The 55,486-nt window shown below is 68.6% G+C and carries 54 protein-coding genes (2 of these 54 running past the window's edge); 20 read left to right on the top strand and 34 right to left on the bottom strand.

Annotation, left to right across the window (positions count from 1 at the left end):
- From CAM01S_RS10375 to CAM01S_RS10355, 5 genes are all read right to left on the bottom strand, one after another.
- Positions 1–741, bottom strand: partial view of a molybdopterin molybdotransferase MoeA gene (locus CAM01S_RS10375; RefSeq protein ID WP_281176698.1) — the 5' portion only. Its footprint begins 441 nt before the window's first position; only the first 741 of its 1,182 coding nucleotides appear in the window; its start codon is at positions 739–741; its stop codon lies beyond the left edge, outside the window.
- Positions 738–1,031 (bottom strand): DUF6457 domain-containing protein, encoded by a 294-nt coding sequence (locus CAM01S_RS14840; RefSeq protein ID WP_217999730.1) that lies wholly within the window; start codon positions 1,029–1,031, stop codon positions 738–740. The genes CAM01S_RS10375 and CAM01S_RS14840 overlap by 4 nt, the downstream gene beginning before the upstream one ends.
- Positions 1,028–1,672: a molybdenum cofactor guanylyltransferase gene (mobA, locus tag CAM01S_RS10365; RefSeq protein WP_066520758.1), complete on the bottom strand. Its 645-nt coding sequence runs from the start codon at positions 1,670–1,672 to the stop codon at positions 1,028–1,030. The genes CAM01S_RS14840 and mobA overlap by 4 nt, the downstream gene beginning before the upstream one ends.
- 59 nt (positions 1,673–1,731) lie before the next feature.
- Complete coding sequence (locus CAM01S_RS10360) at positions 1,732–2,880, bottom strand: glutathione-independent formaldehyde dehydrogenase (protein ID WP_066520753.1); 1,149 nt, start codon at positions 2,878–2,880, stop codon at positions 1,732–1,734.
- Between the two features lie 136 nt (positions 2,881–3,016).
- The gene (locus CAM01S_RS10355) at positions 3,017–3,403 is read right to left on the bottom strand and encodes a VOC family protein (RefSeq protein ID WP_066520749.1); all 387 of its coding nucleotides are present in this window, start codon (positions 3,401–3,403) and stop codon (positions 3,017–3,019) included.
- A gap of 130 nt (positions 3,404–3,533) precedes the next feature.
- Between CAM01S_RS10355 and CAM01S_RS10350 the strand changes: the two genes are divergently transcribed.
- The 3 genes from CAM01S_RS10350 to CAM01S_RS10340 are packed head-to-tail and all read left to right on the top strand — an operon-like array spanning position 3,534 to position 7,721.
- Positions 3,534–4,544, top strand: a complete 1,011-nt coding sequence (locus CAM01S_RS10350; protein ID WP_066520740.1) for an aldo/keto reductase family protein — start codon at positions 3,534–3,536, stop codon at positions 4,542–4,544.
- A gap of 55 nt (positions 4,545–4,599) precedes the next feature.
- The gene (locus CAM01S_RS10345; protein ID WP_157071512.1) at positions 4,600–6,549 is read left to right on the top strand and encodes an Ig-like domain-containing protein; all 1,950 of its coding nucleotides are present in this window, start codon (positions 4,600–4,602) and stop codon (positions 6,547–6,549) included.
- Entirely contained in the window at positions 6,504–7,721 is a 1,218-nt protein-coding gene (locus CAM01S_RS10340) for an MFS transporter (RefSeq protein WP_157071511.1), read from the top strand. Before CAM01S_RS10345 ends, CAM01S_RS10340 begins: the two co-directional genes overlap by 46 nt.
- Positions 7,722–7,775: 54 nt before the next feature.
- Here CAM01S_RS10340 and CAM01S_RS10335 read toward each other — a convergent pair whose 3' ends face one another.
- Positions 7,776–9,032 (bottom strand): permease, encoded by a 1,257-nt coding sequence (locus CAM01S_RS10335; protein ID WP_066520728.1) that lies wholly within the window; start codon positions 9,030–9,032, stop codon positions 7,776–7,778.
- A 139-nt stretch (positions 9,033–9,171) separates the two neighbouring features.
- Between CAM01S_RS10335 and CAM01S_RS10330 the strand changes: the two genes are divergently transcribed.
- From CAM01S_RS10330 to CAM01S_RS10315, 4 genes are all read left to right on the top strand, one after another.
- Positions 9,172–9,480 (top strand): metal-sensitive transcriptional regulator, encoded by a 309-nt coding sequence (locus CAM01S_RS10330; RefSeq protein WP_066520726.1) that lies wholly within the window; start codon positions 9,172–9,174, stop codon positions 9,478–9,480.
- A gap of 102 nt (positions 9,481–9,582) precedes the next feature.
- Positions 9,583–10,815, top strand: a complete 1,233-nt coding sequence (gene rlmN, locus CAM01S_RS10325; RefSeq protein WP_066520723.1) for a dual-specificity RNA methyltransferase RlmN — start codon at positions 9,583–9,585, stop codon at positions 10,813–10,815.
- Positions 10,816–10,917: 102 nt separating this feature from the next.
- Positions 10,918–11,208 (top strand): hypothetical protein, encoded by a 291-nt coding sequence (locus tag CAM01S_RS10320; RefSeq protein WP_066520719.1) that lies wholly within the window; start codon positions 10,918–10,920, stop codon positions 11,206–11,208.
- On the top strand, positions 11,205–12,974 hold the full coding sequence (locus CAM01S_RS10315; protein ID WP_066520716.1) for an alpha/beta hydrolase: 1,770 nt from the start codon (positions 11,205–11,207) through the stop codon (positions 12,972–12,974). Before CAM01S_RS10320 ends, CAM01S_RS10315 begins: the two co-directional genes overlap by 4 nt.
- 2 nt (positions 12,975–12,976) lie before the next feature.
- On the opposite strand, the gene CAM01S_RS10310 is transcribed toward CAM01S_RS10315, so the two are convergent.
- Genes CAM01S_RS10310 through CAM01S_RS10295 form a run of 4 tightly spaced genes read right to left on the bottom strand, consistent with a single transcriptional unit; the run spans position 12,977 to position 16,489 of the window.
- On the bottom strand, positions 12,977–13,624 hold the full coding sequence (locus CAM01S_RS10310; RefSeq protein WP_066520714.1) for a response regulator: 648 nt from the start codon (positions 13,622–13,624) through the stop codon (positions 12,977–12,979).
- Positions 13,621–14,823 (bottom strand): sensor histidine kinase, encoded by a 1,203-nt coding sequence (locus CAM01S_RS10305; RefSeq protein ID WP_066520713.1) that lies wholly within the window; start codon positions 14,821–14,823, stop codon positions 13,621–13,623. The genes CAM01S_RS10310 and CAM01S_RS10305 overlap by 4 nt, the downstream gene beginning before the upstream one ends.
- 29 nt (positions 14,824–14,852) lie before the next feature.
- Positions 14,853–15,656 carry an ABC transporter permease gene (locus tag CAM01S_RS10300; protein ID WP_066520710.1) on the bottom strand — a complete coding sequence of 268 codons (804 nt, stop codon included), beginning with the start codon at positions 15,654–15,656 and terminating at the stop codon, positions 14,853–14,855.
- Positions 15,653–16,489 (bottom strand): ABC transporter ATP-binding protein, encoded by an 837-nt coding sequence (locus CAM01S_RS10295; protein ID WP_066520707.1) that lies wholly within the window; start codon positions 16,487–16,489, stop codon positions 15,653–15,655. The genes CAM01S_RS10300 and CAM01S_RS10295 overlap by 4 nt, the downstream gene beginning before the upstream one ends.
- A 178-nt stretch (positions 16,490–16,667) precedes the next feature.
- Between CAM01S_RS10295 and CAM01S_RS10290 the strand changes: the two genes are divergently transcribed.
- Both CAM01S_RS10290 and CAM01S_RS10285 read left to right on the top strand, forming a co-directional pair.
- Positions 16,668–20,243, top strand: a complete 3,576-nt coding sequence (locus CAM01S_RS10290) for a TM0106 family RecB-like putative nuclease (protein ID WP_083527932.1) — start codon at positions 16,668–16,670, stop codon at positions 20,241–20,243.
- 57 nt (positions 20,244–20,300) lie between these two features.
- The gene (locus CAM01S_RS10285) at positions 20,301–22,460 is read left to right on the top strand and encodes a S9 family peptidase (protein ID WP_066520705.1); all 2,160 of its coding nucleotides are present in this window, start codon (positions 20,301–20,303) and stop codon (positions 22,458–22,460) included.
- Between the two features lie 21 nt (positions 22,461–22,481).
- Here the strand turns inward: CAM01S_RS10285 and CAM01S_RS10280 are convergent, their stop codons facing one another.
- Positions 22,482–23,528: a helix-turn-helix transcriptional regulator gene (locus CAM01S_RS10280; protein WP_066520704.1), complete on the bottom strand. Its 1,047-nt coding sequence runs from the start codon at positions 23,526–23,528 to the stop codon at positions 22,482–22,484.
- Between the two features lie 90 nt (positions 23,529–23,618).
- On the opposite strand from CAM01S_RS10280, the gene nagA reads away from it, so the two are divergent.
- Positions 23,619–24,854 (top strand): N-acetylglucosamine-6-phosphate deacetylase, encoded by a 1,236-nt coding sequence (gene nagA / locus CAM01S_RS10275; RefSeq protein ID WP_066520703.1) that lies wholly within the window; start codon positions 23,619–23,621, stop codon positions 24,852–24,854.
- Here nagA and CAM01S_RS10270 read toward each other — a convergent pair.
- Complete coding sequence (locus tag CAM01S_RS10270) at positions 24,851–26,053, bottom strand: hypothetical protein (protein WP_066520702.1); 1,203 nt, start codon at positions 26,051–26,053, stop codon at positions 24,851–24,853. The two genes, nagA and CAM01S_RS10270, sit on opposite strands and share 4 nt — an antisense overlap.
- Positions 26,054–26,294: 241 nt before the next feature.
- Here CAM01S_RS10270 and CAM01S_RS10265 point away from each other — a divergent pair, with 241 nt between their 5' ends.
- Positions 26,295–26,510, top strand: a complete 216-nt coding sequence (locus CAM01S_RS10265) for a hypothetical protein (protein WP_066520701.1) — start codon at positions 26,295–26,297, stop codon at positions 26,508–26,510.
- Positions 26,511–26,542: 32 nt separating this feature from the next.
- Here CAM01S_RS10265 and CAM01S_RS10260 read toward each other — a convergent pair whose 3' ends face one another.
- The 4 genes from CAM01S_RS10260 to CAM01S_RS10245 all read right to left on the bottom strand — a co-directional run bounded on the left by CAM01S_RS10260 (position 26,543) and on the right by CAM01S_RS10245 (position 32,383).
- On the bottom strand, positions 26,543–29,737 hold the full coding sequence (locus CAM01S_RS10260) for a DEAD/DEAH box helicase (RefSeq protein ID WP_066520700.1): 3,195 nt from the start codon (positions 29,735–29,737) through the stop codon (positions 26,543–26,545).
- Positions 29,738–29,753: 16 nt separating this feature from the next.
- Entirely contained in the window at positions 29,754–30,788 is a 1,035-nt protein-coding gene (locus tag CAM01S_RS10255) for a PHP domain-containing protein (RefSeq protein WP_066520694.1), read from the bottom strand.
- Between the two features lie 96 nt (positions 30,789–30,884).
- Positions 30,885–31,229, bottom strand: coding sequence for a hypothetical protein (locus tag CAM01S_RS10250; RefSeq protein ID WP_157071510.1), 345 nt, complete (start codon positions 31,227–31,229; stop codon positions 30,885–30,887).
- Positions 31,230–31,414: 185 nt separating this feature from the next.
- Positions 31,415–32,383 carry an LLM class F420-dependent oxidoreductase gene (locus CAM01S_RS10245; protein ID WP_066520690.1) on the bottom strand — a complete coding sequence of 323 codons (969 nt, stop codon included), beginning with the start codon at positions 32,381–32,383 and terminating at the stop codon, positions 31,415–31,417.
- A 188-nt stretch (positions 32,384–32,571) separates the two neighbouring features.
- Between CAM01S_RS10245 and CAM01S_RS10240 the strand changes: the two genes are divergently transcribed.
- Entirely contained in the window at positions 32,572–33,216 is a 645-nt protein-coding gene (locus CAM01S_RS10240; protein ID WP_157071509.1) for a hypothetical protein, read from the top strand.
- Between the two features lie 74 nt (positions 33,217–33,290).
- A complete protein-coding gene (locus tag CAM01S_RS10235) occupies positions 33,291–33,692 on the top strand; it encodes a DoxX family protein (RefSeq protein ID WP_066520688.1) in 402 nt (133 codons plus the stop codon).
- A 146-nt stretch (positions 33,693–33,838) separates the two neighbouring features.
- On the opposite strand, the gene CAM01S_RS10230 is transcribed toward CAM01S_RS10235, so the two are convergent.
- The gene (locus tag CAM01S_RS10230; RefSeq protein ID WP_066520685.1) at positions 33,839–34,801 is read right to left on the bottom strand and encodes an ADP-ribosylglycohydrolase family protein; all 963 of its coding nucleotides are present in this window, start codon (positions 34,799–34,801) and stop codon (positions 33,839–33,841) included.
- Positions 34,802–35,020: 219 nt separating this feature from the next.
- Here CAM01S_RS10230 and CAM01S_RS10225 point away from each other — a divergent pair, with 219 nt between their 5' ends.
- The gene (locus CAM01S_RS10225; protein WP_066520678.1) at positions 35,021–35,641 is read left to right on the top strand and encodes a hypothetical protein; all 621 of its coding nucleotides are present in this window, start codon (positions 35,021–35,023) and stop codon (positions 35,639–35,641) included.
- On the opposite strand, the gene CAM01S_RS10220 is transcribed toward CAM01S_RS10225, so the two are convergent.
- The gene (locus CAM01S_RS10220; RefSeq protein WP_066520675.1) at positions 35,638–36,882 is read right to left on the bottom strand and encodes an MFS transporter; all 1,245 of its coding nucleotides are present in this window, start codon (positions 36,880–36,882) and stop codon (positions 35,638–35,640) included. The genes CAM01S_RS10225 and CAM01S_RS10220 overlap by 4 nt on opposite strands.
- A gap of 110 nt (positions 36,883–36,992) precedes the next feature.
- Between CAM01S_RS10220 and CAM01S_RS10215 the strand changes: the two genes are divergently transcribed.
- The gene (locus CAM01S_RS10215; protein WP_066520674.1) at positions 36,993–37,421 is read left to right on the top strand and encodes a DUF6892 domain-containing protein; all 429 of its coding nucleotides are present in this window, start codon (positions 36,993–36,995) and stop codon (positions 37,419–37,421) included.
- A 2-nt stretch (positions 37,422–37,423) separates the two neighbouring features.
- Here CAM01S_RS10215 and CAM01S_RS10210 read toward each other — a convergent pair whose 3' ends face one another.
- Genes CAM01S_RS10210 through CAM01S_RS10185 form a run of 6 tightly spaced genes read right to left on the bottom strand, consistent with a single transcriptional unit; the run spans position 37,424 to position 43,183 of the window.
- Positions 37,424–38,071 (bottom strand): uracil-DNA glycosylase family protein, encoded by a 648-nt coding sequence (locus CAM01S_RS10210; protein WP_066520672.1) that lies wholly within the window; start codon positions 38,069–38,071, stop codon positions 37,424–37,426.
- A complete protein-coding gene (locus CAM01S_RS10205) occupies positions 38,071–39,234 on the bottom strand; it encodes an Rv3169 family protein (RefSeq protein ID WP_066520671.1) in 1,164 nt (387 codons plus the stop codon). The genes CAM01S_RS10210 and CAM01S_RS10205 overlap by 1 nt, the downstream gene beginning before the upstream one ends.
- On the bottom strand, positions 39,231–40,328 hold the full coding sequence (locus tag CAM01S_RS10200) for a phosphotransferase family protein (RefSeq protein WP_083527968.1): 1,098 nt from the start codon (positions 40,326–40,328) through the stop codon (positions 39,231–39,233). The genes CAM01S_RS10205 and CAM01S_RS10200 overlap by 4 nt, the downstream gene beginning before the upstream one ends.
- Entirely contained in the window at positions 40,328–41,110 is a 783-nt protein-coding gene (locus tag CAM01S_RS10195; protein WP_066520667.1) for an enoyl-CoA hydratase/isomerase family protein, read from the bottom strand. Before CAM01S_RS10195 ends, CAM01S_RS10200 begins: the two co-directional genes overlap by 1 nt.
- A gap of 2 nt (positions 41,111–41,112) precedes the next feature.
- Positions 41,113–41,931 carry an enoyl-CoA hydratase/isomerase family protein gene (locus CAM01S_RS10190; RefSeq protein ID WP_066520665.1) on the bottom strand — a complete coding sequence of 273 codons (819 nt, stop codon included), beginning with the start codon at positions 41,929–41,931 and terminating at the stop codon, positions 41,113–41,115.
- A gap of 37 nt (positions 41,932–41,968) precedes the next feature.
- Complete coding sequence (locus CAM01S_RS10185; protein WP_066520662.1) at positions 41,969–43,183, bottom strand: glycosyltransferase; 1,215 nt, start codon at positions 43,181–43,183, stop codon at positions 41,969–41,971.
- 140 nt (positions 43,184–43,323) lie between these two features.
- Here CAM01S_RS10185 and ligD point away from each other — a divergent pair, with 140 nt between their 5' ends.
- Positions 43,324–44,343 (top strand): non-homologous end-joining DNA ligase, encoded by a 1,020-nt coding sequence (ligD, locus tag CAM01S_RS10180; RefSeq protein WP_174520428.1) that lies wholly within the window; start codon positions 43,324–43,326, stop codon positions 44,341–44,343.
- Positions 44,344–44,442: 99 nt separating this feature from the next.
- Here the strand turns inward: ligD and CAM01S_RS14680 are convergent, their stop codons facing one another.
- The 4 genes from CAM01S_RS14680 to CAM01S_RS10170 form a co-directional block, all read right to left on the bottom strand.
- Positions 44,443–44,580: a hypothetical protein gene (locus tag CAM01S_RS14680; RefSeq protein ID WP_157071508.1), complete on the bottom strand. Its 138-nt coding sequence runs from the start codon at positions 44,578–44,580 to the stop codon at positions 44,443–44,445.
- Positions 44,577–44,738: a hypothetical protein gene (locus CAM01S_RS14675; RefSeq protein WP_157071507.1), complete on the bottom strand. Its 162-nt coding sequence runs from the start codon at positions 44,736–44,738 to the stop codon at positions 44,577–44,579. The genes CAM01S_RS14680 and CAM01S_RS14675 overlap by 4 nt, the downstream gene beginning before the upstream one ends.
- 116 nt (positions 44,739–44,854) lie before the next feature.
- Positions 44,855–45,892, bottom strand: a complete 1,038-nt coding sequence (locus CAM01S_RS10175; protein ID WP_066520658.1) for an ATP-dependent DNA ligase — start codon at positions 45,890–45,892, stop codon at positions 44,855–44,857.
- A gap of 9 nt (positions 45,893–45,901) precedes the next feature.
- On the bottom strand, positions 45,902–47,566 hold the full coding sequence (locus CAM01S_RS10170; protein WP_066520651.1) for an AMP-binding protein: 1,665 nt from the start codon (positions 47,564–47,566) through the stop codon (positions 45,902–45,904).
- 71 nt (positions 47,567–47,637) lie between these two features.
- Between CAM01S_RS10170 and CAM01S_RS10165 the strand changes: the two genes are divergently transcribed.
- Both CAM01S_RS10165 and CAM01S_RS10160 read left to right on the top strand, forming a co-directional pair.
- Entirely contained in the window at positions 47,638–48,687 is a 1,050-nt protein-coding gene (locus CAM01S_RS10165; RefSeq protein WP_066520649.1) for an MBL fold metallo-hydrolase, read from the top strand.
- Positions 48,688–48,709: 22 nt separating this feature from the next.
- Positions 48,710–49,354 (top strand): FMN-dependent NADH-azoreductase, encoded by a 645-nt coding sequence (locus CAM01S_RS10160; RefSeq protein WP_066520644.1) that lies wholly within the window; start codon positions 48,710–48,712, stop codon positions 49,352–49,354.
- A 2-nt stretch (positions 49,355–49,356) separates the two neighbouring features.
- Here the strand turns inward: CAM01S_RS10160 and CAM01S_RS10155 are convergent, their stop codons facing one another.
- Together CAM01S_RS10155 and CAM01S_RS10150 are read right to left on the bottom strand one after the other, a co-directional pair.
- Complete coding sequence (locus tag CAM01S_RS10155; RefSeq protein WP_066520640.1) at positions 49,357–49,800, bottom strand: acyl-CoA thioesterase; 444 nt, start codon at positions 49,798–49,800, stop codon at positions 49,357–49,359.
- Positions 49,797–50,504 carry a QsdR family transcriptional regulator gene (locus CAM01S_RS10150; RefSeq protein WP_169795863.1) on the bottom strand — a complete coding sequence of 236 codons (708 nt, stop codon included), beginning with the start codon at positions 50,502–50,504 and terminating at the stop codon, positions 49,797–49,799. Before CAM01S_RS10150 ends, CAM01S_RS10155 begins: the two co-directional genes overlap by 4 nt.
- Positions 50,505–50,549: 45 nt before the next feature.
- On the opposite strand from CAM01S_RS10150, the gene CAM01S_RS10145 reads away from it, so the two are divergent.
- Positions 50,550–51,767: an acyl-CoA dehydrogenase family protein gene (locus CAM01S_RS10145; protein WP_066521233.1), complete on the top strand. Its 1,218-nt coding sequence runs from the start codon at positions 50,550–50,552 to the stop codon at positions 51,765–51,767.
- Here CAM01S_RS10145 and CAM01S_RS10140 read toward each other — a convergent pair.
- From CAM01S_RS10140 to CAM01S_RS10130, 3 genes are read right to left on the bottom strand one after another with little or no spacing between them, the layout of a single operon-like run.
- The gene (locus CAM01S_RS10140; protein ID WP_066520634.1) at positions 51,742–52,650 is read right to left on the bottom strand and encodes a patatin-like phospholipase family protein; all 909 of its coding nucleotides are present in this window, start codon (positions 52,648–52,650) and stop codon (positions 51,742–51,744) included. The genes CAM01S_RS10145 and CAM01S_RS10140 overlap by 26 nt on opposite strands.
- Positions 52,647–53,198, bottom strand: coding sequence for a YbhB/YbcL family Raf kinase inhibitor-like protein (locus CAM01S_RS10135; protein WP_066520628.1), 552 nt, complete (start codon positions 53,196–53,198; stop codon positions 52,647–52,649). Before CAM01S_RS10135 ends, CAM01S_RS10140 begins: the two co-directional genes overlap by 4 nt.
- Before the next feature lie 28 nt (positions 53,199–53,226).
- Positions 53,227–54,255, bottom strand: coding sequence for an NADPH:quinone reductase (locus tag CAM01S_RS10130; RefSeq protein WP_066520627.1), 1,029 nt, complete (start codon positions 54,253–54,255; stop codon positions 53,227–53,229).
- 180 nt (positions 54,256–54,435) lie between these two features.
- Between CAM01S_RS10130 and CAM01S_RS10125 the strand changes: the two genes are divergently transcribed.
- Positions 54,436–55,083: an NAD(P)-dependent oxidoreductase gene (locus CAM01S_RS10125; RefSeq protein WP_066521230.1), complete on the top strand. Its 648-nt coding sequence runs from the start codon at positions 54,436–54,438 to the stop codon at positions 55,081–55,083.
- Between the two features lie 46 nt (positions 55,084–55,129).
- Here CAM01S_RS10125 and CAM01S_RS10120 read toward each other — a convergent pair whose 3' ends face one another.
- Positions 55,130–55,486, bottom strand: partial view of an MFS transporter gene (locus tag CAM01S_RS10120; protein WP_066520623.1) — the 3' portion only. The gene runs 972 nt beyond the window's last position; 357 of the gene's 1,329 nt are visible here — the last part of the coding sequence; its start codon lies beyond the right edge, outside the window; its stop codon occupies positions 55,130–55,132.

Below are 55,486 nucleotides of genomic sequence, written 5' to 3'. Positions count from 1 at the left end.
GCCCGTTCCGCCGGTGGAGATCACGAGGTCGACGTCGGAAACGCCGAGTGCCTCTTGTACCGCGTCAGGATCGTCACGCAACCGTCGGCGCGATATGACGGTTGCTCCTTCACCCTCGAGGAGCGCGGGAAGGACCGGGCCATAGGTATCTCGGACTTGGCCGGGACGCGGAAGTCCGGCCTCCACGACTTCGTCGCCGATGAGCACGAGGGCGACTCGGGGTCGCCGGACGACGACGAGTTCGTCCGCGCCGGTCGCCGCGGCAGCGGCGACGACAGCGGGGGACACGCGCGTCCCGGCTGACGCGACGCGCTCGCCTCGGCGTGCTTCTTCGCCGGAGCGGCGGATGTCCGCTCCCGCGCGGACCTGGCGTGACGGTTCGCGGAGCACCAGTGACCCGCCTTCGACGACACCGTGCTCGAGCCGAACGATGCTGACAGCGCCTGGCGGTACCGCCCCACCGGTCGTGATCGCTCGAGCGGCGTCAGGAGTAATGGGTGCACCGGGAAGTGCACCCATCTGCACGTTGCCATCGATGCGCCACGGGCCCGCGCCCGTGCTTCCGACGGCCCAGCCGTCCATCGCGGAGCAGTCGACGACCGGCAACGACACCGCAGCGACGAGACCCACCGCGAGGGTCCGGCCGTGTGCGGCTGCCAACGGCACCCGTTCGGTTCCCAATCGCCGACCCGTGCCCAGGTCGTGCGCCGCAGCTCGTGCTTTGGGGAGCGAAAGGCTCACGCGCCAGCGCCAGCGCCGGCGCCCGCGCCGGCGGGCGTATCGGGGTCGGTGCCGGTCTCCGCCGCCGGAAGGCAGCGAGCAACCGCGTCGAGCGCCTCCCGTATTGGCATGCCACGTCCCACGGCGACGCCGACGATGAATGTGGTGAGCGGAGCCGCCGGGCGCGCCACACTGTGCGCTGCATCTCGCGCCAGATCCAGCACTGTACCGACGTCGATCGTGGTCTCGTCGAGGCGGAGTTCCTGCTGCAGGCGCGCGGCCCATTCGTCCAGTTCGGAAGGCTGCATCATCGGGTCCTTTCCTCGGCTGCGGCGCGTTGTGCCGCTGCGAGCTGTTCCGGTGTGTCGACGTCCGCGGTGAGCGCGGCCTCGAGCGGGACATCCCGCAGGCTGAGCGTAGCGAGGAGGCGCCGCATCGACAGGCCATCGAGCGAGCCTGTGGAACTGATCGCCTCCACAGCGCTCCGCAGGGGCGCGCTCCGATAGATGGCCAGCAGCGGCTGCCGACGCCCATCCGCGTCCACCGCGATCCACCCGTCGATGCCGTCGATCTGGGCGCTCGTGGAACACCCGTGCACAGCGAGATCGACCAACCGGGGCACAGCACGCTCGGCCGCTGGCAGATCGGAAGCGACGACGATGACGAACGGAGATGGGGTGGCGGAACGGTGGAGCGCCTCCAGACCGGCGGCGACGGCGGCGGCCGGCCCTCCGAACGGCGGGCTCTCGCGGACCCAGCGCACCGGCGGGACGACCGACGACGGTCGCATGAGCGCTCGTGCCGGGCCGACGGCGACCACCTGCCGCGCCTCGGTCACAGCTTCCAACGCGTGTGCGAGCAGCGGCCGCTCATCGACGGCGAGGAGCATCTTGTCCACGCCACCCATCCGCGACGAACGGCCGCCGGCGAGCACGATCGCGTCCCATTGCACCGATCAGACGGTACGCGCCCCCTTATGACTCGGCGCAAGCAGCGCCGCCGGCACAACGATCAGGCGGCAGCGCGCTCTGGGTGCAGCACAACCTTCGTCCAGCCGTCCTCGCGGTCGTCGAAGTGCTTGTAGGCCCCCGGCGCCTCATCGAGCGTGAGCTCCTGCGAGACGATGTCCCCGGGGTGTGCGCGTCCGCGGATGATCAGGTCGCGGAGCTCGATGTTGTAGCGCTTGACAGGACACTGACCGGTGCCGAAGGCGATTCCCTTCGTCCAGGCTGTGCCCCAGTCGAAGGCGACGCGGCCCTGCTTCGCGGTCTCGGTCGCTGCGTCCGGGTCCTCCGGCTCATAGACGCCCACGACACCGATCCGGCCCGTCGCGCGGACTACTTCGATCAAGGTGTCCAGTGTCATCGACGGATGCTCCTTGCCGGTGTGATCGTGCGCCTGGTAGCCCACCGCTTCAACACCGCAGTCGACGCCGAATCCGTCGGTGCCGTCCATGATCGCCTGCGCGACGTCCGTCTCCGCGGCGTTGATAGGGGTCGCGCCGTAGTGCTCGACAAGCCGGAGACGGTCCGGCTCCTGATCGACGACGAATACTTGGGAGGCGCCCCGCAGCATCGCGCTATGTGCGGCCATGATTCCCACCGGACCCGCCCCGAAGATTGCGACGGTCTTCCCGGGTGCAACGCCGGCGAGTTCCGTTCCGTGATAGCCCGTCGGGAAGATGTCGGAGAGCATCGTGAAGTCGTTCTCGTGCTCGCGTCCGGCCGGAAGGTGGAGCAGGTTGAAGTCCGCCCACGGGACCCGAAGGTATTCCGCCTGGCCGCCCCAGTACGGGCCCATCATCGGATAGCCGTAGCCGGCGCCCGGCTGGCCACTCGGATTTGCACGCAGACACGCCGAGGTCCAACCGGCGTTGCAGTTGCGGCAGGTCCCGCACGCCATGTTGAACGGAACGGACACCCGGTCGCCGACGCTGATGCGATTGACCGCATTTCCGACCTCGACGACGACGCCCATGTTCTCGTGGCCCAGCACCATGCCGGACTGGAAGTCGACACGTCCTTCGTAGGGATGCAGATCGGAGCCGCAGATGTTCGCCGTCGTGATCTGCACAATGGCATCGAGAGGGGCTTCGATCTTCGGGTCGTCGACCGTCTCGGTCTGAACGTCGAACGGGCCCTTGTAAACGACTGCTTTCACGGTTACTCCCGGAGGATCAGGGCTCCAGCAACGTGCCGCCGGAGCCGCGGTGTTCGCGCAGCAGATGCAGCGCGCCCGCCGATCACTCAAGGCTGCGCCCCGTCCCGTTCGGCTCAGACGCATCCGATCAGCGCAGTCAGGCCGCCGGCGACGGATATGTGAAGGTGTCCTGGCGGAGTGCGATCTGGTTGCCGTCCGGATCGAGGAACGACGCGAACACGCCGCCGGGCATCTCGGCGGGCGGTGCAAGGAACGGAACGCCGCGCTCGAGCATCGCCTCGTAGTCCGCATTGAGGTCGTCGCAGTCGATCACGAGCCCGCGTAAGGACCCCGCGGGCATCGAGTCGAACCAGGTGACGAGTGTGAGCGACGCCTCTCCGCCCTCCGGACCGACCTGGATCCAGTGCATGCCGGGCCCGAACGTCGACTCCGCGAGCACCACGAGCCCGACCTGTTCCGTGTAGAAGCGCTTCGCGCGCTCCTGATCGCTGACCGGTACAGAGACGACTCTGACGCGTTTCATGTGGACTCCTCAGGAGTGGCTTGATCGTCGGCCTGGCCGCGAAAAACGCGGGCTGGTTCGGCGCGAACGCTACCAGCGGACTACCGTCGTTCGAGGACGCCGAATCGATTCGGCACGGAAGGACCATGGAATGGAATACCGCTACCTGGGCAACTCGGGTCTGAAGGTCTCCGAGATCACCTATGGCAACTGGCTGACCCACGCGTCACAGGTCGAGAACGACGCGGCGATCGCATGTGTGCGCGCCGCCCTCGACGAGGGCATCACAACGTTCGACACGGCGGACGTGTACGCGAACACGGGTGCTGAGACCGTCCTCGGTGAAGCGCTGAAGGGCCAGCGCCGCGAATCGCTGGAGATCGCGACAAAGGTGTTCGGCCCCACCGGCCCGAAGCAGCACAACGACACCGGTCTGTCGCGGAAGCACATTCTGGAGTCGATCAACGGTTCGTTGCGTCGCCTCCAGACCGACTATGTCGATCTGTACCAGGCGCACCGTTTCGACTATGAGACACCGCTCGAAGAGACGATGCAGGCATTTGCCGACATCGTTCGTCAGGGCAAGGTGCTCTACATCGGTGTGTCGGAGTGGACCGCCGAACAGCTCCGCGCCGGCCACAAGCTCGCGACGGAGCTCGGTGTGCAGCTCATCTCGAACCAGCCGCAGTACTCGGCGCTCTGGCGAGTGATCGAGGGCGAGGTTGTGCCTGCATCGAAGGAGCTGGGCGTCTCCCAGATCGTGTGGTCCCCAATCGCACAGGGAGTGCTGACCGGAAAGTACCAGCCCGGCCAGCCGCTGCCCGAGGGCTCGCGTGCGACCGACGACAAGGGCGGCGCGCGCATGATCGGGCGGTGGATGCGTGACGACGTGCTCGAGCGAGTCCAGCAGCTGAAGCCGATTGCCGAGGAGCTGAACCTGTCGATGGCGCAGCTCGCCGTCGCGTGGGTGCTGCAGAACGAGAACGTCGCGTCGGCGATCATCGGTGCATCCCGTCCCGAGCAGGTGCACGACAATGCTGGCGCTGCCGGCGTGACGATTCCGTCCGACGCGATCCAGCGCATCGACAGCGCGCTCGACGGCGTCATCGAACGCGACCCGGAGCGCACGAAGGACAGCTCACCGAAGACGCGCGAGGCCTGACGAGAGAATCCAACGCGGGGCACGCGGCGCTCGCCGCGTGCCCCGCTTCGGGGTGATGAGCGACGCTCGATCATTCGCAGCGGTCCAATACGATCGCAACGCGCAGACGGGCCTTCCCGCGAATGCCGACCCCGCTTCAGCGCTGCAGATCTTCATCGATGGGACGCTCTCCTGCACGACGACAGTCAGCGCACCGAGCTGCCAGTCCCCATCCGGGCTTGCGGCCGGGGCTCACTCCGTCACGGTCGCGTGGTCAGGAGACAGCAACTACACCTCGGCGACCAGCGCGAGCGTTCGACTCACCGTCACCGTTGCCGATGTCACCGTCTCCGCAACCGCTGACGGGGTGACCCACGACACGATCGTGCACGGCGACTCGGCTGTCCTCAGCACCCTCGGAATCCCGTCCGACGCAACAGGAACCGTCCGATTCACCACGTCTGCCGGCGCAACGCTGTGCACCGTCGATCTCACCTCGAGCACGACGGGATCCTGCGACACGGCTTCCGTGCTGGCGGCAGGTGTCTACACCGTGACCGCCACGTACAGCGGCGACTCGAACTACGCGGCAGCCGTGGCAAACGCGATCCAGCTCACCGTGGCCAAAGCGCAGCCGGCGCTCACCGCAACGGTCGACGGCGCGCAGACCGCGTCGGTGAGCTACGGAGCCGTCGCAACGCTCGCCGTGACGAATCTCCCCGCTGATGCAACCAGAACGATCGACTACACGGACGCATCGGGTGACATCCTCTGCACCGCCACCGTGCGCATCGCTGGCGACAGCACAGCGTGCGACAGCAGTTCGTCGCTCCCCGCCGGCAGCTACGCAATCGCCGCGACCTACGAGGGCGACGCGAACAACGCTCCCTACACGACTGCGGGGCAGATCACGCTCAACGTTGGCCGCGCTGCGACGAGCGTCCAAGCGGCAGCCTCCGGCAGCGCGACTTCGGCTGCGACGAGCTCGCCACTGACCGTGGGACACGGGACTGCTGTGACGTTCACGGCAGCGAATCTCCCGGTCGGCGCGACCGGTACGGTGGTGTTCCGCTCAGCGGATGGCACGATCCTCTACACGATCGAGCTCGCGCTCGCTCCGTCCTGCCAGACGAACACGACGGTTCCGGGCGGAACATATGCCGTGACGCCGACATACTCGGGTGACGCGAACTACGCCGGGAGCGCTGGTTCGCCAATCCGCCTCACAGTGACGCCGCAGCGGTTCGTGCTGCAGGTGCGGACCAGCGCGACGACCGGGACGTGGGGCGATACTGCCACCCTGAGTGCCACGGGCATCCCTGCGGACGCCACCGGCTCCGTGCAGTTCTCGGCGAATGGTCGGGTGCTCTGTACCGCGGAACTGCCCTCCCTGACCTGTGCAACCGATGCGATCGAGCCGGGCCTGACCACCATCACCGCGCTCTACAGCGGCGACGAATCGTACGACACGGCGACGGCGACCGGCCCGATCACCGTGACGGCCGCCTCCATCACGAACACCACACCGATCGCGGGATCGAGCCAAACGACGCTCACCGCGCGCTGGAGCGCCGTCCACGGCGCCGCGGGCTACCGGATCCTCGTCTCCACGAGCAAGAACCTCGGCTCGCTCGTCGCGGGAGCGCCGTTCGAGGCGACCGCGGCGTCAACGAGTTGGGTGGTAACCGGACTGCTTCCCGGAGTGACGTACTACTACCAGGTCATCGCGGTGGCGCCCGACGGCACGACTCTGCCGCGTACAACGGCCTGGGTGCGACGCTCGCGACGGGTTCGCTGGCCTTCACGGGAAGCGGACCGATCGGCCTCTGGATCGCTCTCGGTGTCGGCCTTTCGGGCGCGGGTGTCCTGCTGCTTGTCGACCAACGCCGGCGGAGCGCTCGCTGAGGTGTGCGAGGCTCCGGGCGCGGCCCGGACAGTCAGGCCGACGCGACCAGCCCGAGGGCGCGTAGCGTCAGCGTGGTGCCGAATTCGAAGCGCCGGGTTCCGACCCTCACGCCGCAAGTAGCGTTCTGGATCACCGCGGCCGCCTTCTTCACGCTGATGTCGTTCACGACGCTTCCGACACCGCTCTACGGGCTCTACGAGCAGCGCGACCGATTCCCGACCGTCGTGGTCACCGCGATCTTCGCGATGTACTCCTTCGGAGTGATCGTGTCGCTCCTGCTCGCCGGGCACGTGAGCGACTGGGTGGGGCGGAGGCGCATGATGCTCGTCTCCGCCGCGCTGCTGTTCGTCTCCGCGATCATGTTCGTGCTGTTCCACGGCGTGGTCTTGTTGCTCGTCGCTCGATTCGTCAGCGGGCTCGGGGTGGGGACGCTCACGGCGACGGCGACCGCCGCGCTCGGCGAGTTACGCGCACGGGCGGGAGGCTCGCCCACGTTGGCGACGACGCTCGCCGGCGTTGCAAACCTCGGCGGGCTCGCGATCGGGCCGCTGATCGCAGGTGTGCTGTCCGTCGTTGCGCCGTCACCACTCGTCGTGTCGTATGCGGTGTACGTGGTGCTCATCGCGCTCGCCGCCCTCGCGATCGCGTTCGTGCCGGAGACGGTTTCGCCACCTCGGGAGCGGGTGCGATGGCACCCGCAGCGCATCACGGTGCCACGCGAGAATCGCGCGCCCTACTGGGCGGCCGGGGTGGGCGCGTTCGCCGCCTTCGCGATCAGCGCCTTTTTCGGAGCGGTCGCGCCGACCTTCCTCGCCACGTCGATCGGGGACCGGAGCAGAGTCCTCGCCGGATTCGCTGCCTTCGCCGTGCTGGCCTCAGCGGCGGTGGCGCAGGTCGTGTTCGCTCGAGTCGCTGTCCGGCGGCAGTTGTTGACCGGTGTTGTCTCGATGGTCGCAGGGATGGTGGCGATCGGAGTCGGCGATGTGTCGCGCGGTTTGGCGTTGTTCCTGGGCGGCGGCGTCATCGCCGGAATCGGGGTCGGCCTGGTGTTCCGGGGCGCCCTCACCGCTGCTGGTGGTCTGGCCGAGGAAGGTCAGCAGGGGCAGGTGCTCGCGGGCATCTTCCTCCTCGCATATGTCGGCCTCACCATTCCACCGCTTCTGATCGGCGTCGCCCTCATCTGGCTGCCGCTGATCTGGGTGGCACTCGCGTTCGCGGGGCTGATCATCGTGCTCATTCTCGCGTCGGGCCCACTGCTGTTGCGGCAGATGGGGGATCGCGCCGGCGAGTGACGTTCCTTCAGAAGTCGGTCGGGCGACTCGGGGGAGTGCGAACGCCCGGTCCGATCAGTGCCCGTGCTCGTGCTCGGCGTGGTCGTGCGGGGCAGGGTCGTGCGCCTCGTGTGCGTGCTCGTGACCGCTGTGGTCGTGCTCGTGCTCGTGACCGCTGTGGTCGTGCTCGGCGTCCGGTGCGCCTCCCATCATCCGCATCATGGGCCAGGATCCGCTCCGGGTGAACACGATGAGGAGGCCCGCAGCGATCGCGAGGAAGGCGATGTTGAGCCAAGTCGTGTAGTCCCAGCGGATCGCGAACGTGCTGATCGCCAGGTGGCGGTCCGTCGGAACGAGGTGCAGCGGTGTGAAGACGAGCTCCACGACGTATCCGGCGATCACCATCGCGCCATAGAAGACACCGGTGATCCGGAGCGCCGCCTTCATGCCGTAGTACTTCCGGTAGATCACGATGATCGGGATGATGATGAGGTCGGCGAAGATGAAACTGACCACCCCGCCGAAGCTGATACCGCCGTTCCAGAGCACCGCCGCAAGCGGCACGTTACCGACCGAACACACGAAGCTCACTGCCGCGAGCACAGGACCGATGATCGGGTCGATCAGGAACGACAGCACGGGATGCCCCTCGAGGAACACCGTCTGCAGCCACGACTTCGGCACCCACGCATCGAACGCACCCGCGATGAGCAGGCCGATGACGATATCGCGCAGGACTGCGCCCCAATCCATCACAAAATATTGAGCGGTGCTGACGATTCCGGCTTTCGAGAACAGTCGCTTGCCGAACGAAGCGTCCCCGCCGACTGACATGTCCATGGCTGCGTGGCCCTCCATCGAGCCAGCGAGGCCCCGATCAGCCTGGACGCGTGCAGCATCGACGATGCGCCCGCGCATCCAGAGCCGGAATCCCAGCGCGATGAGAATGATCATGAGCGGTCCGCCCACGAATTCGGCGAGCGTGAACTGCCATCCCATGATGAACGCGAGGATCAGGCCGAGTTCGACGACCAGGTTCGTCGAGGCGATCTCGAACGCCATCGCCGCTGTGAAATTCGCGCCCTTCCGGAAGAGCGCCCGCGCGAGTGCGACCGCCGCGTAAGAGCATGACGAGGACGCGGCGCCCAGGAGGCTCGCAACGGTGATCGACTTCGGTCCGTCGTCGCGCATCAGTGCCGTGATCCGTTCGGTCTTGACGACTGCTTGGATCACCCCGGAGAGCGTGAAGCCGAGGATCAGCGGCCAGAGAATCTTCCAGCCCATCGTGCCGGCCGCAGCAAGCGCCGCACCGATCGAGTTCAGTATGAACATGGCGGGACCCTCCTGATTGAGCGATTCGGGTACCCTGGGGGGGTACCGTCGATCCACGGTAGCGCGTTTCGACGAATCCGTATTCCGCCCCAGGTCGTATTCGTCGAGTGCGATGGGTTGCGATTTGGGAGGATCCCTGATGTCCGACGCGGTCGACCACGAGCGCCAGCACGGCTACATCACCGCGAAAGACGACTACCGCAAGCGCTTGCGCCGAATCGAAGGGCAGGCGCGCGGACTCCAGCGGATGGTCGATGAGGAGCAGTACTGCATCGACATCCTCACGCAGGTGTCCGCGATGACGAAGGCATTGGAGTCGGTGGCGCTCGGTCTCCTCAATGATCACCTTGCGCACTGCGTGAAAGACGCGATCGCCGACGGACCGGAGGCCGCGGACGCAAAGATCCGGGAGGCCTCCGAAGCGATCGCACGGCTCGTCCGGTCCTAGCCTGCTCTGGCAGGAGCTCGGGAAGCAGCGACGCGACGCGCGCTCGGGATCGGTCACGCGCGACTCCGTCCGCGGCCGTCCCGGTCACGTACCCTTGTCTGCATGCCTGCAACGCGCCTCCCGTCCCATGCAACCGGTGGTGCGACGCGCCCGCAGGTGCGACCACGGGCCGAGGGATGGCAGCAGCAGACGGGCGCAGACGGCCGGCCGCTGCTGCAGTTCTCGTCGCCGAAGCGAGGAAAGCCTCCGGTGCACCTCGCCGATCTCTCGGTCGCCGAGCGGGAGGCGCGGGTCCTCGAGCTCGGATTGCCCAAGTTCCGGGCGAAGCAGCTCGCGACCCACTACTTTGCGCACTACACGTCCGATCCGGCCCGGATGACCGATCTCCCCGAGGCGTCCCGCGCCGAGCTCGTCGCTGGCCTGCTCCCGCCACTGTTGACCGAGGCGCGTCGTCTCGAGACGGACCGAGGCGACACCATCAAGTTCCTCTGGAAGCTGCACGACGGTGCACTCGTGGAATCCGTCCTCATGCGGTACCCGGGCCGCATCACACTCTGCGTGTCATCCCAAGCGGGCTGCGGCATGAACTGCCCGTTCTGCGCCACAGGGCAGGCCGGCCTCACGCGGAACATGTCGACCGCCGAGATCGTGGAGCAGATCGTTCGAGCGAACGCGGCGATCGCCGCGGGGGAGCTCGGTGGTCGCCGCGGCAAAGGCGGCCAGGATCGCGTCGACGCCGAGCGCGTGACGAACATCGTGTTCATGGGCATGGGGGAGCCTCTCGCGAACTACAAGCGCGTGATCGATGCCGTCCGGGTCATGACCGCGGCGCAGCCGAACGGGCTCGGGATGAGTGCGCGCGGCATCACCGTCTCGACGGTCGGCCTCGTTCCTGCGATCAACAAGCTGGCGGCGGAGAACATCCCGGTGACGTTCGCGCTGTCGCTGCACGCCCCCGACGACGAGCTCCGCGACGAGCTCATCCCCGTGAACTCGCGCTGGAAGGTCGACGAAGCACTCGACGCGGCGCGGGGCTACTTCGACGCGACGGGCCGGCGCGTGTCCATCGAGTACGCGCTCATCCGCGACATGAACGATCACGCGTGGCGTGCTGATCTGCTCGCAGAGAAACTCAACGCGCGCGGCAAGGGGTGGGTGCACGTGAATCCGATTCCGTTGAACCCCACTCCCGGTTCGGTGTGGGACGCCTCGGAGCAGTCCGTCCAGGACGAGTTCGTGCGCCGACTGAACGCCGCGGGCATCCCGACGACACTGCGGGACACGCGCGGCAAAGAGATCGACGGAGCGTGCGGCCAGTTGGCCGCAACAGAGTAGACCGCGGCGTGGCCGTCCACAGGGACGTGCCCCTCGTGCCGCTGCTGGCACCCCACTTCGTACCGTGCTCGATGCAACCGCGCACTACCGAACCGGGGAGCCATGCCGAACCAACTCGTCGTCGACCACGCCGCTCTTGCTGATGCGGGCGCCGAGATGCTGCGCATTCGGGCGCAGTTCGAGCGCGAGCCGCGGCTCTGTCGCGACCCTGTCGAGGCATTCGGAGCCGAATCCGTTGCCCTCGCATATCTCACCGTCATGCGGGTTCACGACGGGATGCTCGACTGGCTCGGCGCCGAGGCGGCAGCGCTCGCCGCGTTGCTCGATGAGACCTCATCATCGGTGCAACGAGTCGACGGCCAGCTCGCCACGGCGCTGTCCGTTCCCGCATGAGCCCGCTTCAGATCGCAGGCGAGCCCCAAACGATCGACGAGATCGCTCGCTCGCTCGCACGTGATGCGAACGCCGTCTCCGACGCCGCAGATCGACTCGAGCGAACCGGTCTCGTGCCCGATGTGGGGTGGACGGGGAGCGCTCGTGATCAATTCGATCTCCTAGCGCCTCCGTTGCAGCGCGCAGCGGTGCGGGTCGGTGCGCGCATCGCAGGAGCTGCCGACGTCCTGCACAGCTATGCGGCCGATCTCGACCGCCTCCAGCAGGACGAACGGATGCTCGCCGACCGGAGCCGTGCCTTGGCGCAAACGCATCTTCGAACGGAAGCCGCGGTCCGGGCGATCACCGACCGCGCTCTCGGGGCCCAGTCGGTCGAGGCCGACCGTGTACTGCTCCGCTCACTGACGGACGACCTCGATGCCACGCGGATCAACGCTGACCGTCTGGATCAGCTCATGACTGATCTGGAGGCGCAACGTGCGTCCGCCATCCGCCGCGCTGTCGCGGGCCTCGAGTCGCTCGCGGTGCTCGACACGGCGAGCGCGTCGCAGCACGATTTCCCGGCACTCTCCGATGCCATGGTGCTCGCTCGTCTCTCGGAAGCCGACCCGGAGACGCGTGCTGCACTGATCCACGACGAAGCGCTTGCCGATCGGCTTCGGAGTATGCCAGCGCCGCTCGTGGCCGAGTGGTGGGATGCGCTCGGCGGCGGCGGAGGCGGAGGCGGGCCGGCACTCGCATCCGCGGCGCAACTCGGCCTCGTCGTGGCCGCACCCGCGCTCTTCGGGAATATGGACGGCGTCGCGTACTGGGCGCGCGACCTTGCCAATAGGACCGTCCTCGATGAGGAGCTTCGGAACGCGACCGAGACCGTCGACGTGCTGCGGGCCGGCATGGCCGCTGCCGCAGCGGCGGAACGCCCTGCCCTCCTGCGAGAGCTCGATGCGGCACTGCAGCGCTGGACCGCGTTGACGGCGTTCGCCCGCGCTGCCTCCGGCGATTCGGAAGGTCCGGTGGGGCCGAGGCGCAATATCGTCTCGTTCGACGCGGGCGCACCACCGCTCGGCTCGATCGCAATCGGCGATCTCGACGCCGCCCGCTCGGTCTCCTATCTCGTCCCGGGCATGGGCACCACGCTCGCATCGAGCGGCGGCCTCGTGACGGCCGCGGGGAACGTGCTCTGGCAACTCCAGCAGGACGGGCGTCACAACGACGCGGTTGTCGCCTGGCTCGGGTACCAGGCTCCGCCGATGGTGACGGAATCGCTTGGCGTCCTCACCGATGCGCATGCGGTCCGAGGAGCTCCGCTCCTTGCGAGCGATATCGCAGGGCTCCGCGCTCGGCGAGGCGACGCATCCATCAACGTCGTCGGGCACTCGTATGGGTCGACAACGGCGGCGCTTGCTCTTGCAGAGCATCCGGAGCTCGGTATCACGAGCTTTGTCACACTCGGTTCCGCCGGGATCCCGGCACGCGTGCAGCATGCGGATGCGCTCGGCGTCCAGCATGTCTTCGCCGTGCAAGGGGCGGAGATCGTCGCCGCCGCCGGGCGCTTCGGCAGCGTGCCGCACCGCGCCGACCCGGCCGGCGCGTTCGGTGGGAGCGTGATCTGGTCCGGTCCCGCGGGTGGCGACGGAGGCGTGACGAGTCACGACCTGCTGGTCGATGATCATGACGCCACTGAGCTTCCTGGCCACGACCGCCATGGCTACCTCGATCGCGGCACCGGTTCTCTCGCGGGTGTTGCTGCCGCAATCGCCCGATGAGGTCAGGGCTGCACGGCGGGCAGGATTCCCAATTCGAGCGCTCGTGTCACCGCGCGCGTGCGGTCCCCGACGCCCAGCTTCTCGAACACATGGCTGAGATGCGTCTTGACCGTCGTGTCGCTGACGAAGAGCGATCGCGCGATGTCCGGATTGCTGTTCCCCTGCGCGACGAGTTCCAAAACCTGCCGCTCGCGCGCAGTCAGGGTTGGCACTCCAGCGCTCGGGGCCGCGACAAGCGACGCCCGCCTGACCAACGCCGCTGCCGCGGAGGGCGCGAGCGCGGCCTCACCGCGCGCCGTGGCGCGCAAGCCCGCGAGGATCTCGGACTCGGGCGCTGCTTTCAACAGGTAGCCGGATGCCCCCGCTTCGATCGCCCGGAGAATCGCATCGTCCGACTCGTACGTGGTCAGGATCAGTACCCGGACGCCGGGTGCCTCCTGCCGTATTCGGGCGGTCGCGGCATCCCCGTCGAGACCCGGCATACGGAGGTCCATCAGCGTCACGTCCGGCTGAAGCGCAACGGCCATCGAGATCGCCTCGTCGCCCGACGCCGCCTGCCCCACCACCGCGACATCGGAAGCGTCCTCCAGCAGCGCGACGAGCCCCGCACGGACGACCGGGTGGTCGTCGACGACCAGGACACGGATCATCGGCGCACTCCTGTCGCCTCGAGAGGCGGGTGCGCGGCGCCTGCACCGGCGAGCGGGAGTGTCACCGCAAGGAGCGTGCCAGCACCGGCGTCACTCCTGATTTCGAACGAACCACCCGCAAGGTCGAGACGTCGACGGATCCCCGCGAGCCCGAAGCCCGAGCGAGCCGCACCGACATCGAACCCGCGTCCGTCGTCTCGAACCCGGAGGCGCACGGTCGCGTCAGTCGGCGACTCCAGCGCGATCCACACGGTCCGCGCGGCCGCGTGCGCGCGAACGTTCGCCAACGCCTCCTGCGCGGTGCGCAGCAGCACGACCTGCATGTCGCGGTCGATCGGCGCTTCCGCGGCCTCAGGAGCCACGGAGACCTCCGTGTCGCAGCCGGTCTCGCGCGCGAATCGGTCCGCGAGCCGATGCAACGCGCCGCCCAGAGTGCCCGCCGACAGGCCGGCGGCTCCGGCTGCGACGAGCGCGCGCGACTCCTCGAGGGCGTCCCGTGCGGTTTCCTCGAGCAGGTCCAGGCGCTCCAATCCGGTCCCGGACGCGCCCGTCGTGAGCTCGCGCCGCGCCCGTTCCGCGAGCATCACGATTCCCGCCAGATCCTGCGCGATCGTGTCGTGGAGCTCTCGGCTGATGCGTTCTCGCTCCGATGAGGCGCCAGCGGCCCGATGCGCCTCGGCGAGCGCGTCCTGCGTGACCTGCAGCTCCGTGATCAGCCGCCGCCGCTCCTCGGACAATGCCGTGATCCGCGAGATCCACATGCCGAGGGCGACAGATCCGACGACGCTGATGCCCTCGATGAATGCGATCTGGGACCAGGTCGCAGGAGTCGGACCAAGCGCGACGACGAAGCCCAACGATGTCGCGGCGCCGATGACGAGCGAGCCGACGATGCCCTGGCGAACGGTGGTCACCTGGCACCAGAGCACAGGGAACACGATCGCCTGGAGCGATGCCGCGCTCGGCGCCGTCGCGACGAGCGCTCCAGTCGCGGCCACGAGGATCGGGAGGAACACGGCCGCTGCGCGAGGATCCGCATAGCCCCGCCACCCGACGGTGCTATAGGAGAGGGCGAGCTCTGCGAGGACGACGTATTCGGGCCACAACGACGGCAGGGGTGTCCAGGCGAACGGCAGGAGGGCAGCGGTCAGGGCGATCGATGCGACGAAGAACAGGTGCAACCAGCCGTTGCGCTTCATGGAGTCAGTGTGCCATCGAGGCCGCGTCATCACGTGTCCTTCTTGTTCCACCGAAACGTCAGTGCGCAGAGCGCGAGGCCGGCGACGAACCACGCGAACAGGATGAGCGAGCCTTCGCCCACGTGCCACGCGTCTCCCGGCTCGGCCACGTGGAACGCATCGGGCAGGAGGACGCTCCGCATACCCGAGGCGAGCCACCGGAGCGGGAAGATGCTTGCCAGGTTCTGCAGCCAGGCGGGCAGCTGCGTGAAGGGGAGGTAGACGCCAGAGATGAACTGAAGGACCAGCACGATCGGCACGATGACCGCCGTTGCGCGCTTGCCGTCTCGGGGCAGCGACGACACGGCAATGCCGAGCACGCAACTCGTTGCGATGCCGAGGACGAGCAGACCGATCCCGCTCGCGATCGCGCTCCCGGACGTCGGCAGGGTGACGTGGAAGACAACTGTGGCGACCGCGAGCAGCAGCACTGTCTGCACGACCGCGGTGACGAGCACCATGCCGATCTTTCCAACGAAATACGACAGAACGGGCAGGGGCGTGCCACCCAGGCGTTTCAACGTGCCGTCCCCGCGCTCCGTGGCGATGTCGACGCCCAGCGCTTGCGTTCCACTGAGGAACGCACCGGTCGCAACGAGTCCGGGAAGGTAGTCGGTGGAGAACGTCACCCCAGGACCGTTCGGCCCAACGTGAATGTCGGGCGACGCACTGAACGCCACCGAGAAGAGGGCGAGCATCACGATCGGGAACAAGAACGTGAAGAACACCGCTTCGGGCTGCCGGAAGTACTGTCGCAACTCGTAGCCGATACGGCCCACACCGATGGTGATCATCGAATCATCTCCAAGTAAATGTCCTCGAGGCTCGGGCGGATGACCTCGAGATCCTCGATCGTTCCGGTGTCGGTGAGCGCGCGGATCAGCTGAACCGGGGAGGCGCTCCGCTCTTCGTGGAAGCCAGCATCGTCACGCCACCGCACGAGGGGAACGCGAGCGGCTTCGCCGCCAAGACGATCGATGGGCGCGATGTCGACAATGCGGCCGTGGTCGATCACCGCTGCGCGCGTCGCGAGCTGCGCGGCTTCGTCGAGGTAATGCGTCGTCAGCAGGACCGTCGTTCCGTCGCGCTGCACGGAACGGATGAGATCCCAGAATTGGCGACGTGCCTCCGGGTCGAAGCCCGTGGTGGGCTCGTCGAGGAAGAGCACATCGGGATGTCCGATGATTCCAAGGGCCACGTCGACGCGGCGGCGCTGACCCCCCGAGAGCTTGCCGAGACGGGTACCAGCCTGCTCGACGAGTCCGACGCTGTGGAGCAGGGCGTCAACGTCATATGGATTCGGGTAGTAGCGCGCGAACTGACGAAGCTGCTCGACGACCGTGACGTTCGCCGAGTCTCCGCTTGACTGCAATACGATTCCGACGCGTTCCCGATGTTCACGAGCAGCACGATGCGGATTCATGCCGAGCACGCGGACCGTGCCAGAGGTGGGGGATCGGTAGCCCTCGAGGATCTCGACGGTCGTCGACTTGCCCGCCCCGTTCGGACCGAGGAGCGCGAACGTCTCACCGGCCTCGATGGAGAACGAAATGTCCGCGAGGGCGACCGATGAACCATAGTGCTTCGTGAGGTGGTCGACCTCGATCGCGGGAGGTGGAGTTGCCATGCGACAAGCGTGATGCTTCTACGGTCGGAGCGCATCAGGCAATCGGGCCGGCGTGCATCCTCCGATCGGAGGATGCCGGAGATACTCCACCGCCGCCCCGGCACCGGCGCCCGATGTCGCCCGGCCCTCCTAGGCTGCACGTGAGGCGAGGTCCTCACCAGGATTCGAGGGGCGCACCATGCAGATCACCGCAGGCGGGACCATCGTCACAAGCCCGTCCGATCTGTCGGCCTGGGCGGCGTGCGAGTGGGCCTTCCTTCGTCGTCTCGACACGAAGCTCGGCAGAGCGGATCCCATCGAGGAGCCCGCCGATGACATGCTCGCGCGCACAGCCCGGCTCGGCGACGCGCACGAATTGCGCTACCTCGAGGCGCTCGAACGCCGTATGCCCGTCGTTCGCTTCGACCGACCTGGGCCGGACGAATACGCGAGTGCTGCGTTGGCGGCGGCCGACGCGATGCGAGCCGAGGTGCCGGCGCTGTATCAGGCCACGTTCTACGACGGATCATTCGTCGGTTTCGCGGACTTCATCGTCCGAAACGGCGACGGCGCGTACGAGGTGTACGACACGAAACTCGCGAGGCACGCGAAGATCCCTGCGCTGTTGCAGCTCGCTGCCTACGCCGAGCAAATCGAGCGCTTGGCGATCCCGGTCAGCGATACGGTCCGCCTCGTGCTCGGAAACGGCGCCGAGTCTGTCCACGCTCTTCCTGACATCGCCCCGGTTTTTCGTAGGCAGCGAGATCGGCTGCGCGGAGTGCTGGCGGAGCGGCTCGACGCCACCGAACCGCTGACCTGGGCGGACCCGAGGTACACGGCGTGCGGCCGGTGTGTCATCTGCGCAACGCAGACGGAGCATCACCGTGACCTCGTCCTTGTCGCGAACATGCACCTCGACCAACGGCGCCGCCTGATCGCGGGCGGCATCCGCACGATCGATGACCTCGCCAACCATCGCGGCGATATCGCTGCGCTGCCCGCACGAACCCTCGATCACCTTCGACGACAAGCATCGCTGCAGATCGAGACGGAACGTGACCGCGCGGCGCACCCGAACGACCCGCATCGCGCGCCCCGCTTCGATCTCATCAGCGCAGACGCGCTGCGCGCGATTCCCGAGCCGGACCCCGGCGATATCTTCTTCGACTTCGAGGGCGACCCGCTCTATACGGAGGACGGGCGGACGTGGGGTCTCGACTACCTGTTCGGGCTCGTCGAGTCCGATGAAACGTTCCGGTCATTTTGGGCGCATGACATCGCCGCAGAGCGCGCTGCTCTCGAGTCGTTCCTCACCTATGTGGCCGACCGGCGCCGCTTGTTTCCGCGAATGCACATCTACCACTACGCCGCATACGAGCGAACGCATCTGCTGAGCCTCGCCGCGCGCCACGGTGTCGGGGAGGAGGCTGTCGACTCCGTGCTGCGAGAGAACGTTCTCGTGGACCTCTACCCGATCGTGCGCAAGGCGCTCCTCGTGGGCAGCCCCAGCTACTCGATCAAGAAGCTCGAGCCGCTGTACATGGGCACGGACTACCGGTCGGGCGACGTGCAGACCGCGACCGCGAGCATCCAGGCGTATGCCGACGCGGTCGAGATCCTCCGATCGGGCGACACCGCGGAGGGCGAGCGACGGCTCGCGGACATCGCCGACTACAACGAGTACGACTGCGTGTCGACCCTTCGCCTCCGCGACTGGTTGCGCGGCCTCCGTCCGAACGAGCCGGTGCAGTCCGCCCTCGACGTTTCGCCCGCAGCCGCCGGAGCGGGCGAGGCCGAGGCCGAGGCGGAGGGATTCGTTGAGCCTGAGTCGGAGCGCGCCCCGAGTGCCGTGTACGTCGCCCTGTCCGAGCGAATTGGCCACGTCGACGCCCTCCACCGGACTGCCGACGAGACCGCGATCGCCCTCGCGGCGGCCGCTATCGACTACCACCGGCGTGAGGCGAAGACCTTCTGGTGGGAACATTTCGACCGACTCCGAAATCCGGTGGACGACTGGGCGGACACGCGCGACGTCCTCGTGATCGAGCGTGCCGAGGTCACGAGGCCATGGGGCAAGCTGCCGAGGGCGCGGACGTTCTCTCGAGAGCTGCGCGTCAGCGGACGCCTCGCCCCGGGCAGCCGGATCCGGGTCGGAGGCACCCCCTACGTTGCGTACGACGCCCCGCCTCCGCCGCACCTCACGCAGGCCGGGCCCGGAACACTGGCGGCGGGCACAGCGACGGTCATCGATTGGACCGAACGCGGTGACCGCTGCGAGGTCCTGCTCAAGGAATCCGTGCGCTCCGCCGAGGACGCGCACGACGACATCCCGGTGGCGATCGCCCCCGCGGCGCCGCCCCGCGCGCATCCACAACCCGCCGCGATCGAAGAGTGGGGCGCCCGTGTCCTCGCGGCGCTGCCGACGATGCTTCCCGACCCAGCGTTTGACCTGCTCCGTCGAACGCCGCCCCGAGGGTCGCTCGCAGCAGTGCGAGATGGCGACACCGTCGCGGCCGTGACGGCGTCGGTGCTCGACCTCGACCACAGTTACCTCGCGATTCAAGGGCCACCCGGAACCGGCAAGACGTATGTCGGGTCGAACGTCGTCGCCCGACTGGTTCTGCAGCACGGCTGGAAGATCGGCGTCGCGGGTCAGTCGCACGCGGTCGTCGAGCACTTCCTCGATGCCGTCGTCCACAAGGGCGTCCCCTCCGAGCAAGTCATCAAGGGAGTGCAGAAGGGCTCGGACGAGCAGCGACGCGATGGCGCGCTCTGGACCCCAGTGTCCGGGAACGCGGAGATCAGCGCAGCGATCGCGGACGCGACCGTGACCGGACGCGGTGTCGTTGTCGGCGGCACCGCTTGGACCTTCGCGAACGAGACCGCCGTGCCGCGCCAGGCTCTCGACCTGCTCGTGATCGACGAGGCGGGTCAGTTCTCGCTCGCGCCGACGATCGCCGCATCCGTGTCCGCACGTCGTCTTCTGCTCCTCGGAGACCCGCAGCAACTCCCGCAGGTCTCGCAGGGAGCGCACCCCGAACCCGTCGACCAATCTGCGCTCGGTTGGCTTGCGGACGGCCACGATGTCCTTCCATCGGCATTCGGATACTTCCTCGCCGAGACGCACCGCATGCATCCCGCGCTCACAACGGCCGTCTCAGACCTCTCGTACTCCGGCATGCTCCGCTCGCGCGCGCCGGAGCGGAGGCTCGTCGGTGTCGACCCCGGCGTGCATGTCGTGCCAGTCGAACACGTCGGCAACACGACAGCGTCGCCGGAAGAAGCGGCGCGCGTCGTCCAGATCGCGCAGGACCTCCTCGGTCGTGCCTGGACAGCCGGAGGAACGACGCGGCCGCTCGACGACGCGGACATCATCGTCGTCGCGCCGTACAACGCACAGACCGCGATCATCCGGCGTGCCCTCGACGCAGCAGGTCTGCGGAACACGCAGGTGGGCACCGTCGACATGTTCCAGGGTCGGGAGGCTGTGGTCGCCATCGTCTCGCTCGCCGCGTCGTCCGCCGCCGGCATTCCCCGCGGACTCGATTTCCTCCTCATGCCGAACCGGCTCAACGTGGCGATCTCGCGCGCCCAGTGGGCTGCATTCATCGTGCATTCGCCCGCGCTCACCGCGGCGCTGCCGACATCCGTCGCACAGCTCGGGCTCCTGTCGCGGTTCATCGGCGTGCTCTCGCCCCATCGCCCAATAACGACGGCAACGATGGCTGAGCCGCCGGGCATACCCTCGATGGCTGAGCCGCCGGGCATGCCCTGAAGGCTGAGCCGCCGGGCATACCCTGAAGGCTGAGCCGCCGGGCATACCCTGAAGGCGATGACTCCGTTCTCGTCGCTCGACGCATACATCCGCGTTCCCCGAATCACCGGCCTCGCGCTCAGCGCCGACGGCGCACGGCTTGTCGCCACCGTCCAAGAGCCGGACGCCAAACTCGCCAAATACGTGACGGCGCTCTGGGAACTCGATCCAACCGGTCGATCAGAGCCCCGTCGGATCACCCACTCCGAGGAAGGCGAACAGGCGCCGGCGTTCGAACCGGACGGCAGCCTCCTGTTCATCTCAGCGCGACCTGATCCCCGTGCTGCGGACGACGCGAAGGAGGCCGGCCTCTGGCGCCTCCCGCGAACAGGTGAACCCACGTGCATCGCGACGCTTCCCGGTGGAATCAGCGGCCCGGTCGTCACGCCGAGCGGTGTCACCGTCGTCAGCGGCTCGCAGCTCGTGGGATCCACGGACATCGCCGACGACGCGGCGCGACGAAAGGCCCGCGCCGATCGCGGCATCACGGCGATCCTCCACGACGGTATGCCCATCCGCTTCTGGGACCACGAACTCGGCGATACCGAGACGCACCTCTACGTCATCGGTGCAGACGGCCCGCGGGACATCACCCCCGATGTTGCCCAGCAGCTTCGGAACCCGGACTTCGACGTCGCCGGTGACGGAAGCTTCGCCCTCGCACGCCTCTCGCGGCGCGGCCGCCGAGGGACGACGCACGGTGTCATCGCCCGGATCGAACTCGCCGACGCACGGACGACGGTCCTCGTCGACCGCCCCGGCGCCCATGCGTCACACCCGCGTATCGCACCAGACGGACGGCACGCCATCGTCGGCTTCTTCCGCCCAGGTTCCTACGACACGCCCCATCAGGATTGGCTGGAGATCGTTCCGCTCAAATCGGGAGCGCATTCCGCCGCGCGGGACGTCAGCGACGTCAGCCTCAGCAGCGATCGCAGTGAGGCAGCCGGCACCGGCCCAGCAGTCCGTGTCGAGCTCGGTGACCTCGACTGGACCGACGCTATCTGGTCCGCCGACGGCGAGACCGTCTTCGTGACGGGGGATCTGCACGGCCGGGGAGCCGTCGTCGCCGTCGACCCCAGGACCGGCGACATCCTGCGGACCATCGCCGACGATGCCGTCTACAGTCATCCGATCGCCCACCCCGACGGGAGCGTGCTCTTCGCGCTCCGAACCGCAATGGATTCGCCCGCAACGCCGGTCCGCATCGACCTTTCGAACGGTGGCAAGGCAGCTGCCGAGGCGGAGGCCGATCCAGTGCGGATCGACACGATCCCGGCACCCGGTCGCATCGACACCCTGCCCGGGACGGTGCGCCGGGTCGCAGCTACCCTTGATGGCGTCGACGTCCCCGGATGGCTCGTTCTCCCCGAAAGTGCGGACCGTGCGGCGAGCACGGATGGCGCGCCCGCACCCGCATCGGCGACCGTGCCCGTGATGGTCTGGGTACACGGCGGACCCTTCTCGAGCTGGAACGCGTGGTCCTGGCGCTGGAACCCGTGGCTCGCCGTCGAGCGCGGGTATGCCGTGCTCCTTCCGGACCCGGCGCTCTCCACGGGGTACGGCCAGGAGGTCATCGACCGCGCATGGCCCCACCGTGCCGACGTGGTCTGGCACGAGATCGAAGGTCTCCTCGACAGCGTCCTGGACGACCCGAGCCTCCCGCTCGACCGAGACCGGGTTGCGCTCCTCGGCGCCAGTTTCGGCGGATACATGACCAACTGGATAGCCGGCCACACCGACCGGTTCCGTTGCATCGTCACGCATGCCGGGCTCTGGTCGCTCGACCAACAGCACGACACCACGGACGCGGCCGAGAACAAGAACGCGATCTTCGGAACCGAAGCCGAGCACCCCGACTGGTACGCGGCGAACTCACCCGACCGGACCGCCCACCGCATCACCACTCCAATGCTGCTGGTGCACGGGAATCGTGACTATCGGGTTCCGATCTCGGAAGCGCTCCGCGCATGGTGGGATCTCGTGTCCGGATTCGACGGAGAGCCTGCGCACATGCCACACCGATTCCTGCAACTCACCGGCGAGAACCACTGGGTGATGACGCCCTCGAATGCGCGCGTCTGGAATGAGACCGTGTTCGCGTTCTGCGATCAGCACACTCTCGGAGGCGCGCCGCTCACGAACCGTATCGGGATCACTGAAGCGCCGGGTGACTGAGTCGTCGAACGCCTCCGCGGGTTACCAGTGCCTGCGGATCGTGTCGCTCGGGTACTCGTCGTACTTGCCCACATAGTCTCCGGCGAACCGGCCCATGTGCCGGAAGCCGCACGTGCGCGCCACCTCGGCGACCGTCTCGCCCGCATTCGCCCGCCGGAGCGCCAGGCGGCACTTGGCGAGGCGAAGCTCGTGCAGGTAATGCATCGGGCCGGCGCCGGTCTCGCCGAGGAAGGCCTGCTGCAGCGTCCGTACGCTCACGCCCGCTGCTTCGGCGACGTCCGCGACGGTCAGCGGCCTGGCGTACTGCGCGAGCATCGCGTCCTTCGCCCGATTCACCGCCGAATGCCCGGTGCCGTCGAGCGAATCGCGGAAGGGTGCGAACGCGCGCAAGATGGTCTCTCCGAGCTCGACATCGAGCGCACTCCGGCGCTGCCCATCCGTCGAAGCACAGAGCAGCGCTGGCACGACTCGGCACAGTGCGGTTCGGAGCGCGGCGATGGCGTCCGCATCGACCATGACCGGAAGCGACAGCGACTCCGGCGGCTCTCCGGTCATCAGCGCGGCGACATCCTCGAGGAACCCGGCGTCGATATGCACGAACTGCATGGTTCCGGAGGGAGCGGAGACCCGGACCGCGCGCCCGAGCGGCAGCATGATCGGCACTCCGCGGTCGACCGCGACCGTTCCGAACGCGTCGTCGTCGACGGTGAACGTGTGCTGATTCGACCATCCGAGAATGTATTGCCGGAGGCCTCGCGGCGATCCACTGCGCGTGGCGGCGATGGAGGAGGATCGGAGCGTCACGCGATCGTCGCCCGTCACACGGTACGAGTACGCGAAGTCGTCCATGATCGGTTCGAATCGCACGTGCGTCGACTCGTACGCCTCGGCATACATCGCTGCGGCAGCCTCGGGATCCGATCCGTGGATCTCCGTGCTCACGACCGTCGATTCGCGCGGCCTGCGCGCTCCTTCGTCGGCGTCCATGTCGATCCGGTGCCGCGGTGCGTCCGGTGGTGCATCGACCGCGGTTGTGCGCGCGCGGGCGCGCTCGTCGAATGCCTGCATCGCAAGCCCCCTTGGGTTCCTGATCCCAGCGCCGGTGAAGCGCTACCGACCACGGTACGCCCCGAACGTCGGCCACTATCCTCGGCATCGATGACCCATTCCGAATCGCCCGCGCTGACGCCGCCGTTCCGGCAGCTTCCGGACCGATATGCCGTGCTTGCGCGCTCAACGCCCGCGTCAGCAACGGAATCCGAGGGCGACGCCCAAGACCGGTGGGTCCGCGATTCGCCGTGGATCGTTGTCGACGGCGGAACGGTGGCCGCCGCCGGAAGTGGGGCGCTGCCGGAAGCGTACTCGAGCCTCCCGACATGGCGTGCGGCCGGTGTCGTTCTCCCCGGCTTCGTGGACCAGCATGTGCATGGCGCCGCGGGCGCGGATTTCAGCACGGCGAGCACGACCGAGATCGCTCGCGCGGTGGAAACGCTCCAGCACGGCGGCACCACGTCGATGCTGGCGAGCATTGCAACGGGTCGTCCAGAGGACACCCTCGAGGCGATCGCGCGGCTCTCCACCGCGGTCGACGAGGGCGATATCGTCGGCCTGCATCTCGAGGGGCCGTGGATTGCCCCGTCGCGCCGCGGCGCGCATGCGGCTGACCTGCTCCGCGATCCCGACCGGGCGGAGATCGACCACGTTCTGGAGGCTGCGGGTGGCCGCCTGCGCATGGTCACCATTGCGCCGGAACTCCCGGGGGCGCTCGACGCCATCGACCGGTTCGTCGCGGCCGGCGTCGTGGTCGCGATCGGACACACCGACGCGGATGCCGCCACGGTCGAGTCGGCCATCGATCACGGCGCGAGCGTGGTCACACACGTGTTCAACGCGATGCCGCCGCTCCACCATCGCGCTCCGGGACCCGTCGGTGTGGCGCTCACCGACACGCGGCTAACGCTCGAATGCATCGTCGACGGACAGCACCTCGATGATCGCGTCGTCGAGCTGCTTCGCAGGACGGCGGGAGGACGCCTCACGCTCGTGTCGGACGCGATGGCTGCGACCGGGCTGACCGACGGTCGCTACGAGATCGCCGGCTCCGCGGTCACCGTATCGGGCGGCGTTGCGCGCACCGATGCGGACGGTGCGCTTGCCGGCAGCACGACCACGCTCGCCGGAGCCGTGATGCGACTGCGAGCTGCTGGCGCCTCGTTCACCGAGATCGCACGGGCCTCGTCGCAAACGGCATCCTCGACGCTTGGGCTGGGCGCCCCGCTCTCCGACGGGGCGCCCGCTGACTTCGTCGTCATTGATCCGAGCACGGCTGCGGTTCGCGCGACGGTGCGCCGCGGCAAGCTTGTCTCTCGCCGCGATGCCGCACGCTCCACCTAGCCGAGTGAGATCGCCGGAATCTTGTAGGTATTGGCACCGGTCAGGGTGATGGTTCCAAAGGCGCCGGGAATCGTATTCGTAACGACGAACGGATCCCCAGACGCGAGGGCCGCGGGGCCGGAGAACCCATTCGGGTATTTAACCGATACGCGTTCGGTATTGGAAAAAGCCAAGGTTACGGAACCATTGAAAGGGACAGCGGCAACGGCGGGTAGCACGCCCGCGAGCATTGACGTGGAGCCCCGATTTGCGGCGATGGTCGGGCCGATGAAGCCCGGGGCGGCAATGGTGACCTGTGAATTGCCGTAGTAGGGGGGAACCGCGGTGAATGATCCGTCGATTGGGTTGACCGTAGCGGTGACGACATCACTCGAATTGTGCGAGTCGACCATTGTCACGGTCGGAGGGTAGGGCGTGCCAACGACGCGGCCGGAAATGCCCGCGGACTCTGGGGTGTAGAAGATGCGACAGGCGGGCATCTCGATGTATCCCGTGTACTGCGTCACCGTTGCACTGATTGGCGCGTGAAGCGGCGAGCTGACGGTCACGGTGCTCGTCGCTCCCGCGGACACCTGGACAGGGAGCGCGAATGTTCCGTCAGCGGTCGTCGTCACGGTCGCCGGGCCGGTGCCGGCCGTGTCGTACTCAACGGACAGTGTTGTCCCGGCCGGTCCTTCGGCGTGTCCGGTCAGCGTGACGGGCGCCGTTCCGTGCTCCACCCAATCCGGGGCGTCGAACGCGAGCGCCAGCGGGACCACAGTGATCGTCCGAGTGTCCGTTGCCGAGCCCGTGGTTGCTGTGATCGCGAGTGTTCCCGGAGCCGTCAGCTGAAGGTTCGTGGGTTGCGCCTGCCCCGCGTCATTCGTGACGCCACTTCCTTGCCCGGATCCCCCGGGGAAGGAACCGACGGAGGTGGGGTCGACTGCGAACAGGACGGCCTCACCCACGAGCGGTACCCCAGAGACGGTCTTCACGGTCACCACGATTTGGCTGTTGATGTCGGATGTCACTGGCGCGGACGCGGGAGCCGCAAGAGTGAGGGTGGTTCCGGCTGACGCGGCGGCGGCGGGCGCCGCCAGACTCAGCGCTACGGCGGGAGCTGCGATGGCGGCCGCAGACAGGGCGGTGCGCCTCGTCACGGGCTGTGCCAGTGTCGCGCTCAGGGCGCTATCGCCGTCGTTCGCTTCGTGGTCGTTCATCTCGCTCCTTCGTTCAACCCCCAACGTTGCTGCGAGCGAAGCACGCTCCGGGCCGTCCCCAGCGATGAAACGACTGTGGCAGGGAGCGTTCGACGAAATGCTCACCCGCCAAATCACACCTCCGCTGCACGCCGGATGGTCCTTTCTCGATCGGGACTCGAGGGACGCCGCGAGGCGGCGGAACCGCTCATGGTGCAGCGGAGTCCGGCGTGGCCCTGACACGCCGGGTAGCGTCGACACCATGAGCGATCAGAACAATCACGAGGAGACGGCCCTCGAGCGCAGCGAACATGCGATCGAGGACGCCAAGGAGGCTGCCGCCCACTACCACGCGACCGATCGCGAGAGCGTCATGGCCGACGACGGGCAGAGCGCCGAGCGTGACGCCGAACTCGACGACGTCGCGGCGAACGAGCCCGATCCGCAAGGCCCCGACGGCGGGGCCCCAGCTGCCTGAACGCTGTTCCCGCAGCGAACGCACGTCTGCTCCTACTCGAGCAGCGCACGCACATCCGCGGCGGTGAGCGCCCCGGCGAACAGCTGATCGTCGTCGATCATGGCGTCGAACAGGGCCGCCTTCTGAGTCGCTAGCGCGAGCACTTTCTCTTCGATCGTGTTCTCTGCAATCAGGCGGATCACGGTCACCGGGTTCCGCTGACCGATCCGATGAGCGCGATCGACCGCTTGATTCTCGGCCGCCGGATTCCACCACGGGTCGAGCACGAAGACGGTGTCGGCTTCGGTGAGGTTGAGGCCGAACCCGCCGGCTTTCAGCGAGATGAGGAACGCGGTCGCGGTGCCGTTTCGGAATCGGTCGACTACTCGCTGCCGCTGCCGAGTGGCGCCGTCGAGGTATTCGTAGGACAGGCCGCGCTCATCGAGCGCGTCGCCGACGAGCCGGAGGAACGACGTGAACTGGCTGAAGACCAGCGCGCGGCGGCCTTCGGATGCGAGCTGCGCGAGCTCATCGAGCAGCACGTCGAGCTTGGCACTCGGGATCTCGGCGTCCGCTTCCGACACGAGGGCCGGCGACAGCGCGAGCATCCGTAAGAGTGTCAGCGACCGGAAGACGGTCATCCGGTGTCGATCGAGGTCGTCGACGAGATCGAGGAGCTTCAGCCGCTCTCGGTTGAGCGTTCGGTCGTACCGTTCTCGATGCGTGGGATCGAGATCGAGACGGAGCACCTGCTCCTGCTTCTCCGGGAGGTCGGTTGCGACTGCGGCTTTCGTCCGTCGAAGCATGAGCGGTCGAATTCGACGACGCAGGCGATCCGTGCGCGCCTGCCGCGCCTCTGGGGTCAGGTCGTCGGAGGCAAGCGGCTTGACGTAGTCGTCGGTGAACCGGGTGAGCGTCGACAGCAGACCCGGGGCGACGATCGCGAAGAGCGACCAGAGGTCGGTGAGGCCGTTCTCGAGGGGGGTCCCTGTGAGCGCGATCTTCGTCTGTGCCGGCACTGCGACGGCAGAGCGGTGCGATTGCGAGCCCGGGTTCTTCACGAACTGTGCCTCGTCGAGCACGAGTGCGCGCCACGTCACCGCCTGATACTCGGACGCGTCCAAGCGCAACAGGGCGTAGGAGGTCACCACGATGTCGGCGGCCACGGCTGCGGTCGCCACCAGGTCGTGCTGCTTCAGCGTCGTCGCCGTGATCGCCGCGACGCGGAGCCACGGGACGAAGCGACGTGCCTCACTCGCCCAGTTGGACACCACCGAGGTCGGCGCGACAACCAGGAAGGGCGCGCGGTCCTCGGGGTTCCGCTCGCGCAGCCCGGCGATCCACGCGAGCACCTGGACCGTTTTGCCGAGCCCCATGTCGTCGGCGAGCACACCGCCGAGCCCATGCTCGGCGAGGAACGTGAGCCACGCGTAGCCGTCGCGCTGATAGGGGCGGAGGGTCGTGGTGAGTCCGGCGGGCACCGCCGGTTCCGGGATGGCGGCTTCCGGGTCGGTGAACGCGAGAAGTCCGCTCGCGAGCGCACGCCAGCGGTCGTCGGCATCGCTTTCCGCGGCGAGCTGGTCGAACTCGGACCACAGCCCGACCTGTTCCGGTCGGAGCCGGATCGGAGCGTTCGGCTCCCATTCCGCGAGCGATCGTGCTTCCTCGATGAGGTCGCGCAGCCGGTCGAACATCGGGTTGGTCAGCGCCACCGACGAGTTGTCGATGAGCTTCAGGCGCTTCCGCCCGCTCGCGAGCGCGGTCATGACATCGACGAACGGCACCATCCGCCCCTGCACGGTGACCACGAACGACAGGTCGAACCAGTCGCGGTGCACCGATTCGACCGTCGTGAGGTGCAGGGTCGGCAGCTCCGTGAGATGTTCGATCGCCGGGCGCTCACCGCGCACGACCACCCGGAACGCTTCGTGCTGCCGCAGGAGCGGCAATGTCTCTTCGGCGAACTCGATCGCGTCGTCATCGGCGAGGACGGCGTCCGCGAACCACGGCGCCGATTCGGGAGGCTCTGGCAGCGTCGCTGCGTCGGGCGTCGGAGCATGCATGGAGACGGGGTCGCGGCGGCCGTCGACATGCCAGCGCCACTCCAGGCGGATGCGTTCGTCCGGTAGGAACTCGACGGTCAGCACGAGCTCGGGTGTGCCGACGCCGGGAAGTGCGAGCGACCCGTCGGTGCTCACGAGCCCTGATCCGGCGCCCAGGCGCTCCGACCAGTCGGCGACGAACTCCTCGGCGCCCTCGGCGGGGACGATGACCCGCTCGCGAGCCGTCAGCATCCGGCGCTGGCCCTCCGGGATCGGCGCGACGGCGGGCGCCAGCTGCACACGCGCCTCCGGCTGGTCTCGCCACGTGTATAGCCCGTGGTCACCGATGACACCGACGCGTCCGGCAGGGGCGACCCGACCATCGAGGACCGCGGTCGTCCGCACCGTGACCGACCCGGCTCCGTCGCGGGTCGCGTCGAGCAGCACCCGTGCCTCCGTCCCGACGTGGACGAGCCCCGCGGTCTTTCCGAGGACGAACGGGATCGCCAGTTCCTCCGCGCGGTGGAGGAGCGGCCAGAGCAGCGGCGACGCGAAGTCGTCGAGGTGCAGCCAATCAGACTCCGCCGGGATACCGGTGATCGCGCCGGAACGGTGCAGCGCCGCGAACTGCATGAACCACGCGTGCTGCGTCGGACGGAGACCCAGCCGATGCATCGAGTACGGCAGCGATGCCCAGGTGAGCTGTCCACGCACCCAATTGCCGTTCGCGCTGCGCACCAGCGGCCGGACACCGAGCTTGGTCGTCCGACGGACGTCGCGTACTTCGAACTGCAGCGCGAGCGGAACGGTCTGGGTCGGCGCGTCGGGGTCGGCGTCCGCGAGGAGGCGAGCGAGTTCCGCCCGCCAGTCCCGAGGATCGGGAGCGTCGACCGTCGACCGCACGGCCTGCGCGTTCATCGTAAGGAGCACCGCGGCGGCATGCTTGCACGCCGACCCGATCGGGCAGGTGCACCCGGAAGCCACCGGGCGGAGGGTGTCGTGAGCAGTCGGCCGGAGCGTGATCCGAACGGCGTACGGTGCCGCTGCGGTTCCGGCGACCCGCGCGGTGACGAGCTGCAGCGCCGGATCGAAGGCGAACCCGCTGACGAGGCCCTGGCGAACGATGTCCCGGGCGCGGGCGAACGCCTGCGGGCCGACGGACCGCACGATGTCGATCGCGTCAATTCGTGGCGCGGGTCCGGTCATGACTCCATCGTCGCAGTTACCGCCGACGGGCTGCCCACGTACGCACCTCGTCGAGCGGCCAGGTCGTCACGATCCGCTCCGCCGGAACGCCGAGGTCTGCGGCGCGCGCCATGCCATCGCGGACGAAGTCGAGATGGCCGGGTGCGTGAGCGTCGCTGTCGACACTGAACAGACATCCGATGTCGAGCGCGAGTTCGACGAGATCGTCCGGCGGGTCCTGCCGCTCAGGGCGGCTGTTGATCTCGACAGCAACCCCCGCCTCCGCACACGCCTCGAATACCGCCGGGGCATCGAACGCGGACTGCGGTCGCGGTGCACGCGCGCCGGCGACGAGTCTCCCGGTGCAATGCGCCAAGACGTTGACGTGCGGGTCCTCGATGGCGCCGAGCATCCGCGCCGTGATCGCGTCGGCAGGTGCCCGCAGCTTCGAATGGACGCTGGCCACGACGATGTCGAGCGCATCGAGCAATGTCTCGGACCCGTCGAGTGAACCGTCCTCGAGGATGTCGACCTCGATCCCGCGGAGCACCGCGATATCGTTCCGTGCTTCGTCCACATCGGCGATCTGGCTGATCTGCTCAGACCGCCGATCGGGCGAGAGACCGTTCGCGATCGACAGTCCTTCGGAGTGGTCCGTGATCGCGATCCACTCGCGCCCGAGCGCTGCGGCCGCCTCGACCATCGACTCCAGTGAGGTCGTACCGTCGCTCCACTCCGTGTGCGTGTGCAGGTCGCCGCGAATTCGAGCCGTACGAGCCAGTGCTCGTGCGGACGTCAGCCCGTCCGGCATCGGCTCGCGTCGATTCGCCCTCAGGGTGACGAGGTACTGCGGGACCCGGTTCTGCAACGCTTCAGCGATGACCTCGGCGCTGCGCGAGCCGACACCCTTGACGCGCTCGATCGTGCCGGACGCGACACGCGCCTCCAGATGGGCAGGATCCAGGCCGGCGATTGCCCCGGCCGCCGTACGGAACGCTCGCACCTTGAATGCAGGCGCGAGATCGCGCTCGAGCCAGAACGCGATCTCGGACAGCGCAGCATGGGCATCCATGCGGCCCATCCTGCTCCGACGCGCCCGGAGGCTCGGTGAGGGCCCGGAAGGCTCGGTGAGCGCCCGGGAGGCTCGGTGAGCGCCCGCCGGTCGCCGTCACCGATGCGCGTACGGCGCCCAGAACGGCGGCGGGACCGCGCCATGCGTGAGGATCACGAGTGTCTGATACGCGAGCATGGCCAGACCGATGCCGCCGATGGCGATGCCGAAGACGCCAGCGAACCGGCCGGCGCTCCGACGGCGGGTGATCACGACCGTGCGCCACCCGGTGAGCACCGCGATCACCCCGAAGATCGCGCCGAAGACGACATGGGCCAAGGTGCCCGCCGCCGGGATGATCAGCCCGTTGTAGAACGCGACGCAGGCGACCACCACGGCGATGGTGCCCGGCAATGCCGGCGGCTCCTGCTCTCTCCGACGCGCGCGACCCGTCCTCGCCATGTCGCTACCGTATCGGCGCTCGGCGCCGTGGGGTGGGAGCGCAGCGCCGTGAGCGTCGTCGGATGCGGGGGTCAGCTCGACGGAACTCCCGTGCCCGAACCGCGGGCCTGCGCGCTCGAACAGCAGGCCGCGCGCTCCCGAACAGCAGGCTGCGCGCTCCCGAACAGCGGAACCCGCGCGCTCGATTACCTGAGCGCGCGGAGACGCTCCAGGAGCGGCTCGGCCGCTTCATCGAGGAAGCGGTCCTGGCCCTCGTCGCCGACCTGCACGAGCGCGATATCGGTGAAGCCCGCGTCGAGGAACGGCCGAACGCTCTCGGCAATCGCATCGAGGTCGGGGCCGCACGCAATCGACTCTGCCACGTCCTCCGGGCGTACGAACTGGCTCGCGCTGTCGAACGACGCGGTTGTGGGAAGGTCGGCGTTGACGTGCCATCCGCCACCGAACCACCGGAACAGCCGATGCGCCCGTTCGATCGCAGCGTCCTTGTCAGGGTCCCAGCAGATCGGAATCTGCCCGATCTTCCGCGACGCGCCATCGTGATGCGCGTCCCACCCGGTGACGAGGTCAGCGACCGGGTCAGTGGTGATCATGTGATCGCCGAGTGGCGCGAACCGACGAATGCCGACCGGCCCAGAAACGGCGATCCCGATCGGAACGCCGTCGTCGGGGACGTCCCACAGCTTCGCCTGATCGACCCGGAAGTGGTTGCCCTCCCAGGTCACGGTGTCGCCGGTGAACAGTGCGCGAATGATCTGCACGGCTTCCTCGAGCATGTCCTGACGTTCGCCAACGGCGGGCCAGCGCTCTCCGACGACATGCTCGTTCAGGTTCTCGCCCGCCCCGAGACCGAGCGTGAACCGGCCCTCGGACAGCAACGAGAGCGTCGCGGCCTTCTGCGCGACCACGGCCGGGTGATACCGAATCGTCGGGCACGTCACATACGTCATGAGTTCGACGGTGCTGGTCGCGTGCGCGACAGCGCCGAGCATCGTCCAGGCGTACGGCGCGTGACCCATGCTGTCGAGCCATGGGAAGTAGTGGTCGCTGGAGACCTCGAAGTCGAACCCGACCGCCTCCGCCTTCTCGGCATAGCGGACGAGCTCACGTGGGCCGCTCTGTTCGGTCATGAGCGTGTAGCCGAAGTTCGTCATGCGCCCCGTCTACGCTCGATCGCCTGTGCGAGATGCGGGCGCGCCTGGGAGCATCGTCACGAACTGCCAGACCAGGCGTCGATCCCGGGCCCGACACGCGCTACAACGTGGGGTAGCGCACCTGCGGCCCGCGCTGCCATGCTCGCAATCGTCGACGATGAGGGATCGTCGCGAGCGAGAGGCGCCCGATGCCCGTCAACGAACAACCGCCACGGAATGCGCTGGGCCCAGTGCGCTGGATCATTCCGGTCATCGCGCTGGTCATAGCGATCGCGCGCTCCGTTCTCGTGTTCGGTCGGGGCGCCCGGGACGGGGACCTCGGGATCATGATCGGCGTGTTCGTCATCGGAATCGCACTCGTTGTCCTCGTGATTGTCATGCTGACTCGCCCGAGCCGCCGGCTCGTCGCGGCGCAGGCCGACCGAGAGCCCGCTGGCGTATTCGCGCAATCGTTGCGGTCCGCGCGGATGGTCCCGGCGCTGTCTGCGCTGGGAGTGCCGCGTCGGACGGACCTGCCGTCGTACCTCGTTGTCGGCGTCGCACCGTCCGGAATCTCGGTCTGGAGCACGAAGGACGAACGACTGCTCGTCACGGTGCCGTGGGAGCACGTCCTTACTGTCGGCTACGGCGCTACCTCGAACCGATTCGCGTTCACCACGGATCTGACGGGAGTTGTCCAAGACGTATCAGTCGACGTTCGCGGCAGGCGCTTCCTCGGCCTCTGGGGAGACACAGGGCCGGTCGTCACCAGCATGGTCACGGCGGCGCAAGCGTTTCTCCCTGCGCCGGAGGCCCGTGGTCCGCTGCTCGCGCAGGCCCGCGACCCCGAGTAACAGCCACTCAGGGTTGCGACCCCGAGTGAGACCCGCTCAGGCGACCGGCAGCCGCGCGGTGTTGCGTAGCCGATATGAGCAGAACATCGAACTCCTCGCCGTCGAACGCGCGCCGGTTCGCCCGAATCAGCCTCGGGTCTGCGCTCGCGGGCGCGGGCGTCAGTCATCTGACGGTTGCGCGCGAGGAGTTCCAAGCGCAGGTTCCTGAGTTCGTCCCGACGAGCAAGGACACGACGGTGGTCCTGTCGGGCGTTGCAGAGATCGTGCTCGGACTGCTGCTGGTCTTCGCGCGCAAGCGGCGTCGGAGCATTGGCGCGCTCGCGGCGCTGTTCTTCATCGCCGTGTTCCCCGGCAACGTGTCCCAGTTCATCCACCAGCGCTCCGCGTTCGGGCTCGACTCGGACACGAAGCGATTCGGGCGACTGTTCTTCCAGCCCGTTCTCGTCGCCGTCGCGTACTGGTCGACCCGGCGCTGATCGAGTCGGCGCCCACGGGCCCGGCCCCGATCGACTGGCGCTGACCGGGCCGGCACGGATCGACCTGGCGCTGACCGGGCCTGGCGCTTGTCGACCCGGCGCCGACCAAGCCCCCGCGGCTCACCCGGCCGCACGGCCGGACCGGATCAGGCCCGCTCGTTGCGCCGAATCTCGGGGACGCGCTCGAGCGCGCGCTCCGTCAGGGTCTGCAGCCACTCGAGCCGTTTGCCAGGCCATCCGTGGACCAGGAGCGTCCAGCGCTCCGGGAGGGCCGACGCGCCGTGCACCGCGCCGCCGAGCGCTCCAGCGATGGTTGCGACCGTGTCGGTGTCGTTCCCGCCGCGCACCGCGCGCTCGATCACGTCGACCAGATCGGACCCGCGGACGACCGCTGCGATGGCGCCTTGGATCGCCCCGACGACCCACCGGTTGCGATCGGTGAAGTCTTCCGGTTGCGACTGCTCGGCTTCCTCGATGCGGTCGAGCCAGATCGTCCGGCGATCTTTCGCGAGCAGCGGGATCCCAGCGCGGAGTTCAAGTGAGCCGCGGCGAACAGTACTGCGGATCGCCGCCGACCAGAGCGTGCAGGCGTCTCCGGCGTCCTCGTCGACGTGTGTGAGCTCGCTGATGCGGCGCGCGGCGTCCGCAAGGGGCCGCTTCTGCCCGTCGCCGAGGAACGCGAGCGCGATCGGTGCGGTTCTCATCAGGGAGCCGTTCCCGCCCGAACGCCCTCGCTCTGCGTGGACGGCGGCGGCGGCGGCCCGAGCGGCGTCCTCCGTGTTCGCGGTCAGTCGGCCGAAGACCGCAGCCGTCTGACGGCCGATGGTCGCGCCATCCTGCGCCCAGTCCGCCCACTCCGCGACGATGCGCCCGAGCGTCGACGGATCGTCAAGCGGGTGGCCGGACGCGATCGACTCCAGGATGGGAATCATCATGCTGGTGTCGTCGGTCCATTCCCCGGGCGCCCACTCGGCGTTGCCACCGCCGCGCATGGTGATCGGCTCGTCCGCAGGGAGCGGGGGTCCGAACTCGTACCCGGCTCCCAATGCGTCACCGCATGCGCTCGCCAAGATCACACCGAGCGCACGGTCGTGGACGGTCGTCTCCACGGGTCTCCCTTCGACGCAAGCAACGCTACCGTCGGGCTCGATGACCATGCGTCAATCCACAGGATGAGTCGACCGGAGCCGCGATGGCGGCTGCATTCCCACGACACGGCGAGGAACGGTGGAGGTTCTTCGGAGCAACCGTCTTTACTGTCATTGCGCACTCCGGGCACCCCAGTCCGGGCCAATTCGCCCTCAGGGGCCGCCGACGGAAAGGACTCCATGCGCCGCGCCGCAATCGTGATGACCTCGGTGTTCGGCGCTGGTCTGCTCGCCGCGGTGGCGGGAGTCGTGGTCCTCGTCGTGCTCGCGATTCACTCATTCGGCGGCCTCGTCGGGTCGAGTGCGACCCCGAACGCCGTCACCTGCCCGACCGCGTCGACGCAGGTCGTCGACCGGATCCCGGTTCCGGCCGGTCCGGTCGGCGGCTATTGCCAGGATCGTCTCGAGAACGCCGCCGCCGTCATCGCCGCCGCCCGTGCGATGGGGATCGGACCGCACACGCAGACCGTCGGGGTCATGACGGCGATCGGCGAGTCCGGTCTGGTCAACCTCAGCCATGGCGACAGTGCCGGTCCGGATAGCAGAGGCCTCTTCCAACAGCGGGCGAACGGCGCGTGGGGCACGCTCGCCGACCGGATGGATCCGTACACGGCGGCGACGATGTTCTTCCGGAAGCTCGTCTCCCTTCCCGGCTGGAAGACGATGACGCCCACGGAAGCGGCGCACGCCGTCCAGGTCAACGCTGATCCAAATCACTACGCCCAGTACTGGTCGGTGGCGAAGACGGTGGTTCAGGGACTGACCGGCGAGCAGGTCCCGGACGTCGCACCCGCGGGCTAGCGGAACCGCCGACCCACCCGCTCCGGCGACGTTCCCAGGGTCAGGGTTGCCGCGACGGCCGACGCCGCGACGAGACCGATCAGCCCGATCATCATTGCCGTCCAGCCGCTGCCGGCGAAGACGACCCCGGAGAGCCACCCGACGAGGCTCGAGCCGAGGTAATAGGCGAGGTTGTAGATCGACGCCGCCTGAGCGCGCCCGACCGGAGCGCGTGCGGCCGTCCACCCCGACGCGACCGCGTGCGCGCCGAAGAATCCGACCGTCAGGATGACGAGACCTGCGAGGATCGTCAGCAGCCACGGCGTCATGAGCAGCAGCAGCCCCACGATCATCGTTCCCGCCGCCGCGAGCAGCACCGGCAGTCGCGATCGGCGCGCGGCGAGCGCACCGGCCGCGCCCGACGACCATGTGCCCGCAAGGTAGGCGAGGAAGAACAGCGCGGCGACCGACGCGGGCACCTCGTACGGGCGCGCTTCGACGCGAAATGCGAGGTAGTTGTACACGCTCACGAAGGCGCCCATGAGCGCGAACCCCTGCAGGTACAGGACGAGCATCGGTGCAGTGGAAAGCGCGCGAACCCGCGCTCGCAGTGAAGCGTCGGCTCCTGTTGGCGACGGCATCTCGCGCCGACGTCGTCGTTCGCCGGGGGCCTCCGTGCTCGGAGCGAGCACCACGAACGCGACCGCGGCGAGGCCGCAGAGCGCTTCGACGGCTCCGACGCCGACGCGCCACCCCAAGACGGCCCCGACGGGTGCGGCGAGCAGTCGTCCGGCCATGCCGCCGATGGTGGTGCCGGCGACGTATGTGCCGGCCGCGCGCGGCGCGTCCGACGGATGGACCGCCTCCTGCAGATAGGTCAGCGCAAGGGCCGGCGTGCCGCCGAGCGCGCCGCCCTGGAGGAATCGAACGACGAGGACGCCCGAGTAGTCCGGCCAGAGGGTCGACGTCACCCCGAGCACGAGCGCCGCGAGCAGCGAGATCCGCATCGCGGGGAGACGTCCGATCCGGTCCGCGACCCATGACCACGGCAATACCCCAGCGGCCAGCCCGATTGTGGCAGCGGAGATGAGGAGCGCCGACTGGTCGGGGCTGATGCGGAGCGCGTTCGCCGCCTCCGTGAGGACCCCTTGCGGGGCGTAGAGCTGCGCGAACATTGCGATTCCGACGGCAAGGAGCGCCGCTTGCAGCCGGCGGTAGGCGGCAGTGCCGCGGGCGTGCCCGTCCCGTCCGCCATCGCTCATCGGCCCCGATCGTATCCGCGGAGCGGTGCGCGGGTGCGACGGGAGCCGGGCCGGATGCGAGGGCCAGCAGCGTGATGACTCTCAGGGTCTGGAGGAATACCATCCCGGGCATGACCGACGTCTCGAACGCAACCGAGGAGCCTTACGACTTCGCGGACTTCAACGCGAAGCTGCTCGTCCTCGACGTGCTGTGCTTCGACCTCGACGTCCTCGACCCGTACGAGCCGGACGAGTACGACGAAAGCGATGAGGACGAGGACGTCGAAGGGCAGGATGCGGCCGCCCGCGACTACTACGACGATCTCGACGTGCTGCCCTCGCAGCTGAGTCTCATCACCGAGCTCACGGTCGACTCGACGCTTGAGATCTACCAGGACGTGCATCCCGGCTGGGAGGGCGACGACGATCGATACGACCCGCAGAACTGGGACGACATCCTCACGCTTCCGGCGCTGGAGACGGTGTACATCGCGGCACCGCTCCCGGCACACGTCGACCAGGCGTTGCGCGAGCGCGGGATCTCGGTCGAGACGCAGTAGCGTCACCGGCCCTTCTGGTCGTCCGGTGGTGTGTTCAGGGCGGCGAGTTGCTCGGTGAACTGGCGCGTGCCTCCCTGGGCGGGATGCCGGATGGCGATCGCGGCGATCCCTGCAGCGACGAGCGCCCCTTCGGCTTTCCGGCCGACGGCGATGAACCGTTCGATGCCGAGGGCGGCGGCGAGCGCCCCGACCGCGTCAGCGCCCGACCGAACCTCCGAAGGCCGCGGAGTGCGGTTCGACAGGCGGTTCCCGTCCACGAACGGGTGATGCGGGAACACCGGCCAGGACACCGGCAGCGGCCCGGTCCACGACGCGAGCGCCGCCCAGACGACGCGGGAAGACGCCTCCCAGAGCGCGGTGGGCTCCGGTGGTGCCGCAAAGCCGTCGCCGTCGACCGCGCCGGTGACCATGCCGGGCCGAGCGGTCAGCTCCCGCACGCTCATGAACGGGATCCCGGTGTTCGTCATCCCTCGCCAGCCCGGCGCCTCCGCGAGGAGCATGGTGTCGGTGCCCTGCTCCATCAGGAGCTGGAGGTATCGCTCCAGGTTCGCGCGTCGGCGTCGGCCCGCGGGATCCGGTTGATACAGCGCTTCCGCATCGTCTGCGACGGGAACTGCATCGATGGCGGCCCAGAAACTGGCGAGGTCCATCACGCGCCTCCACTCGGCGCCGCGGATTGCTTGTCGGACGGCTCGAGTGCGTCCGCCTTCGGCTCGAGCGCGTCCGCCTTCGGCACGAGCGCGTCCGCCTTCGGCTCGAGCGTCGCCCGGTAGGCGTACCGCGCGCTCCGGGTCTGAGCGAATTCGATGATGCCCGAGCCGGCGACGGCAGTGCCGTCCGCGTGCCGCCCGGTGAACCGGACAGCGCGGTCGGTCAGCGGGGTGTCGAGCAGCCTCGGGCCGACCGATCCGTCGAGCGGGTAGACGTCTGCCTCGACGTGGGCGCGCCCGCGGTCGGCGCCGTGCGCGCCTCCGTAGCCGCCGCCGCTCATGTAGCCGCCTCGCATGCCGACCGTCGCGTCGAGCTGCAGGGTCAGTCCGGAGGCTGTGGTCACCGCGAGCGATCCGCCGACGAGATCCTGCAGAGCGTCGAACCGGAGGTTGTGGCGCACGTCGACGATGTCGTCGATCCGGCCGTCCGCGTGGACGATCCCGCCGTCGGTGAGCACCGCGTGACCGTCTCGACCGATGACGTGGAGCGCGGCGACGCTGCAGGTCGGGAAGTGTGCGACGACCCAGAGGTGCAGACCGTGGCCACCGTGCAGCGTGCGTGTTCCGCGGGAGCGGTCTCGGGCGCTCGGCCAGCCGCTGACGTCGACCCGGTGTCCGTCGATGTCGATCCGGCCGGAGACCATGCCGGACTGCACGAGGTGGTCGAATCGGGCGGTCTCCTCGGCGTCCCTGTGCACGGTGAGCGGGGCGGACCACGGGTCGAGGCGGCGATGCCAGTCGAGCTCGAACCGGACGCCGCTCGGATTGTCGTCGAGGCGAACCTGCCAGTGGCGCATCGGCACCACGGTCGTCCAGTGCAGTGAGCCGACCTGCGCCGCGGGATTGCCGCCGGGAACGCTTCGGCTCGCGGTCTCGCGGACGTCCGCGAGCGTCGTCGAGAGCCGGAGGTTGCGCTGCTCGCCGTCGAGCACGGCGAGCACGAACCCATCGGCGACGCCTCGTGCTGGATACACCCCGCCGCCGATGTGCAGTGTCGGTGCGGACGCGTCAGCCGGGTGGAGATTCACGATGAACCGGTCGAACCATCCGTCGGGGACATCGGTCGTGCCGATGGCGATCGCATCGTCGGCGAATCCGGTCATGCCGCGATCCCCGCACGTCGGTTCGCCGCGTCGAGGAACCGCGTGACGTGCGTGTCGTCGTCGTAATACGGATCGGCGCTCGTTCGCGCGGAGTACGCGTAGAGCGCCGCGAGCTTCCAGGCGGCGAGGACCGTGAACCATTCCAACGGGCCGGGCGCATGTCCGGCAGCGGCTTCGTATCGCTCCAGCAACGCGGCGCGCGACGGCCAGCCCTGCTCGGCGAGCGCAGCGTCGAGCGCGTGGATCGGCAGTGGAGGCTCGCCGGGGTCGGGTGTGCAGAGGAGCATCCACGCGAGATCGATGCGCGGATCGCCGATGGTCGCGAGCTCCCAGTCGAGGATGGCCGCGATGCGTCCCGGTGATGAGGGATCGAACATGATGTTGCCGAGGCGGTAGTCGCCGTGCACGATGCGTCGTTCGCCGGCCGCGGGCGCGTGGGCGAGCAGCCAATCGTGCGCCGGACGGAACCGGCCCTCGACCTCGCCATCGTCGGTCTGGACCAGGCGGGCGAGACGTTCGACGAGCCTCCGGTTCGGACCGGTCTGCCCCGGGTCGGATCCATCCCGCGGCCCCGCGTGCGCACGGCCGTCGGCGCTGCTCGCCGACCCCGGACCGCCTCGCCTGGCGCGCTCGGGATCGACCGCGTGGAGCGTGGCGAGTGCGTCCGCCATCGCCAGCCCGCACCGGAGGCGCGTCGCAGGATCCGCGAGCGCGTCCGGTGTCGCGGTGGTCACCACGACCCCCGGGACGTATGTCTCGACGAAGCAGGCGACGGGCAGCGGCGCGCCGCCGTCGTTCAGCGGGTCTGCGGTGGCGAGGACCCGCGGCACGGGAACGGTTGTGCCCGCCAGGGCCTGGATGAAGCGTGCCTCTCGGAGGACGTCGTACGAACCGGAGCCGTGGTCCGGTGGTCGTCGCAGCACGACACGACGACCGGATTCCACGCCCGTGATGACGAACGTCAGGTTCGAGTGGCCGTCGCCAATCGCGGCTGCCGTGAATGGTTCGTCGAGGATCCCGCGCGCCCGCAGAAACGCACCGAGCGCGGCGGTGTCGCCGAGCGCCTCCGGGAGCGGCGGCGAGTCGGCGTGCATCACGCGGGTTCTCCCGCGGTGGCGAGGCGGAGGGCGCGCTCGAGGTCGAGGATCGCGGCGAACGATGGCACCTCGATCGCACGGTGCAGCAGCATCTTCTCGAGTCGGACCTCGGCCGGGTCGCGCTGCGCGATGGTGCGGGCGAGCGTCAGCGCTTCCGCGTCGAGCCGATCGTCGTCGACCATCCGGTTCGCGAGTCCGGTGCGAACCGCCTCGGCGCCGTCCATCGTCCGGCCGGTATAGGCGAATTCGGCGGCAACGCCGGGCCCGATGAGTCGGGGGAGCTGATACGAGGTGCCGAGCTCGCCCGCCGACAGCCCCATGCGGATGAACGCGGCGCTCAGTCGGGTCGATGGGGTAACGAGGCGAATGTCGGCCGCCAGGGCCAGCGCGAGGCCGCCTCCAACTGCGGCGCCCTGCACCGCCGCGATCACGGGGAATGGGAGGCTCCGGAGCGCTTGGATCCCGTTGGTCGCCGTCTCCTGGAACTGCAGAAAGTCGCGCACGCCCATGGCGGCGATCACATCGATCTCGCCCAGGTCGAACCCGGCGGAGAACGCGAGATCACCGGTTCCCGTGATGACGAGCGCGCGCACGGCGCTCCCGCTGAGCTGCCGGGCGGCGATCCCGAACTCGGCGAACATCCGCACGGTCTGCGCGTTCCGACGGTCGGGTCGGTCGAGACGGAGCACGGCGACTCCATCGGCGTGGTGCTCGATCCGCAGTGTGGTGAGCTCGCGGTCGTCCGCGGCGGGCGCGGTGGGGACGTGGCGGTCGGGCATGGTCAGTTCCCGACGAATCGCGCGGTGCGCTTCTCGCGGAAGGCCTGGATCGCCTCCACCATGTCGGCAGTGCGGGTGAGCAGCGCCTGCCCGCGGTTCTCGAGCTCGATCGCGGCGGAGAATGAGGCGGCTTCCATGTTCGCCTGCAGCGCGCGCTTCGACAGCTGCACGCCTCCGGGAGCGTTCGCCATGATCGCGTCCGCCATCCGAAGCGACGCCGCGAGGAGGTCCCCCTGCTCCTCCTCGATGACGGCGTTGACGAGGCCGATATTCGCTGCCTCTGCCGCGTCGACGAAGCGCCCGGTGAAGCAGAGCTCCGCCGCACGGCCGGGCCCGATGAGACGGGTCAGCGTCCACGACGTGCCAAGGTCGCCTGCGGAGAGGCCGACTCGGACGAATGCTGCGCTGAACCGTGCCTTCGCTGCGGCAAGACGGATGTCGGCGATGAGCGCGAGCGCCAGACCGCCCCCGGCGGCGTCGCCATTGACGGCGGCGATCACAGGAATGCGAAGTGCACGCCACGCCAGCATGGCGTCAGCGGCGCGGTCTTGCAGACGCAGCATCCCGAGCGGTCCCGCTTCGGTCAGCATTTCTGCCTGCCGAAGGTCAAACCCTGAGCAGAACGCGGGGCCGGTGCCGGTGAGGATGACGATGCGAGCGTCGTCATCGCGACCGATGTCCATCGCAAGTCCGTGGAGCACGTCGAACATCTCGATCGTGAGCGCGTTCCGCGTGTCCGGCCGGTCGATGCGGATCTGGATCACGCCCGGCTGTGGCTCGGTGACGATGATGCCCTCTGAGCCCCGCTGCGACCAGTCCATTGACTCATCCTGTCACTTCGCGGCGAGGTGCCCTCGATCACGTCGCGGTCAGGAGCCTCCGATAGACGGCGATGAGCCCGGTTGCCGAGCGTTCCCAGCTGAGCCGCTCGGCATGCTCACGGCCAGCCGCGGCGAGATCGGTCGCATACGCCGCATCGGTGAGCACGTGCGTGATCTCCGCGGCCCAGACGTCGGGGTCGCGCGACTCCAGTACGACGCCGGTCTCTCCATGGACCACGGCCTCGCGGAGGCCACCGGCCGCGGCGGCGATGACCGGCACGCCCGATGCCGACCCTTCGAGGGCGACCAGACCGTAGGTCTCGGAGTGCGAGGGCACGACCACGGCCACGGCGCCGCGGAACAGAAACGCCAGATCGGCTCGCGACTGCGGGCCGACGAACCGGACCTCCTCGCCGATCCCGAGCCCGTCGGCGAGCGCACGGAGCTCGTCCGGGTATCCGCCGGCTTCGCTCGACGCGTCACCGGCGATGACGAGCATGGGCCGGATGGTCGGGTCGACGCGCGCCAGGGCCTCGATCGCGAGGTCGAGGCCCTTCAGCGGTTGCACCCGGGCGGCCGCGACGATGTACGGCCGGCGGGCCCGCGTGGGCGCGCCGGCCGGTCGGAACACCGATCCGTCCACGCCGGGGAGCACGATCCACACGCGCGCAGGATCGGCGCCGAGCCGCATCCGGATGGTGTCGGCCTCGGCTTGGCTCACCGCGACGAGCGCGTCGGCGCGCTGTGCCAGCAGCCTCTCACCGGCAAGGCGGCCGACCGACTCCGGGCGCTCGCCGTCGGACAGCGGTGAGTCGGCCGGCGCCGCGATCGAGTGGAACGACTGAACGAGCGGAATGCTGCGCGCTCGCGCGACCGGCAGTGCGGCCATCCCCGAGAACCAGTGATGCGCGTGGAGGATGTCGTACGATCCGAGCGCCGCGAGTTCGTCGCGGAACGGCTCGATGAACGCGTCGTGCTCGCCCTTGGGCAGAGGCTCCGCCGGCCCTGCCGAGAGGAATCGGAGACACACGTCGTCGACGAGTTCGACCGCGTCCGGCTGGTTGGGCGACGACCGCCGGGTGACGATGTCCACGTGATGCCCGAGATCGGCCAGCGCCTCCGCCTGGTGCCGGACGACGACGTTCATCCCACCGACCTCGCCGGATCCGGGCTCATCGCCTGGCGACGTGTGCAGCGAGACGAGCGCGATCCGGAGCGGTGACGAAGGCCCGGCGTCGGGGGAGTCAGTCACAGATACCAGCCTACCCAGGGCGTGACGGGCCTCCCGAAGAATGCGGCTGATGGCGCCGGACGGGAGCGTCGAGCGGCTGGACAAGCGCAACGCGCTCGCTGCACGCCAGCGTCGAGCGCGCCGAGAGTAGCGTCCACGCCATGGCGAGCGATGCGACCGTGCTGACCGTGGCGGGCCCCGACGGCGACCGCGCGGTGCGAATCTCGAGCCCGACGCGCGTGCTCTGGCCGGCGCTCGGGATCACGAAGCTCGATCTCGCCGAATACCTCGTGGCGGTGGGTGATGCGTTCGTCCGCGCGAACGGCGATCGCCCGGTGTCGCTGCAGCGCTTCCCCGACGGCGTCGAGGGGGAGTTTTTCTTCTCGAAGAATTTGCCGAAGGGTGCACCGGAGTTCATTCGCGCGGTGACGGTCACCTACCCGAGCGCTCGTGCCCACCCGCAGATGATCATCGACGAACCCGCGGCGGCGGTCTGGGCCGCCCAGATGAACACGATCGTGTTCCACCCGTGGGCGTCGCGCGCCGAGACGTCCGACCTGCCCGACCAGCTGCGCATCGACCTGGATCCGCAGCCCGGAACCGACTTCAGCGATGCGGTTCCGGCGGCCATCGAGCTCCGGGCGGTGCTCGCCGAGGTCGGCCTGACCGCGTGGGTGAAGACGTCGGGCAACCGCGGCGTGCACGTCTACGCGCCCATTCGCGCCGAGCACGAGTTCCTCGACGTGCGGCATGCCGTGATCGCAGCGGCTCGGGAACTCGAGCGGCGGATGCCGGACCGCGTGACGACGGCGTGGTGGAAAGAAGAACGAGGGCGGCGCGTCTTCGTCGATTTCAACCAGGCGAATCGGGACCGAACCATCGCCGGTGCCTACAGCCCTCGGGCGCTCCCGAGCGCGACCGTGTCGATGCCGTTGACGTGGGATGAGCTCCCAACCGCGGATCCCAGTGAGCACACCGTTCGCTCCGCACCCGAACGGCTTTGCATGACGGGAGACCCGTGGGAGACGATGGGGGAGGAGCCGGCCGCCATCGATGGGCTGCTGGAGTGGTGGGAGCGGGACCTCGCGAACGGTCTCGGTGAACTGCCCTTCCCGCCGGATTATCCGAAGATGCCGGGCGAGCCTCCGCGGGTCCAACCGTCACGAGCGCGGAAGGGCTAACGCGTCAGTCCAGCTCGCGTCTGCCAGACGGAACGCCGAGTCGCCGACGTCACGCCGGCTCGTCGTCGTCGCGACGCACCGCTCCACCAGGATGTCGCGTCAGCGTCGCGCGTCGCAGCGCTCCGCGTCGTCCCTGAAGGTCGTCCGATCCGGGATCGAGGTCGTCGCGAGATGCAGACGCGTCAGCCGGTTCCAGGTGGTCCGATGCGCGTCGGTGATGCCGTCCGAGCCGATCATGCGCCGAAACCGATCGTCACGAGGGCGACGGCCGTGACCGTCACGCTGAGGATGCCCGTGACGGTCGCGCTGGTCGCGAGCGCACGCTGCTGCCGCGCACGACGCACCTCGGTGAACGGGCTGCGCTGCGACGGGCGAGTGAGGAGATGCGTGCTCATTCGAACCACTCCAATCGGGAAGATCCATCGGCGATCAAAAAATCGCTCACTCGTAATACTAGTTCGGCTAACTACTCCTGAAAGGGGTTGGCGCTGAACGGATAGGAACTGCGCGATCAGTCGAGGACGGCGCCCAGGTCGTATGCCTCGGGGACATCGAGTTGATCGAACCGGCACGATGACGGGTCACGGTCCGGCCGCCACCGATCGAACTGCACCGTGTGGCGGAATCGGTCGCCCTCCAGTTGGTCGTAGCGGACCTGCAGCACGCGTTCCGGGCGCAGGCGGATGAATCCGGTGTCGCGACCGGACGAGAACCGCGACCGCTCCGTGGCGTCCGTGACGGGCCTCCCATCTGCGTCACGCTCGACCACGGGCTCCAGCTCCTCGACGAGTGCCTGCCGCTGCACGTCGGAGAATGCCGAGACGCCCCCGACCATCCGCAGCGTTCCCTCGTCGTCGTAGAGACCGAGGAGCAGGGAGCCGACTCCGCTGCCCGACTTGTGGACCCGGTATCCGATCGCGACCACGTCGGCCTCCCGATGATGCTTCACCTTGAGCATCACGCGCTTGTTCTCCTGGTACGGAAGCGCTCGCGGCTTGGCGACGACGCCGTCGAGCCCCGCGCCCTCGAATCGCGTGAACCAGTCCGCCGCGGTCGCTGAGTCATAGGTCGTCCGTGTGAGATGCAGTGGCGCCTCGAAGGTCCGCGCGAGCTCCTTGAGCAGCGCGCGACGATCGTCGAACGACAGCGACGTGCAGTCGCGGTCGCCAAGGCGGAGCAGGTCGAACGCCACGAACGATGCCGGCGTCTCCGCGCTCAAGCGCTCAATCCGAGAGGCCGCCGGGTGAATTCGCTGCGTGAGGGCATCCCAGTCGAGTCGCTCCGCACCGTCCGCCCCTCGTCGAATCACGATCTCGCCATCGAGGACGCACGGCACCGCCAGCTGCGCGGTGCAGGCGCGCACGAGTTCGGGAAAATAGCGTGTCAGGGGCTTCGAGCCTCGACTGTCGATTGTGACGTCGGAACCGTCGAAGGTCACGATGCCGCGAAACCCATCCCACTTCGGCTCGTACGACAGGCCGCCCGGGACGCTGTCCGGCTCCGGGAGGCGCGTCACGGCTTTCGCGAGCATGGGAGCGAATGCAGGCATGGACCCTGCCTACTCGGCCGCGGCCTCCAGCGCGAGAATCTCGCTGATCCGATCGCGCAACACGTTCTTTCGCACCTTGCCGACGGGTGTCATCGGCAGGTCCTCGACGATCTCGACGCGCTCCGGTAGCTTCTGCACCGCGATCGCTTTGCCGCGAAGGAACGCCGTCACCTCAGCGAGCGAGGGCGCCTCATGACCGGGCGCCGGGACGACGAAGGCGCAGGAGCGCTCGCCGAGCCGCTCATCGGGCATCGCCACGACCGCCACCGCGCGCACCGCAGGCAGTTCCTCGAGCAGATCCTCGACCTCGCGTGACGAGATGTTGATGCCCCCACGGATGATGATGTCCTTGATCCGGCCGGTCACCCGGACGAACCCGTCCGCGTCCATCACGCCGAGGTCGCCCGAACGGGAGAGCCCATCGGCGGTGAAGAGCAGTGCGGTCTGCTCGTCGTCCCGGTAATAGCCGAGCATGTGCGACGGACCGCGATACGCGATGTCCCCGGCCTCCCCGACGGGGAGCGGCTCGCCGTGCTCGCCGACGACGCGAACCACTGAGTCGGCCAGCGCGCGGCCGTCGGAGGTGACCGACTTCTCGGGGGGATCCTCGGGAGCGCACAGTGTGGTGGTCATGTTCTCGCTGCGCCCGTAGAGCGAGAGGATCTGGCACGAGGGGAACATCTCCCGGGCCCGCTGCACGACCGCTCCCGGGATCGGCGATCCAGCGCAGACCCAGTACCGCATCGACCCGATGTCGTCGCTCGCGGGGTCGAACGCCTCCATCGTGGTGGTCAGGAAGGTCGTGGAGGTCACGGTCATGGTGCACCCGTACTCGCGGATACGTCGCAGGCCGTCGGCGGGCTGCCACTCCGCCATGAAATGGGTGCTTCCACCGACGAAGAGCGGCATGAGAAGACCCGTGATCAGCCCGGTCGAATGCGCAACCGGCGACGGATTGAACAGCGTGTCGCTCCCATCGACATCGAGGCGGTCGTTCAGCAGCTTCGCCGCGGCGTGAATCGTGTTGAAGGAGTGGTAGCAGCCTTTCGGACGGCTCGTCGTCCCCGATGTGTACACGACGAGCGCACCGTCGTCGGGCGCCGCGGGCGAGTCGAGGCCACGATCGATCGCATCGAGGTTGCCGGGAGCGATGAGCACAGCGAAATCGATGGCGCCGTCGAGCGCCGTCGGATCCGACGGTCGCACGACGACCACGTGTTCGAGGGTGTCGACGTCGTCGGCAATCTCTCGATACATGTCGATGTGGCGGAAGCCGTGGAAGACCTCCGGACCGATGACCACACGCGCGCCGGAATGCGCAAGCACATAGCCGACCTCGTCGCGCCGGAAGATCGGCATCGTGGGAACGAGAATCGCGCCGAGTCGAGATAGCGCGACGACGATCACGGCGAACTCACGCCAGTTCGGCATCTGCACGACCACGCGGTCGCCGCGCTGCACGCCGAGTCCGCGCAGACCAGCCGCGACGCGAAGCCCTTGCTCGCAGAGCTCGGCGTAGGTGAGGGCGCCGTCCCCATCGGTGACGAAGACGCGCTCGCCGTGCTCCGCGGCGCGCTCCACGACGAGATCCCAGAGCACGGCGTCCTGCCAGTCCCCGACGGCGTAGTACTGCTCGACCTGCTCCGGCGTGTAGCTCCCGATCGTGTCCGGCATTGCTGCAGGCTAACAGCGGGTGCGGTCGGCCGTTCTGCGGACGCGACGGGCAGCGCCAATAGGCTGACCGGGTGGCACGAGGCGTCTCGACGGGTATCCCAGGAGCGATCAGTGCTGCACAGGCGGCTGCGCTGCGAGGCGGCGCGCTGCCACCGGTCGAGAGGCTCCGGCCTGGACTGTGGTCGATTCCCGTCCCGTTCGCCGTCGGAGTCCCAGACTTCACGCTCTGCTATGCGATCGACGGCGGCGCCGCCGGTCTGGCGCTGATCGACCCTGGTTGGTCCGACCCGGGATCGCTGACCGCCCTCGAGCACGGTCTCACGGCCATCGGACGCCGCATCGACGACGTCTCACTCGTGCTGATCACGCACCTGCACTTGGACCACCTGGGGGCGGCGACGGTCATTCGCAACCGCACCGGCGCCTCCCTTGCGATGCATCCGCTCGACGTCGGGCACATCCGCGGATGGGCGGCCGAGCGGGTCGACGACGCGGAGGAGGCTCGTGGCTGGGGCGTCCCGTCGGCACTCCTTCCCGGCGTGCTCGCCGCGTGGGGGACCGGCCGGGGTGCGCCGGTGCCCGACCCGGAGCACTTCGCGGTGGACCTCGACCTCATCGACGGGATGACCGTAGACATCGGCGATACGCGTCTGGGTGTCGTGCACACACCGGGCCATACCGACGGGCACGTCTGCCTCCTCGACGAGGCAGACGGCATCCTGTTCAGCGGGGATCACGTGCTCCCGCGGATCAACCCGGGCGTCGGACTCGGTGGGCGAACGCAACGCAACCCGCTCGACGACGCGATCCGGTCGTTGGAACGTGTGGCGCGCCTCCCGGACGCTGGACGGCTCGTCGTCGCGCCGGGGCATGAGTATCGATTCCGCGGACTGCCCGACCGCGCGGCAGCGCTCATCGCGCACCGTGCCGAGCGCACCGCCCATGTCGCGCGTGCACTGGACGCGCTCGATCGCCCGACGCTGTACGACGTAGCGTCGCTCGTGCCCTTCCACGGGGGAATCGGATCGATGAGCGGATTCCTCCTCGCCTCCGCCGTCGCGCAGACGGGCTACCACGTGCGGGCGTTGGGTCGCGAGGACGAGGTCCGGATCGCCGACTGACGCCGCCCGGTAGCGTTGCACCATGCCGACGCTGCTGCACCTCGACTCGTCCGCCGACCTCGACCGGGGGCGGTCCCGAGCCCTGACGGCCGCCTTCGCGGATGCGTGGCGAGCCCGCGGCGCGGACTACACGGTCGTCTATCGGGACCTGCAGTCGGATCCGCTGCCGCATTTGGAGACCGCTGCGTTGCACTGGCCCGAGGGTGCACGGCCCGCGGGCGCGATCGTCCCGGCAGCGGCGGCCGCGCTGCAGCAGGAGATCATCGACGAGCTGCTCGCCGCCGACGTTCTGCTCGTGGGCGCGCCGCTGTACAACTACACCGTGCCCTCCACGCTCAAGGCGTGGCTGGACCGCGTCCACGTGCCCGGTGTGCTCACCCCCGCCGAACCGGGAGGAGCGCAGCCGCTCGCGGGGCGACCTGCCGTCGTGGCGGTGACTCGCGGCGGCACCTACGACGACGGGACTGCGACAGCGGGGTGGGATCACGGGTCGCCAGTGCTGTCGATCATCCTCGGAAACGCATTCGGCATGGAGGTCCGGATCGTCACCGCGTCGGCGACGCTTGCGGAACGGCTTCCCGCGATGGCAGCGCTCCGCGATCGGGCGGCAGCGGAGTTCGATGCGGCGGCCGCGACGCTTCGGTCGCTGGCCCGCGAGGTCGGCTGACCTCAGTCTGCCGCGGCGACCATCGTCTCGGTGATCAGCGCCCGCAGGCTCTCCGGAATCGCGATCGGGCGGCGTGCCCCGGTCCGGTCGATGATCACGTGCACGAACTCGCCGGTCGCGAGGAGCGCCCCGTCGGATTGCCGGACAAGCGCGAACTCCCAAGACAGGCTGGTGCGGCCGAGGTGCTTCGACCGCATACCGACCTCGATCACATCCGGATAGACGGCGGATTCGATGAACCGGCAATTCGAGGACACCACGACGGCGATCCACTCGGAACTGAACGGATCCAGGCCCGCGAGCTGCCCGAACCAGTACGTCGCGGTCGTGTCCATGGCTGCGTAGTAGATCGTGTTGTTGACGTGCCCGAACATGTCGTTGTCGTTCCATCGCGTCGGGAACGTGCGGCGGAACGGGAACGCGGCCAGCGCGGGGACGTCGGTCATGACTGCCTTTCGGGGTGCTCGTCGATTGCAGAGTCGATCCTGGAGGCTCGGGCCCGGTCTGCGCGAATCGCGTCGGCACTCGGCCGCAGCACGTATTCGAACGCGGCGCGGGCACGATGCGCGTCCGGCGGCTCACCGCTGATGAGGTCCGCGTACGTGAACGATTCCGAGATTCGGACGAGGAGTCGCGCGAGTTCCCGTGTCGACAACGGTGCCGGATCGAATGCGGCGAGCGCGACCTCCTGCTCGATGATGAGCTCCACGACGGCGACGAGACGCCGCTGTACGTCGGAGTCGGTCGTCGTCAGGATGCGGAGCGCACGGGACGGCTCGCGCGTCAGGAATGCTCGGAAATAGTCGGCGCGGATGAGGTCCGCAGTGAACCGATCGAGGACGTCGACGATCCGTTGGGAGCCGGTGCCGGGGGGAGCAGCGGCTGCGCCGGCCTGATCGAGCGTCGGCACGGCAAGCGACCACAGGATCTCCGAGATGAGCTGGTCACGATTGCCGACCCAGCGGAACAGGCTCGTGCGGTCGACGCCGAGCGACGCTGCGAGGCGCCCCATGTCGATGCGGTCCCCGTCGATGAAGCTGCGCCGGGCGGAACGAAACGCGCGGAGGGTGTCGGAGTGCGCCTCCAAACGGTGCGACAGCGCGGTCGGGACCAGCGCGACGGCCTGCGCGCCGAACTCCTGCGACTCCATCGCACCTCCTTGCAACGTTTCCGAGAATGATGCATCGTGGTCTTCATGTCAACGACGACCCGCCCGGCCCACACGCCGGAATCTCCCCTCCCCGACCTGCTCGAGTCCGACTTCTACGGGTTCCAAGACCGCTTGAGCGAGCCGGAACGTCGAGCAATCGGGGCATTGCGGGCGTTCCTCGAGCGCGAGGTCGCTCCGATCGCCGACGAGTTCTGGGCCCGTGCCGAGTTTCCGAAGCAGCTCATCAAGCCGCTGGCGGCCGTCGGCGCGTACGGCGCGGGGATCCCGCTCGTCCGTGCGTTCGAGAACAGTGCGGTGTTCCGCGGGTGGGCCGCCCTCGAGGCGGGACGGGTCGACGCGAGCGTGGCCACGTTCATCGGCGTGCAGTCCGGCTTGGCGATGAACTCGATCTTCGTCGCGGGAAGCGACGAGCAGCAGGCCGAGTGGTTGCCGCCGATGGCTGCAGGGGAGCTCATTGGCGCATTCGGTCTGACCGAGCCGCTCTCCGGGTCGGACTCGGCGCGGGGACTGCGCACCACCGCCCGGCGCGACGGCGACCGATGGATTCTCGACGGTGCGAAGCGCTGGATCGGTAACGCGACCTTCGCAGACGTCGTGGTCGTCTGGGCGAAGGACGTCGACGACGACCAGGTGAAGGGCTTCCTCGTCACGACGGACACGCCGGGCTATCGCGCGACGAAGATCGAGGACAAGATCGCGCTGCGGGCCGTGCAGAACGCGGACATCACGCTCACGGGGGTGGTCGTGCCCGAGTCGCGTCGGCTGCAGCGCGCGAATTCGTTCCGCGACACGGCGACCGTGCTGCGCCTCACACGGCTCGAGGTCGCATGGCAGGCTGTCGGGATCGCCATCGGAGCCTACGAGCATGCGCTGGCGTATGCGCGTGAGCGCGTGCAGTTCGGCAAGCCGATCGCAGCGCACCAGCTCGTGCAGGACCTGCTGGTTCGCTCGCTGGGCAACATCACGGCGTCGATTGCGCTGTGCATGCAGGCCTCGACGATGCAGGATGCCGGGCTTGCCCGCGATGAGCATTCGGCGATGGCGAAAGCGTTCGCCACCGCCCGGATGCGCGAGACCGTCGGATGGTGCCGTGAGGTGCTCGGCGGGAACGGCATAGTGCTCGACCGGGGAGTTGCTCGATTCTTCGCCGATGCTGAGGCGATCTACTCCTACGAGGGCACGCGTGAGATGAACACGTTGATCGTCGGTCGGGCGATCACGGGGCAGGCTGCGTTCGTGTGAGCCGTGGCTCGTCCGCGTCGAGCCAGAAGGACCGCACTCGTTCTGCGACGACGCCGGCCTGAATGCGCCCGGCGTGAGCGGAGGGCGCCTGTGAGCTCAGCGCGAGCGAATTGTCGCCGAAGGCCGCCTGCGACCCGGCATCCGCGACGACCACCTCGACGCGACTTCCGTTCGCTCGCATGGCAGCGACGGCGGCGTCGAGCGCAGGCCCGGTCGGACTCGGGACCTCATCACGACAGGCGATGACGAGCACGCGCCCGCAGCCCGCGGCGACATCGGCGTTGGTGACGCTGCGCACGCCTCCGTCGATGTAGGTCCGGTCGTGGACGCGCACTGGGGACCAGACGAACGGCACGCAGCAACTCGCGGCGACGGCGCGCGGGAGCCGGATGTCGTCTCCTGATGAGAACGTGCGGAACGTGCCGTCCTCGGCGTCGACGGCGGTGACGAGCAGTGGCGCATCCGGCCAGGCGTCGGGAAGCGTCTGGGCGAACGTGGCGACGCGCTCGTCGTCGGACGGGCCGTGGGTGACGCGTGATGCGGCGTCACCGATGCGGGCCCGAGCCACCTGCTCGGTCATCGGTGGGGCGCCAAGTGCGGCGCGATACCGGGCCTCGTACTCGTCAGCGGGGAGGGCGGGCGGTTCGACATAGCTCGATGGTGGTGGCGCGAGCTGCTGGTCGAACGCCTGGCTGACCATCCCGAAGCGGAGGATGGCGCCGACCATGCTGCCCGCACTCGTTCCAACCACGAGATCGGCATCGTCCAGGGGGATGCCCTCGTCGAGGAGCCCTTGCAGAAGCCCAAGCTCCCACGCGATCCCCGCGAGCCCACCACCCCCGAACACGATGGCGCTGCGTTCGGGGTCCGGGGCGATGCTCATGCGTCGGCAGGCACTTCGTACACCGGCACGATGACGGCGCGCGCGATGGTGTGGGAGGCGAGGTTGAACGCGAGGAAGGCGGGAGTGGCGTCCTTGGGGATGCCGAGCGAATCGACGTCGAGCGCGTGCACGCCGATGAAGTAGTGGTGCGGGCCGTCGCCTGCGGGCGGGGCCGCTCCGAGGAATCGGGCGATCGATCCGTCGTTCTTCAGCTGAAAGGCCCCCTCGGGCAGGGCCGAACCGCTGTCGTCGCCGGCGCCGCGTGGGAGGGCCGTGGTCGCGGCGGGGATATCGACGACCGCCCAGTGCCAGAACCCACTCGCGGTCGGAGCGTCGGGATCGTAGACGGTGACCGCGAAGCTGCGCGTCTCCGCGGGGAATCCGCTCCACTCCAACTGGGGCGAAACGTCTTCGCCGCCGGCGCCGAAGATGCCCGACACCTGCGCGTTCGGCAGCGTCGCACCATCGGTGACATCGGTACTGGTGACCGTGAACGCGGGGACGTCGCCGATGGAGCGGTATGGGTCGTCGTGGTCGATGTGGCTCATGCGGGTTCCTTTCGATGGGCTGACGGGTCTACGCGGACTGGACGTCGATGATGACTTTGCCGACGGTGTCGGATGCAACGGCGTCGTGCGCTCGGTTGGTCTCCTCGAGCGGGAATCGCACGATCGGGAGGCCGTGCTCGGCTCCGACGGGCAGCGCGCCATCGCGCACCGCAGCGCTCACGTCGGCCGCGGCGGCATCGAGTGCCGCCTGGCCGATCGTGTAGAGCAGCAGGAACTGGTATCGCGCGTTGATCGACATGTTCGGTCGAATGTCGATCGACGCCTGGTCGCCCCCATTGTTGGCGTACATCGCGACGACGCCATGGTTCGCGAGGACCGCACTGTTCAGGGCGCTGTTCTGCGCGATCGCAACCTCCACCACGATGTCGACGCCGTTCGGCGCGATCGCGCGGATCTGCTTCGCAGCATCGTCCTGACGATAGTTCACGGTGTGCTGCGCACCGGCGCGCTGCGCGAGCGCCGCCTTGTCGTCCGAACTGATCGTTGTGATCACGGTGGCACCGGACCACACGGCGAGCTGAATCGCGGCGTGGCCCACGGCGCCAGCGCCTCCGGCAACGAGCACGGTATTCCCGTCCAAGGCGCCAGGGGCGAGTCGGCGGGGGCCGAACTCGTGCACCGTCAGGGCCCGGTGCGCGGTCATCGCAGGCACGCCAAGGGATGCTCCGAGTTCGAATGACGCATCAGCGGCGAGCGGAACGACGCGCTCTGCGGGGAGCACCGTGTACTCCTGTGCGGTCCCCGTGGGACGCCCCGAGGCGGACATGTATGTCCAGACGCGATCGCCGACCCGAAGTCGGTCGACCCCCGCGCCCACCGCGTCGATGACCCCTGAGCCGTCCTGGTTCGGGGTGATCTCGGGAAACGGCATCGACGTGCCGTAGGTCCCGCCGCTGCGGGCTTTCCAATCCGTCGGGTTCACACCGGACGCAACAATCCGGACCCGTACTTCTCCGGGGCCAGGTTCCGGCACCGGGCGGTCGACGAGCTCGAGAACCGAGGAGTCACCGAAGCGCGTGTAGACGATCGATCGCATACCTCCAGGCAATCACGCGCCGCTCGACGTGGCCCGCCGGACGCTCAGCATTGGGGGACGCGCCCCCGACCGGCTGCAGCGGGGGAGGGAATGTGGCACGACCGAGTGCGTTCTCTCGGGTGTCCGTCGGACGCCGTGCGCGTCGGACGGCGACCGACTCAGCAGCTCAACGGAGGTTTCATGTCCACGATCGTCGTCTTCGGAGCAACCGGCTACGCCGGCTCCGCGATCACAGCCGAGGCCCGAGCGCGCGGCATGCGCGTCGTCGCAGTCGCGCGGAACATCTCGAACCTGCAGGCCGCGGACGACCTCGCTGTGGCGGAGGGCAGCATCTTCGACGCCGACTTCGTCAAAGAGACGGTGGCGGGCGCCGATGCGGTCGTCGTGGCACTGCACGCGATCGGATCCGACGGCGAGCGGCTGCTCGACGCGCTGCCGAGCCTCCTCGACGCGGCGGCGTCTGCCGGCGCGCGTCTGTCGTTCGTCGGCGGCGCCGGGAGCCTCGTTGTCGCCGATGGCGGCCCACGTCTGTTCGACACTCCCGAGTTCCCCGAGGCGTTCGCCGCGGAAGCGCGCGCACACGCCGAGATCCTGGATGCGCTGCGCAACTCCGACACGCCCGTCGACTGGTTCTATGTCAGCCCAGCCGCGGCATTCGGGTCCTACAACCCCGGCGAGCGTACCGGCGCATTCCGCGTCGGCGGCGACGTGCTCCTCACGGATGCTGACGGCAACTCGATGATCTCGGGCGCGGATTTCGCGATCGCCTACGTGGACGAACTCGAGCACCCGGCGCACCACCGGGAGCGGTTCGGCGTCGCCTACTGAGCGCGGCGGGACGCATCCCGCACCGGACGGGCCGAGCCGGCGGTCGTCACCGACTGACGATCGCCGGCAGTGGCACGTGGTGTCGCGTCCGCAGCGCGAGATGCAGGTGACCGCGTCGTGCGAGGACGAGGGCGATGACGGCTGCCGCGGCCGCGGGAATCCCGCCCGCGATGACCATGCCGACGTGGGCCCCGAAGTGATCGACGATCTGGCCCATGATCGGGCCGCCGATCGCCTGTCCGCCGAGCAGCACGAGGACGTACAGCGACATCACCCGACCGCGCACTGCGAGGTTCGATGACATCTGCACGAGCGAGTTCGACGCCGTCATGAAGAGCAGCTGTGCCATTCCGACGGTGATCAAGAGCACGGCGAACGGTGTGATCACGGGCGTCAGTCCGGT

The organism is Curtobacterium ammoniigenes NBRC 101786, assembly GCF_001571045.1.
Classification (GTDB): Bacteria; Actinomycetota; Actinomycetes; order Actinomycetales; family Microbacteriaceae; genus Curtobacterium; species Curtobacterium ammoniigenes.
Note: the sequence above shows the minus strand (reverse complement) of the source record. Positions and strands in the feature narration are given on the sequence as shown.

Coding starts and splice junctions, on each gene's coding strand:
- CAM01S_RS14840 (WP_217999730.1), bottom strand. CDS start 1,031: ATGATGCAGCCTTCCGAACTGGACGAATGGGCCGCGCGCCTGCAGCAG.
- CAM01S_RS10355 (WP_066520749.1), bottom strand. CDS start 3,403: ATGAAACGCGTCAGAGTCGTCTCTGTACCGGTCAGCGATCAGGAGCGC.
- CAM01S_RS10350 (WP_066520740.1), top strand. CDS start 3,534: ATGGAATACCGCTACCTGGGCAACTCGGGTCTGAAGGTCTCCGAGATC.
- CAM01S_RS10345 (WP_157071512.1), top strand. CDS start 4,600: ATGAGCGACGCTCGATCATTCGCAGCGGTCCAATACGATCGCAACGCG.
- CAM01S_RS10335 (WP_066520728.1), bottom strand. CDS start 9,032: ATGTTCATACTGAACTCGATCGGTGCGGCGCTTGCTGCGGCCGGCACG.
- CAM01S_RS10330 (WP_066520726.1), top strand. CDS start 9,172: ATGTCCGACGCGGTCGACCACGAGCGCCAGCACGGCTACATCACCGCG.
- rlmN (WP_066520723.1), top strand. CDS start 9,583: ATGCCTGCAACGCGCCTCCCGTCCCATGCAACCGGTGGTGCGACGCGC.
- CAM01S_RS10320 (WP_066520719.1), top strand. CDS start 10,918: ATGCCGAACCAACTCGTCGTCGACCACGCCGCTCTTGCTGATGCGGGC.
- CAM01S_RS10315 (WP_066520716.1), top strand. CDS start 11,205: ATGAGCCCGCTTCAGATCGCAGGCGAGCCCCAAACGATCGACGAGATC.
- CAM01S_RS10310 (WP_066520714.1), bottom strand. CDS start 13,624: ATGATCCGTGTCCTGGTCGTCGACGACCACCCGGTCGTCCGTGCGGGG.
- CAM01S_RS10305 (WP_066520713.1), bottom strand. CDS start 14,823: ATGAAGCGCAACGGCTGGTTGCACCTGTTCTTCGTCGCATCGATCGCC.
- CAM01S_RS10300 (WP_066520710.1), bottom strand. CDS start 15,656: ATGATCACCATCGGTGTGGGCCGTATCGGCTACGAGTTGCGACAGTAC.
- CAM01S_RS10295 (WP_066520707.1), bottom strand. CDS start 16,489: ATGGCAACTCCACCTCCCGCGATCGAGGTCGACCACCTCACGAAGCAC.
- CAM01S_RS10290 (WP_083527932.1), top strand. CDS start 16,668: ATGCAGATCACCGCAGGCGGGACCATCGTCACAAGCCCGTCCGATCTG.
- CAM01S_RS10285 (WP_066520705.1), top strand. CDS start 20,301: ATGACTCCGTTCTCGTCGCTCGACGCATACATCCGCGTTCCCCGAATC.
- CAM01S_RS10280 (WP_066520704.1), bottom strand. CDS start 23,528: ATGCAGGCATTCGACGAGCGCGCCCGCGCGCGCACAACCGCGGTCGAT.
- nagA (WP_066520703.1), top strand. CDS start 23,619: ATGACCCATTCCGAATCGCCCGCGCTGACGCCGCCGTTCCGGCAGCTT.
- CAM01S_RS10270 (WP_066520702.1), bottom strand. CDS start 26,053: ATGAACGACCACGAAGCGAACGACGGCGATAGCGCCCTGAGCGCGACA.
- CAM01S_RS10265 (WP_066520701.1), top strand. CDS start 26,295: ATGAGCGATCAGAACAATCACGAGGAGACGGCCCTCGAGCGCAGCGAA.
- CAM01S_RS10260 (WP_066520700.1), bottom strand. CDS start 29,737: ATGACCGGACCCGCGCCACGAATTGACGCGATCGACATCGTGCGGTCC.
- CAM01S_RS10255 (WP_066520694.1), bottom strand. CDS start 30,788: ATGGATGCCCATGCTGCGCTGTCCGAGATCGCGTTCTGGCTCGAGCGC.
- CAM01S_RS10250 (WP_157071510.1), bottom strand. CDS start 31,229: ATGGCGAGGACGGGTCGCGCGCGTCGGAGAGAGCAGGAGCCGCCGGCA.
- CAM01S_RS10245 (WP_066520690.1), bottom strand. CDS start 32,383: ATGACGAACTTCGGCTACACGCTCATGACCGAACAGAGCGGCCCACGT.
- CAM01S_RS10240 (WP_157071509.1), top strand. CDS start 32,572: ATGCCCGTCAACGAACAACCGCCACGGAATGCGCTGGGCCCAGTGCGC.
- CAM01S_RS10235 (WP_066520688.1), top strand. CDS start 33,291: ATGAGCAGAACATCGAACTCCTCGCCGTCGAACGCGCGCCGGTTCGCC.
- CAM01S_RS10225 (WP_066520678.1), top strand. CDS start 35,021: ATGCGCCGCGCCGCAATCGTGATGACCTCGGTGTTCGGCGCTGGTCTG.
- CAM01S_RS10220 (WP_066520675.1), bottom strand. CDS start 36,882: ATGAGCGATGGCGGACGGGACGGGCACGCCCGCGGCACTGCCGCCTAC.
- CAM01S_RS10215 (WP_066520674.1), top strand. CDS start 36,993: ATGACCGACGTCTCGAACGCAACCGAGGAGCCTTACGACTTCGCGGAC.
- CAM01S_RS10210 (WP_066520672.1), bottom strand. CDS start 38,071: ATGGACCTCGCCAGTTTCTGGGCCGCCATCGATGCAGTTCCCGTCGCA.
- CAM01S_RS10205 (WP_066520671.1), bottom strand. CDS start 39,234: ATGACCGGATTCGCCGACGATGCGATCGCCATCGGCACGACCGATGTC.
- CAM01S_RS10200 (WP_083527968.1), bottom strand. CDS start 40,328: ATGCACGCCGACTCGCCGCCGCTCCCGGAGGCGCTCGGCGACACCGCC.
- CAM01S_RS10195 (WP_066520667.1), bottom strand. CDS start 41,110: ATGCCCGACCGCCACGTCCCCACCGCGCCCGCCGCGGACGACCGCGAG.
- CAM01S_RS10190 (WP_066520665.1), bottom strand. CDS start 41,931: ATGGACTGGTCGCAGCGGGGCTCAGAGGGCATCATCGTCACCGAGCCA.
- ligD (WP_174520428.1), top strand. CDS start 43,324: ATGGCGAGCGATGCGACCGTGCTGACCGTGGCGGGCCCCGACGGCGAC.
- CAM01S_RS14680 (WP_157071508.1), bottom strand. CDS start 44,580: ATGATCGGCTCGGACGGCATCACCGACGCGCATCGGACCACCTGGAAC.
- CAM01S_RS14675 (WP_157071507.1), bottom strand. CDS start 44,738: ATGAGCACGCATCTCCTCACTCGCCCGTCGCAGCGCAGCCCGTTCACC.
- CAM01S_RS10175 (WP_066520658.1), bottom strand. CDS start 45,892: ATGCCTGCATTCGCTCCCATGCTCGCGAAAGCCGTGACGCGCCTCCCG.
- CAM01S_RS10170 (WP_066520651.1), bottom strand. CDS start 47,566: ATGCCGGACACGATCGGGAGCTACACGCCGGAGCAGGTCGAGCAGTAC.
- CAM01S_RS10160 (WP_066520644.1), top strand. CDS start 48,710: ATGCCGACGCTGCTGCACCTCGACTCGTCCGCCGACCTCGACCGGGGG.
- CAM01S_RS10155 (WP_066520640.1), bottom strand. CDS start 49,800: ATGACCGACGTCCCCGCGCTGGCCGCGTTCCCGTTCCGCCGCACGTTC.
- CAM01S_RS10150 (WP_169795863.1), bottom strand. CDS start 50,504: ATGGAGTCGCAGGAGTTCGGCGCGCAGGCCGTCGCGCTGGTCCCGACC.
- CAM01S_RS10145 (WP_066521233.1), top strand. CDS start 50,550: ATGTCAACGACGACCCGCCCGGCCCACACGCCGGAATCTCCCCTCCCC.
- CAM01S_RS10140 (WP_066520634.1), bottom strand. CDS start 52,650: ATGAGCATCGCCCCGGACCCCGAACGCAGCGCCATCGTGTTCGGGGGT.
- CAM01S_RS10135 (WP_066520628.1), bottom strand. CDS start 53,198: ATGAGCCACATCGACCACGACGACCCATACCGCTCCATCGGCGACGTC.
- CAM01S_RS10130 (WP_066520627.1), bottom strand. CDS start 54,255: ATGCGATCGATCGTCTACACGCGCTTCGGTGACTCCTCGGTTCTCGAG.
- CAM01S_RS10125 (WP_066521230.1), top strand. CDS start 54,436: ATGTCCACGATCGTCGTCTTCGGAGCAACCGGCTACGCCGGCTCCGCG.